This is a genomic window from Agrobacterium sp. Azo12 (assembly GCF_029193765.2).
GTDB lineage: Bacteria > Pseudomonadota > Alphaproteobacteria > Rhizobiales > Rhizobiaceae > Agrobacterium.
This window is the reverse complement of the sequence record NZ_JARFYO020000001.1, coordinates 1537740-1592879: the sequence shown is the minus strand read 5'-3', so window position 1 is coordinate 1592879 and position 55140 is coordinate 1537740. Positions and strand designations below refer to the sequence as shown.

The 55140-nt window shown below is 54.9% G+C and carries 62 protein-coding genes and 2 tRNA genes (2 of these 64 running past the window's edge); 31 read left to right on the top strand and 33 right to left on the bottom strand.

The genetic code is table 11. The annotated features are described in order from the left end of the window. Together PYL13_RS07470 and PYL13_RS07465 are read left to right on the top strand one after the other, a co-directional pair. Positions 1 to 1044: the 3' portion of a GGDEF domain-containing protein gene (locus PYL13_RS07470; RefSeq protein WP_275640906.1), read on the top strand. The gene continues 204 nt to the left of window position 1, outside the view; only the last 1044 of its 1248 coding nucleotides appear in the window; its start codon lies off the left edge, out of view; it ends in the stop codon at positions 1042 to 1044. Positions 1045 to 1124: 80 nt separating this feature from the next. After that, positions 1125 to 2372, top strand: a complete 1248-nt coding sequence (locus tag PYL13_RS07465; RefSeq protein WP_275640905.1) for a cytochrome P450 — start codon at positions 1125 to 1127, stop codon at positions 2370 to 2372. Positions 2373 to 2466: 94 nt separating this feature from the next. Here PYL13_RS07465 and PYL13_RS07460 read toward each other — a convergent pair whose 3' ends face one another. From PYL13_RS07460 to PYL13_RS07445, 4 genes are all read right to left on the bottom strand, one after another. Further along, positions 2467 to 2706 (bottom strand): hypothetical protein, encoded by a 240-nt coding sequence (locus PYL13_RS07460; protein ID WP_192487542.1) that lies wholly within the window; start codon positions 2704 to 2706, stop codon positions 2467 to 2469. A gap of 33 nt (positions 2707 to 2739) precedes the next feature. After that, positions 2740 to 3096, bottom strand: coding sequence for a cupin domain-containing protein (locus PYL13_RS07455; RefSeq protein WP_259145262.1), 357 nt, complete (start codon positions 3094 to 3096; stop codon positions 2740 to 2742). Between the two features lie 35 nt (positions 3097 to 3131). Then, complete coding sequence (locus PYL13_RS07450) at positions 3132 to 4415, bottom strand: O-acetylhomoserine aminocarboxypropyltransferase (RefSeq protein WP_275640904.1); 1284 nt, start codon at positions 4413 to 4415, stop codon at positions 3132 to 3134. A gap of 85 nt (positions 4416 to 4500) precedes the next feature. Next, positions 4501 to 4938 carry a CoA-binding protein gene (locus tag PYL13_RS07445; protein WP_250982810.1) on the bottom strand — a complete coding sequence of 146 codons (438 nt, stop codon included), beginning with the start codon at positions 4936 to 4938 and terminating at the stop codon, positions 4501 to 4503. 99 nt (positions 4939 to 5037) lie between these two features. Here PYL13_RS07445 and PYL13_RS07440 point away from each other — a divergent pair, with 99 nt between their 5' ends. The 7 genes from PYL13_RS07440 to PYL13_RS07410 all read left to right on the top strand — a co-directional run bounded on the left by PYL13_RS07440 (position 5038) and on the right by PYL13_RS07410 (position 10990). After that, positions 5038 to 5370: a hypothetical protein gene (locus tag PYL13_RS07440; protein ID WP_250982811.1), complete on the top strand. Its 333-nt coding sequence runs from the start codon at positions 5038 to 5040 to the stop codon at positions 5368 to 5370. Between the two features lie 556 nt (positions 5371 to 5926). Then, on the top strand, positions 5927 to 6763 hold the full coding sequence (locus PYL13_RS07435; RefSeq protein WP_259145266.1) for a DMT family transporter: 837 nt from the start codon (positions 5927 to 5929) through the stop codon (positions 6761 to 6763). Between the two features lie 228 nt (positions 6764 to 6991). Next, entirely contained in the window at positions 6992 to 7456 is a 465-nt protein-coding gene (rplM, locus tag PYL13_RS07430) for a 50S ribosomal protein L13 (protein ID WP_192487535.1), read from the top strand. A 2-nt stretch (positions 7457 to 7458) separates the two neighbouring features. Continuing rightward, positions 7459 to 7926 (top strand): 30S ribosomal protein S9, encoded by a 468-nt coding sequence (gene rpsI, locus PYL13_RS07425; protein WP_192487534.1) that lies wholly within the window; start codon positions 7459 to 7461, stop codon positions 7924 to 7926. Positions 7927 to 8173: 247 nt separating this feature from the next. After that, complete coding sequence (gene speB / locus PYL13_RS07420; RefSeq protein WP_275640903.1) at positions 8174 to 9127, top strand: agmatinase; 954 nt, start codon at positions 8174 to 8176, stop codon at positions 9125 to 9127. A 73-nt stretch (positions 9128 to 9200) separates the two neighbouring features. Then, positions 9201 to 10133 (top strand): N-acetyl-gamma-glutamyl-phosphate reductase, encoded by a 933-nt coding sequence (argC, locus tag PYL13_RS07415; protein WP_192487532.1) that lies wholly within the window; start codon positions 9201 to 9203, stop codon positions 10131 to 10133. Further along, positions 10130 to 10990 carry an aminoglycoside phosphotransferase family protein gene (locus tag PYL13_RS07410; protein ID WP_275640902.1) on the top strand — a complete coding sequence of 287 codons (861 nt, stop codon included), beginning with the start codon at positions 10130 to 10132 and terminating at the stop codon, positions 10988 to 10990. Before argC ends, PYL13_RS07410 begins: the two co-directional genes overlap by 4 nt. Before the next feature lie 6 nt (positions 10991 to 10996). Here PYL13_RS07410 and PYL13_RS07405 read toward each other — a convergent pair whose 3' ends face one another. Continuing rightward, positions 10997 to 12115, bottom strand: a complete 1119-nt coding sequence (locus PYL13_RS07405; protein ID WP_275640901.1) for a COX15/CtaA family protein — start codon at positions 12113 to 12115, stop codon at positions 10997 to 10999. Positions 12116 to 12338: 223 nt separating this feature from the next. Here PYL13_RS07405 and PYL13_RS07400 point away from each other — a divergent pair, with 223 nt between their 5' ends. Together PYL13_RS07400 and PYL13_RS07395 are read left to right on the top strand one after the other, a co-directional pair. Then, a complete protein-coding gene (locus PYL13_RS07400) occupies positions 12339 to 12551 on the top strand; it encodes a DUF2842 domain-containing protein (RefSeq protein WP_192487529.1) in 213 nt (70 codons plus the stop codon). Between the two features lie 103 nt (positions 12552 to 12654). Further along, positions 12655 to 13884, top strand: a complete 1230-nt coding sequence (locus PYL13_RS07395) for a GNAT family N-acetyltransferase (protein ID WP_275640900.1) — start codon at positions 12655 to 12657, stop codon at positions 13882 to 13884. 16 nt (positions 13885 to 13900) lie between these two features. Here the strand turns inward: PYL13_RS07395 and PYL13_RS07390 are convergent, their stop codons facing one another. Then, positions 13901 to 16138: a GumC family protein gene (locus PYL13_RS07390; RefSeq protein ID WP_275640899.1), complete on the bottom strand. Its 2238-nt coding sequence runs from the start codon at positions 16136 to 16138 to the stop codon at positions 13901 to 13903. A 238-nt stretch (positions 16139 to 16376) separates the two neighbouring features. Between PYL13_RS07390 and PYL13_RS07385 the strand changes: the two genes are divergently transcribed. The 10 genes from PYL13_RS07385 (at position 16377) to PYL13_RS07340 (ending at position 25644) form a co-directional block, all read left to right on the top strand. After that, a complete protein-coding gene (locus tag PYL13_RS07385) occupies positions 16377 to 16949 on the top strand; it encodes a polysaccharide biosynthesis/export family protein (RefSeq protein WP_259145289.1) in 573 nt (190 codons plus the stop codon). A 17-nt stretch (positions 16950 to 16966) separates the two neighbouring features. Next, positions 16967 to 18109: a glycosyltransferase family 4 protein gene (locus tag PYL13_RS07380; protein ID WP_275640898.1), complete on the top strand. Its 1143-nt coding sequence runs from the start codon at positions 16967 to 16969 to the stop codon at positions 18107 to 18109. Between the two features lie 135 nt (positions 18110 to 18244). Further along, on the top strand, positions 18245 to 19798 hold the full coding sequence (locus PYL13_RS07375) for an undecaprenyl-phosphate glucose phosphotransferase (RefSeq protein WP_275640897.1): 1554 nt from the start codon (positions 18245 to 18247) through the stop codon (positions 19796 to 19798). 50 nt (positions 19799 to 19848) lie between these two features. Continuing rightward, positions 19849 to 21027 carry an O-antigen ligase family protein gene (locus PYL13_RS07370; RefSeq protein ID WP_250983237.1) on the top strand — a complete coding sequence of 393 codons (1179 nt, stop codon included), beginning with the start codon at positions 19849 to 19851 and terminating at the stop codon, positions 21025 to 21027. An 82-nt stretch (positions 21028 to 21109) separates the two neighbouring features. Then, positions 21110 to 21259, top strand: coding sequence for a hypothetical protein (locus PYL13_RS07365; protein WP_192487523.1), 150 nt, complete (start codon positions 21110 to 21112; stop codon positions 21257 to 21259). A 133-nt stretch (positions 21260 to 21392) separates the two neighbouring features. Then, the gene (locus tag PYL13_RS07360) at positions 21393 to 22091 is read left to right on the top strand and encodes a hypothetical protein (RefSeq protein ID WP_275640896.1); all 699 of its coding nucleotides are present in this window, start codon (positions 21393 to 21395) and stop codon (positions 22089 to 22091) included. A 293-nt stretch (positions 22092 to 22384) separates the two neighbouring features. Further along, positions 22385 to 23383 (top strand): ABC transporter substrate-binding protein, encoded by a 999-nt coding sequence (locus tag PYL13_RS07355; RefSeq protein WP_250982823.1) that lies wholly within the window; start codon positions 22385 to 22387, stop codon positions 23381 to 23383. 143 nt (positions 23384 to 23526) lie between these two features. Then, positions 23527 to 24414: an ABC transporter permease gene (locus PYL13_RS07350; RefSeq protein ID WP_275640895.1), complete on the top strand. Its 888-nt coding sequence runs from the start codon at positions 23527 to 23529 to the stop codon at positions 24412 to 24414. Next, positions 24407 to 25429, top strand: a complete 1023-nt coding sequence (locus tag PYL13_RS07345; RefSeq protein ID WP_275640894.1) for a quaternary amine ABC transporter ATP-binding protein — start codon at positions 24407 to 24409, stop codon at positions 25427 to 25429. Before PYL13_RS07350 ends, PYL13_RS07345 begins: the two co-directional genes overlap by 8 nt. A gap of 138 nt (positions 25430 to 25567) precedes the next feature. After that, positions 25568 to 25644: transfer RNA gene (locus PYL13_RS07340), tRNA-Pro, on the top strand. 49 nt (positions 25645 to 25693) lie between these two features. Here PYL13_RS07340 and PYL13_RS07335 read toward each other — a convergent pair. After that, positions 25694 to 26281, bottom strand: a complete 588-nt coding sequence (locus PYL13_RS07335; RefSeq protein WP_275640893.1) for a YqaA family protein — start codon at positions 26279 to 26281, stop codon at positions 25694 to 25696. A 487-nt stretch (positions 26282 to 26768) separates the two neighbouring features. On the opposite strand from PYL13_RS07335, the gene PYL13_RS07330 reads away from it, so the two are divergent. Next, on the top strand, positions 26769 to 27416 hold the full coding sequence (locus PYL13_RS07330; protein WP_192487518.1) for an exopolysaccharide biosynthesis protein: 648 nt from the start codon (positions 26769 to 26771) through the stop codon (positions 27414 to 27416). Here PYL13_RS07330 and PYL13_RS07325 read toward each other — a convergent pair. Then, a complete protein-coding gene (locus tag PYL13_RS07325; RefSeq protein WP_275640892.1) occupies positions 27376 to 27690 on the bottom strand; it encodes a hypothetical protein in 315 nt (104 codons plus the stop codon). The two genes, PYL13_RS07330 and PYL13_RS07325, sit on opposite strands and share 41 nt — an antisense overlap. A gap of 185 nt (positions 27691 to 27875) precedes the next feature. Between PYL13_RS07325 and PYL13_RS07320 the strand changes: the two genes are divergently transcribed. The 8 genes from PYL13_RS07320 to PYL13_RS07285 all read left to right on the top strand — a co-directional run bounded on the left by PYL13_RS07320 (position 27876) and on the right by PYL13_RS07285 (position 33210). Further along, positions 27876 to 27950: transfer RNA gene (locus PYL13_RS07320), tRNA-Asn, on the top strand. A gap of 157 nt (positions 27951 to 28107) precedes the next feature. Then, positions 28108 to 29421 (top strand): DUF6538 domain-containing protein, encoded by a 1314-nt coding sequence (locus tag PYL13_RS07315; protein ID WP_275640891.1) that lies wholly within the window; start codon positions 28108 to 28110, stop codon positions 29419 to 29421. Between the two features lie 74 nt (positions 29422 to 29495). Continuing rightward, on the top strand, positions 29496 to 30272 hold the full coding sequence (locus PYL13_RS07310; RefSeq protein ID WP_275640890.1) for a hypothetical protein: 777 nt from the start codon (positions 29496 to 29498) through the stop codon (positions 30270 to 30272). Between the two features lie 275 nt (positions 30273 to 30547). After that, the gene (locus tag PYL13_RS07305; RefSeq protein WP_275640889.1) at positions 30548 to 30883 is read left to right on the top strand and encodes a hypothetical protein; all 336 of its coding nucleotides are present in this window, start codon (positions 30548 to 30550) and stop codon (positions 30881 to 30883) included. Positions 30884 to 31158: 275 nt separating this feature from the next. After that, positions 31159 to 31329 (top strand): hypothetical protein, encoded by a 171-nt coding sequence (locus PYL13_RS07300; RefSeq protein WP_275640888.1) that lies wholly within the window; start codon positions 31159 to 31161, stop codon positions 31327 to 31329. 68 nt (positions 31330 to 31397) lie between these two features. Continuing rightward, positions 31398 to 31619, top strand: coding sequence for a hypothetical protein (locus PYL13_RS07295; RefSeq protein ID WP_275640887.1), 222 nt, complete (start codon positions 31398 to 31400; stop codon positions 31617 to 31619). A 751-nt stretch (positions 31620 to 32370) separates the two neighbouring features. After that, on the top strand, positions 32371 to 32634 hold the full coding sequence (locus PYL13_RS27045; RefSeq protein ID WP_275640886.1) for a sunset domain-containing protein: 264 nt from the start codon (positions 32371 to 32373) through the stop codon (positions 32632 to 32634). A gap of 219 nt (positions 32635 to 32853) precedes the next feature. Then, a complete protein-coding gene (locus PYL13_RS07285) occupies positions 32854 to 33210 on the top strand; it encodes a hypothetical protein (protein WP_275640885.1) in 357 nt (118 codons plus the stop codon). 100 nt (positions 33211 to 33310) lie between these two features. On the opposite strand, the gene PYL13_RS07280 is transcribed toward PYL13_RS07285, so the two are convergent. The 6 genes from PYL13_RS07280 to PYL13_RS07255 all read right to left on the bottom strand — a co-directional run bounded on the left by PYL13_RS07280 (position 33311) and on the right by PYL13_RS07255 (position 37201). Further along, positions 33311 to 35002: an SGNH/GDSL hydrolase family protein gene (locus tag PYL13_RS07280; protein WP_303298913.1), complete on the bottom strand. Its 1692-nt coding sequence runs from the start codon at positions 35000 to 35002 to the stop codon at positions 33311 to 33313. Further along, positions 34968 to 35159, bottom strand: coding sequence for a hypothetical protein (locus PYL13_RS07275; RefSeq protein ID WP_275640883.1), 192 nt, complete (start codon positions 35157 to 35159; stop codon positions 34968 to 34970). The genes PYL13_RS07280 and PYL13_RS07275 overlap by 35 nt, the downstream gene beginning before the upstream one ends. A 29-nt stretch (positions 35160 to 35188) precedes the next feature. Further along, entirely contained in the window at positions 35189 to 35512 is a 324-nt protein-coding gene (locus PYL13_RS07270) for a hypothetical protein (RefSeq protein ID WP_275640882.1), read from the bottom strand. Then, the gene (locus tag PYL13_RS07265) at positions 35496 to 35969 is read right to left on the bottom strand and encodes a hypothetical protein (protein WP_275640881.1); all 474 of its coding nucleotides are present in this window, start codon (positions 35967 to 35969) and stop codon (positions 35496 to 35498) included. The genes PYL13_RS07270 and PYL13_RS07265 overlap by 17 nt, the downstream gene beginning before the upstream one ends. A 120-nt stretch (positions 35970 to 36089) precedes the next feature. Continuing rightward, positions 36090 to 36344, bottom strand: coding sequence for a hypothetical protein (locus PYL13_RS07260; RefSeq protein WP_275640880.1), 255 nt, complete (start codon positions 36342 to 36344; stop codon positions 36090 to 36092). After that, positions 36341 to 37201: a hypothetical protein gene (locus tag PYL13_RS07255; RefSeq protein WP_275640879.1), complete on the bottom strand. Its 861-nt coding sequence runs from the start codon at positions 37199 to 37201 to the stop codon at positions 36341 to 36343. The genes PYL13_RS07260 and PYL13_RS07255 overlap by 4 nt, the downstream gene beginning before the upstream one ends. A gap of 163 nt (positions 37202 to 37364) precedes the next feature. Here PYL13_RS07255 and PYL13_RS07250 point away from each other — a divergent pair, with 163 nt between their 5' ends. Then, on the top strand, positions 37365 to 39323 hold the full coding sequence (locus PYL13_RS07250; protein ID WP_275640878.1) for an acyltransferase family protein: 1959 nt from the start codon (positions 37365 to 37367) through the stop codon (positions 39321 to 39323). Between the two features lie 5 nt (positions 39324 to 39328). Here PYL13_RS07250 and PYL13_RS07245 read toward each other — a convergent pair whose 3' ends face one another. The 19 genes from PYL13_RS07245 to PYL13_RS07155 all read right to left on the bottom strand — a co-directional run. Continuing rightward, a complete protein-coding gene (locus PYL13_RS07245) occupies positions 39329 to 40150 on the bottom strand; it encodes a sialate O-acetylesterase (protein WP_275640877.1) in 822 nt (273 codons plus the stop codon). Continuing rightward, positions 40147 to 41250, bottom strand: coding sequence for a hypothetical protein (locus PYL13_RS07240; protein ID WP_275640876.1), 1104 nt, complete (start codon positions 41248 to 41250; stop codon positions 40147 to 40149). The genes PYL13_RS07245 and PYL13_RS07240 overlap by 4 nt, the downstream gene beginning before the upstream one ends. After that, the gene (locus PYL13_RS07235; protein ID WP_275640875.1) at positions 41250 to 42065 is read right to left on the bottom strand and encodes a hypothetical protein; all 816 of its coding nucleotides are present in this window, start codon (positions 42063 to 42065) and stop codon (positions 41250 to 41252) included. The genes PYL13_RS07240 and PYL13_RS07235 overlap by 1 nt, the downstream gene beginning before the upstream one ends. A gap of 23 nt (positions 42066 to 42088) precedes the next feature. After that, positions 42089 to 44140, bottom strand: a complete 2052-nt coding sequence (locus PYL13_RS07230) for a hypothetical protein (RefSeq protein WP_275640874.1) — start codon at positions 44138 to 44140, stop codon at positions 42089 to 42091. Beyond that, a complete protein-coding gene (locus tag PYL13_RS07225; protein WP_275640873.1) occupies positions 44141 to 44536 on the bottom strand; it encodes a DUF6950 family protein in 396 nt (131 codons plus the stop codon). It lies immediately after the preceding gene. Between the two features lie 3 nt (positions 44537 to 44539). Next, the gene (locus PYL13_RS07220; RefSeq protein WP_275640872.1) at positions 44540 to 45112 is read right to left on the bottom strand and encodes a hypothetical protein; all 573 of its coding nucleotides are present in this window, start codon (positions 45110 to 45112) and stop codon (positions 44540 to 44542) included. Then, positions 45112 to 45825 carry a hypothetical protein gene (locus PYL13_RS07215; protein WP_275640871.1) on the bottom strand — a complete coding sequence of 238 codons (714 nt, stop codon included), beginning with the start codon at positions 45823 to 45825 and terminating at the stop codon, positions 45112 to 45114. Before PYL13_RS07215 ends, PYL13_RS07220 begins: the two co-directional genes overlap by 1 nt. Continuing rightward, entirely contained in the window at positions 45818 to 48124 is a 2307-nt protein-coding gene (locus PYL13_RS07210) for a hypothetical protein (RefSeq protein WP_275640870.1), read from the bottom strand. The genes PYL13_RS07215 and PYL13_RS07210 overlap by 8 nt, the downstream gene beginning before the upstream one ends. Before the next feature lie 307 nt (positions 48125 to 48431). After that, on the bottom strand, positions 48432 to 48800 hold the full coding sequence (locus PYL13_RS07205) for a hypothetical protein (RefSeq protein ID WP_275640869.1): 369 nt from the start codon (positions 48798 to 48800) through the stop codon (positions 48432 to 48434). Next, the gene (locus PYL13_RS07200; protein ID WP_275640868.1) at positions 48800 to 49237 is read right to left on the bottom strand and encodes a phage tail tube protein; all 438 of its coding nucleotides are present in this window, start codon (positions 49235 to 49237) and stop codon (positions 48800 to 48802) included. Before PYL13_RS07200 ends, PYL13_RS07205 begins: the two co-directional genes overlap by 1 nt. After that, the gene (gene gp17, locus PYL13_RS07195; protein WP_275640867.1) at positions 49234 to 49593 is read right to left on the bottom strand and encodes a tail completion protein gp17; all 360 of its coding nucleotides are present in this window, start codon (positions 49591 to 49593) and stop codon (positions 49234 to 49236) included. The genes PYL13_RS07200 and gp17 overlap by 4 nt, the downstream gene beginning before the upstream one ends. 20 nt (positions 49594 to 49613) lie before the next feature. Continuing rightward, complete coding sequence (locus PYL13_RS07190; protein ID WP_275640866.1) at positions 49614 to 50048, bottom strand: HK97-gp10 family putative phage morphogenesis protein; 435 nt, start codon at positions 50046 to 50048, stop codon at positions 49614 to 49616. Further along, positions 50023 to 50382, bottom strand: a complete 360-nt coding sequence (locus PYL13_RS07185; protein WP_275640865.1) for a phage head closure protein — start codon at positions 50380 to 50382, stop codon at positions 50023 to 50025. The genes PYL13_RS07190 and PYL13_RS07185 overlap by 26 nt, the downstream gene beginning before the upstream one ends. Further along, positions 50379 to 50987 carry a head-tail connector protein gene (locus PYL13_RS07180; RefSeq protein ID WP_250982856.1) on the bottom strand — a complete coding sequence of 203 codons (609 nt, stop codon included), beginning with the start codon at positions 50985 to 50987 and terminating at the stop codon, positions 50379 to 50381. The genes PYL13_RS07185 and PYL13_RS07180 overlap by 4 nt, the downstream gene beginning before the upstream one ends. 4 nt (positions 50988 to 50991) lie before the next feature. Continuing rightward, positions 50992 to 51159 (bottom strand): hypothetical protein, encoded by a 168-nt coding sequence (locus PYL13_RS07175; protein WP_250982857.1) that lies wholly within the window; start codon positions 51157 to 51159, stop codon positions 50992 to 50994. Between the two features lie 69 nt (positions 51160 to 51228). Continuing rightward, positions 51229 to 52443, bottom strand: coding sequence for a phage major capsid protein (locus PYL13_RS07170; RefSeq protein WP_250982858.1), 1215 nt, complete (start codon positions 52441 to 52443; stop codon positions 51229 to 51231). 27 nt (positions 52444 to 52470) lie between these two features. Then, positions 52471 to 53325, bottom strand: coding sequence for a head maturation protease, ClpP-related (locus tag PYL13_RS07165; protein WP_250982859.1), 855 nt, complete (start codon positions 53323 to 53325; stop codon positions 52471 to 52473). Continuing rightward, complete coding sequence (locus PYL13_RS07160) at positions 53322 to 54542, bottom strand: phage portal protein (protein WP_250982860.1); 1221 nt, start codon at positions 54540 to 54542, stop codon at positions 53322 to 53324. The genes PYL13_RS07165 and PYL13_RS07160 overlap by 4 nt, the downstream gene beginning before the upstream one ends. Further along, a protein-coding gene (locus PYL13_RS07155) for a terminase large subunit domain-containing protein (protein ID WP_250982861.1) crosses the window boundary here: on the bottom strand, positions 54542 to 55140 show its 3' portion. Its footprint extends 1039 nt past the window's final position; 599 of the gene's 1638 nt are visible here — the last part of the coding sequence; its start codon lies beyond the right edge, outside the window; it ends in the stop codon at positions 54542 to 54544. The genes PYL13_RS07160 and PYL13_RS07155 overlap by 1 nt, the downstream gene beginning before the upstream one ends.

Below are 55140 nucleotides of genomic sequence, written 5' to 3'. Positions count from 1 at the left end.
ACAGTCGCACTGCTCGGCTTTGCCTGCTGGCTTGCGGGCCTGCTCAAAATCAGCGGCAAAAAGATCGAAGGCTGGGTCGCGATCCCTGCATTGCTGTGGGTGGCATTCATGTTTGTCCCACCTGTACGCGACAGCATGGCCTATCGCATCGTTCTTTATCATACGGCCGCGGGCCTTGGTTACCTCATGCTGGCCAGTGTTCTTCTGAATTACAAGGGCAAGCGCAGCCCGACGCGCAAAACCCTAGCCAGTTTGCTGGTATTTCAGGCCCTGTGCGGAGCAATCACCGCCTATGTGGTTATCAAGCATAATATGGCGACCGGAAATGTCGTGCCGCTGACGACCATTACCGCCATTTACGGTGCATTGTTCTTTGTTACCGTGATCACGCTCAGCGCCATGCTCTATATTGAAGAAACGGAAAAGCGCCTGCACCTGTTGGCAACGACCGATGAACTGACCGGCGCTCGCAATCGCCGTGGCCTGACAGAAGAATTCGAAAGACTGGCAAAACGCTCGGCCAGTTCTGGCCACAGCGTGGCTCTCATCCTTTTCGACATCGATCATTTCAAGAAGATCAACGACCGCTACGGTCACCAGTCCGGCGATATCGCGCTCACGCGGTTTTCACGTATGGCGGAAACCATCATTTCCGAGACAGGCATGTTCGTGCGCATGGGTGGCGAAGAATTTGCGCTGCTTCTGGAAACCGCTCTTCCCGACCGGGCGATCATGGTTGCCGAAACCATCAGGCTGCACCTTGCCCGCACACCGCTTGACGATGGCAAGCAAACCATTCCCATGACTGTCAGCGTCGGTATCGCGACTGACAATAGCGGCGCGCCGGATCTCCACGCGCTGATGACGATTGCCGACCGGGCGCTGTACGCCGCCAAGAAGGCCGGCCGCAACAGAACCGTATTCTTCAACGGTGAAAACAACGTGGTGATCGCCGCCAATGATCGTGATGAAGATCCGATGGATAACAATGCCGACCGTCAGGTCGCGGCATTGGCCCGCATCACCGCGATTGCCAAGCGCTAAGATCAGGAACGTACCGCTTATTCATCTCCGGTTTGGAAAACATCTTCCAGCCCGGCACCCATTCCAATAGATATGATTGCATGACTGATATTCCTGATTTTCTGAAAATCGACACCGCTACGCGCCATGTCGCGCTTGATGCCCGCAACCCGGAGTTCTTCGGAAATCCGAATGCTGTTTATGCGGCTCTGCACAAACACTGTCCCACCTTTTATTGGGAGGAACAGAAACAGTGGTTTTTCACCGGCTATGACCACGTCAATGCGCTGTTGCGCGACCGCCGTTTCGGACGGCAGATCCTGCATGTCGCCAGCCGCGAAGAACTGGGCCTTGCCGAGCCGCAGGAGCACGTCAAACATTTCGATGCGGCCGAGCGCCATTCGCTGCTGGAAATCGAACCGCCGGAACATACGCGGCTGCGCACCCTCATCAACCGCGCTTTCGTGTCTCGCCATGTCGAGATCATGAAGCCGGAAATCGAGGCGCTGGCCAACAAACTGATCGACGGTTTTGAAAAAGACGGCAAGACGGAGCTTCTCGCCTCTTTCGCAGATATCATTCCGGTGACGATGATTGCACGGATGATCGGCATTCCCGAGGAGATGGGCCCGAAGCTGCTGGAATGGTCCCATGCCTATGTCGGCATGTATATGTTCAAACGCACCACTGAAGATGAACATGCGGCAGACAAGGCGGCCAAGGAGTTCGCTGACTATGTGCGCAGCATCATCAGGGATCGTCGCGAAAATCCGCGCGATGATCTGATGAGCCACATGATCCACACCGAGCACAAAGGCCAGTTCCTGACGGATGATGAACTGGTGTCGACCACCATCGTTCTGCTGAATGCCGGCCATGAAGCCACCGTTCACCAGATCGGCAATTCGGTTCGGGTAATCCTGGAAAGCGGCGTTGCGCCGGATACGTTATTTTCCGACGACAAGACCACCGAGCGCACGGTTGAAGAGACGCTGCGCATCTGTGCGCCCGTGCATATCTTCCAGCGTTGGGTTCTTGAGCCGGTGGAGATCGACGGCGTTGCATTCAAGCGCGGCGACAAGGTCAGCCTCATTCTGGCGGCGGCCAATCTCGACCCGCAGAAATTCACCGATCCCCTTACCTTCAAGCCAGACCGTGCCGAGGGTGCCAACCTGTCCTTCGGTGCGGGCATTCACTTCTGCATTGGTGCGCCGCTGGCACGTCTTGAATTGAATATCGCGCTGCCGCTGCTGTTTGCCCGTCTTCCAGGCATGAAGATTGCCCGGAAACCCGAGGTCAAGGATGTCTACCATTTCCATGGTCTGGACCGTCTGGACCTTGTCTGGTGATTGGATGGCGCGCCTGAAACCTGCCGATTAAAATGAAAACGCCGTGTGTTTGATGAAAACACACGGCGCTTTTGTCTATATGATGCTGTGGCGGTTAAATCCACTGCCGTCCATCGCTGCCACCCTGGCAACCATACGGCGGGAGAACATTGCCAAATGTCTCGTGAAGCTTGTCACAACCCCATTTGTTGATTGGTCCCGGCATACGGCTGTTCAGCTCGATGCCTACCTCATCATAGGGGCTGTCCGTGTTGGTTACATATTTGTACCACTGGAAACCAATAAAACCGACGGAAACGATCGCTACGATCAGAAACGTTCTCAGTATTCTCATTACATTACCCTATTCATTCCGGCCCGTCCTTTTTCAAAGACGGATCACGTAGTCCTTGCGAGTCGTTTCAAGGACTTCCCAGCTTCCTTTGAAGCCGGGCCTTAATACCATCCGGTCGCCAGCACGCAATGCAAAGCTTTGACCGTCGTCAGATGTCAGCACCGAATGGCCCTCGAGAATGCTGAAATATTCCCACTCGTCATATTCGACGCGCCACTTGCCAGGCGTTGATTGCCAGATCCCTGCGTAGACCCCGCCATCAGCCTCTTCGAAATTCCATGTGGTGAATTTTGGGTCTCCCGAGATCAGACGCTCCGGTTTCGGGGCGCCGTATTCAGGCTCAATATTCGCCAGTTTTTCTTCGAGGTTGAATGACAGGGTCAATGCCATGAGATGCTGTTCTCCGGGTTCTGTTTGTGCAGCTGTTATACTTTTGAAAGCGCCTGTTCCAGATCAGCGATGATGTCCTTGACGTCTTCAAGGCCGATGGACAGACGTACAACATCCGGTCCGGCACCGGCGGCAACCTGCTGTTCCGGCGTCAACTGGGCATGGGTGGTCGAGGCCGGGTGAATGACCAGCGAGCGGGTGTCACCAATATTGGCAAGGTGTGAGAACAGCTGCAGACCGGCGACAAAGCCCTTTCCGGCATCGTAACCGCCCTTCAGACCGAAGGTGAAGACAGAACCGGCACCGGCTGGCGAATAATGCTGCTGGATGGCGTGGTTGGAGCTATCCTCAAGTCCAGCATAATGGACCCAGCCGACCTTGGGGTGTTTTTTCAGCCATTTGGCAACAGCGAGCGCGTTTTCCGAATGGCGCTGCATGCGCAGCGGCAGGGTTTCAATACCGGTCAGGATCAGGAAGGCGTTAAACGGCGAAATGGCCGGACCAAGGTCACGCAAGCCAAGTACACGGCACGCAATGGCAAAGGCAAAATTGCCGAAGGTGGCGTGCAATACCGTGCCGGAATATTCCGGGCGCGGTTCGGACAACATCGGGTATTTGCCGGACGCAGACCAGTCGAATGTACCGCCGTCGACAATGATACCGCCCATGGAATTGCCGTGGCCGCCGAGGAACTTGGTCAGCGAATGCAGTACCACGTCGGCGCCATGTTCCAGCGGTCGCACAAGGTATGGGCTGGCCATGGTGTTATCAACGATCAGCGGCAGGCCATGCTTGCGCGCAACCTCGGCAATGGCGGCAATGTCCACGAAGGTGCCGCCGGGATTGGCAAGGCTTTCGATAAAGATCGCTTTGGTGCGATCATCGATATGTTTTTCGAAGGTTTCCGGTTCAGCCGTATCGGCCCAACGCACCTGCCAGCCAAAATTCTGGAAGGCATGGCCGAACTGGTTGATGGAGCCGCCATAGAGTTGGCGTGCGGCTACAAAATTATCGCCCGGCTGCATCAATGTGTGGAACACCAGCATTTGGGCAGCATGACCGGAGGCAACGGCCAGTGCTGCCGTGCCGCCCTCAAGGGCCGCAACACGCTCTTCCAGCACCGCCTGAGTCGGGTTCATGATGCGGGTGTAGATGTTGCCGAATTCTTTCAGGCCAAACAATGCAGCAGCATGATCCGAATCCCGGAAGGCATAGGCCGTCGTCTGATAGATCGGTGTGTTACGGGCACCCGTGGTCGGGTCAGGCTGCGCGCCTGCGTGAATTGCAAGCGTCGCAAATCCGGGATTGTTGCTGGACATGGTATTTCCTCCAAAATGTCAGACCTTGAACTGGACTTTGGAGGATCATAACGCCTTGGCAGCAAATGATAAGCCTGTTGCGCGCTCAACCCTGTGTAATATTGAGGCGCGGATATTCAATTGCCGGGCAACGGTCCATAACCATCTTGATACCGTAGGCTTCAGCCTTGGCGGCTGCTGTATCGTCACGCACGGAAAGCTGACCCCAAATGACCTTCGGTCGTGGCGAAAGCAGGATTGTTTCTTCAACGACTGACGACAGGTACTCCTTGGCGCGGAACACATCCACCATATCAACGGGCTCCGGAATATCGGCCAAGTGCGCATAGACCTTCTGGCCGAGAATTTCCTTGCCCGCCTGCCCCGGATTAACGGGAAACACCCGGTAGCCCTTCGACAGCAGAAACCGCATGACGCCGTAGCTTGGACGATCCGGGTTTGGCGAGGCGCCAGTCAGGGCAATTGTCTTCACCGAGCCGAGAATTTCTGCTATATAATCATTGTCGTAAGTATCGTGCTGCATGATCCGGTTCCTGGATGGGTGACTATCTTTTCAAAGGGCTACGACATGCGAAGCACTTTTGCATATGGGATCCAACAACAAAAAGAAAAGGACCAGATCATGCTGAAGACAACATTCGCCGTACTGCTTGCCGTGCTTGCAGCCTCTCCGGCCGCTGCCATTTCCCGCTACAATACAACAGGCATGAGCTGTGCGGCGGTACAGAGTGCTATCGACCGTGAGGGCGCGGCCATTCTCCGTTACCCATCGACGCGCGTACGTAACATGACGCTTTATGACCGCTACGTCCGAAGCGACCGTCAGTGCGATACCGGCGAATACGCAGCTGACAGCAGCGTACCAACGCGCGACGCAAAGAACTGCCCGGTGTACAAATGTGAACCGCGCACCAATGATCGTTGCAGCCCGTTTTCGTTTGGCAGAGACTGCTGACCACGGAAAATTCCATCAGTTTTTCGGCGCAACGTTGGTGCGGCGCCGTTTCGCAGGCGCCGAAATAAATTTTACGCGCGAAAAATGTTCACTCTTTGTATTTGATAAATTCATGTTTTATTCATAGGCATTTTAGCGACTACTTATAGTTTAATTAGAAATTCCAACTTTACGAAATAAAACGCCTGGCAGGATCAAATCTACTATCGTCTGAACCAGTAATTTAGTGACGAATGGCAAGTATCGGCACTTCAGATATATCGCAAATTGCAACATTCCCAGAACAACTAGCTTTTCCTCGTCTCGATGCTGCAAAAAACCCATAAAAATTACCAGTAAATCATATCGCCAAATAGTTGTATTATTCTATTATTTGACATTGAAAAATCGACCAATACAGCTTTTCGATGCAGCCAAAAACATCGTTCGATAAGTCGCCCGACGACGACATTTTCTCACCCCCAATAAAGCGTGCATCACACCGCTTGCACTTGCGCTTTCACTGCGAATAGAACTGGACATAACCTGCCGTTTTCCTCGCTCGCGGATCATTGCCTTGTCTATCGATGTGCTTTTATTGGTTCTCTTCGGAGCGCTGCTCCATGCAAGCTGGAATGCCCTGGTCAAATCCGGCAAGGACAAGTCACTGGATGCCGCACTGATTGCGGCCGGCGGCGCCTGCTGTGCCCTGCCCTTTCTGCCCTTCCTGCCGATGCCGAACATCACAGCGCTGCCCTTCATTCTGGCGTCAGCGGTTCTGCAGTTCGTCTATTTCCGCCTGGTGGCCGTTGCCTACACACTCGGTGATATCGGGCTGGTCTATCCGCTGATGCGCGGCGTGGCGCCGTTGCTGGTTGCCGCCAGCAGCAGCTTCATTCTTGGCGAACATCTGTCACCCATGGCGCTCACCGGAATTTTCGTCATTTGCGCCGGCATCATGACACTGGCATTCGAGGCTCGCCACGGCGGCCGCACCGCGACGATCTTTGCGCTGCTCAATGCCGTTGTCATCGCCAGCTACACCTTTGTGGATGGCGTTGGCGCCCGTGAGGCAGGCAATGCCATTTCCTATACCTTGTGGATGTCGCTCTTGCCGCCGGTCCTGCTGTTCAGCCACGCCATTTACATGCGCGGCGGCCGTGCCGTGATCACCCATGTGCGCGGCAACTGGTGGCGCGGCATTCTGGGCGGTGGCGGCTCGATCCTGTCCTATGGACTTGCTCTCTGGGCCATGACCAAGGCGCCGGTTGCCATCGTTGCGGCGCTGCGCGAAACATCGATCCTGTTTGCCATCGTCATCTCGGTTTTTATCCTCAAGGAGAAGGCCAGTATCTGGCGTTATGTCGCCGGTGCCGTCATTGCAGCGGGTGTTTTGGTGATGCGGCTGGGCTAAAAAGTGAGGTATTAAAATACCACACAAACAAACCATTGATTTTACTTGCGTTTTTATGGCCGCATCCAAATTCGAAACCTTGACGGTTTTTCCACACCCACGTATAAGCTCGCCCAAGTCACATTCATGTAAATGCGGCCTACCCTTGCGTTCAGGCGCAAGAAAACCAAGCAACAAAAAACGCCCAGAGCCTTATGGCCCATGGGTCCAGACAGAAAGACTAGTACTATGTCGACTTTCGTTCAGAAGCCCGCTGAGGTGGAGAAGAAGTGGATCATCATCGACGCCGAAGGCCTCGTTGTTGGTCGCCTCGCCACCGTTGTTGCAAACCGTCTTCGCGGCAAGCACAAGGCAACCTACACACCACACGTTGACGATGGCGACAATGTCATCATCATCAATGCGGAAAAGGCTGTCTTCACCGGCAACAAGTATTCCGACAAGAAATACTACTGGCACACCGGCTACCCAGGCGGCATCAAGGAGCGTACAGCTCGCCAGATCATCGAAGGCCGCTTCCCGGAGCGCGTTCTCGAGAAGGCAGTTGAACGCATGATCCCGCGCGGTCCGCTCGGCCGTCGCCAGATGAAGAACCTGCGCGTTTACGCTGGTTCCAACCACCCACATGAAGCACAGCAGCCGGTCGTTCTCGACGTTGCCAAGCTCAACAGCAAGAACGTAAGGAGCGCCTAATAATGGCCGATCTTTCCTCTCTGAAAGACCTCGCTCCGGCAGCAGAAGCTTCGGCTCCTGTACATGTCCGCAAGGTTGACACTCTCGGTCGCTCCTACGCAACCGGCAAGCGCAAGAACGCCGTAGCCCGCGTTTGGGTTAAGGCTGGCTCTGGCAAGATCATCATCAATGGTCGCGACTTCACTGCGTACTTCGCACGTCCGGTTCTGCAGATGATCCTGCAGCAGCCAGTTGTTGCTGTAGCACGCACAGGCCAGTTCGATGTTATCGCAACTGTTGCTGGTGGTGGTCTCTCCGGTCAGGCCGGTGCCGTTCGTCACGGTATCTCCAAGGCACTCACCTACTTCGAACCGGGCCTGCGCTCTGTTCTGAAGAAGGGTGGCTTCCTGACTCGCGACAGCCGCGTTGTTGAACGTAAGAAGTACGGTAAGGCCAAGGCTCGCCGTTCGTTCCAGTTCTCCAAGCGTTAATCGCTTCCGGAATACAGACTTCGAAAAGGCGGGACTTCGGTTCCGCCTTTTTTCGTTTCCGCTTTTTCGTTTCCATGAAGGCGCAACGCTGGCCGCCCTTCACGTCGGGAAAGTGTTGTTGCATGAAAGCACAATGTCGAGCATCTTGCCGCACAGCGATGTCGCTGACAAAGCGAATGCCATCACTGGACATACACATCGCGCACATAGAACAGGCTTACGGATTCGATAAAACGGAGACTGACGCATGCCGGGAAAAACCATCGACCACGCATTCACGGCTTCTTCCCTCACCTCAGCAGCAACAGACCCGACCCATGCGGGCACGCTTTCCTTCATGCGGCGAAAGTTCACCAAAAATCTAAACGGCGCATCGACTGTTGTCTGGGGCATTCCGTTTGATGCGGCGACCTCCAACAGACCCGGCGCACGCTTCGGACCACAGGCCATTCGCCGCGCCTCAGCCATTTTCGACAACGACCCGCAATATCCGTTTCATCGTGACCTATTCGAGGGCATGCCGACCATTGATTATGGTGATTGCCTGCTGGATTACGGCAACCACTGGCAGACCCCTGCCAAGATCGAAAAAGAAGCACGCAAGATCCTGTCCCGCTCAGACTACCTGCTGACGCTGGGTGGCGATCACTTCATTACCTGGCCGCTTCTGAAGGCGCATGTTGCCAAGCACGGGTCGTTGGCGCTGGTTCAGTTCGACGCCCATCAGGACACGTGGTTCGATGACGGCAAACGGATTGACCACGGCTCCTTCGTGGCGCGTGCCGTGCGTGATGGATTGATCGATCCTGACCGCTCTATCCAGATCGGTATTCGCACCCACGCACCCGATGACTTTGGCATCAAGATTATCTACGGGCACGACGTCGAAGACATGCGGGCGGGTGATATCTCGTCGCTGATCGTCAACCGCACTGCCGGGCAGCCCGTGTATCTGACCTTCGATATCGACTGCCTTGACCCGGCCTTCGCACCCGGTACCGGCACACCGGTTGCCGGTGGGCCAACCAGCTCCAAGATACTCTCGATCCTGCGCGGGCTTGGCCAGCTGGACATAAGAGGCTCTGATGTGGTGGAGGTGGCGCCCGCCTATGACCATGCAGACATTACCGCCATTGCCGGTGCCACAGTTGCGATGTATATGCTTGGCCTGCGCGCCGAACGGCTTGCCAAGGCGCGCTGAGGAATTGATTCAAGCGATTGGCACTCTGATTCCGCCAATTGCAGTAACCCACTGAAAAAGCTAGGATAAGGGCATGACAGCGAAAATCTTCATCGATGGCGAACACGGCACAACGGGCTTGCAGATCCGCACACGCCTGGCCGACCGCCGCGATATCGAACTGCTGTCGATTCCCGAAGCGGAACGGCGCAATGCCGCCATGCGCGAAGACATGCTGAACAATGCCGATGTCGCCATTCTGTGCCTGCCCGATGAGGCTTCGAGAGAGGCCGTATCGATGGTCGCGGGCAACAACAATGTGCGCATTATCGACACATCGACAGCATACCGCATCGCGCCTGATTGGGCCTATGGCTTTGCCGAGATGGACAATGCACAAGGCGACAAGATCCGCTCTGCACGTTTCGTCGCCAACCCCGGCTGCTACCCAACGGGTGCCATCGGCCTCATCCGCCCGTTGCGCGCAGCAGGTCTGCTGCCGGACGGCTACCCCGTCTCGGTCAATGCTGTCTCGGGTTACACCGGTGGCGGCAAGCAGATGATTGCCCAGATGGAAGATCTGAGCCGCGACGATGCGATTACCGCCAACAACTTCCTCTACGGCCTGCCGCTGAAGCACAAGCACGTTCCGGAAATGAAGACCCATGGTCTGCTCGATCGCTCTCCGCTGTTTTCGCCATCGGTCGGCCGCTTCGCACAGGGCATGATCGTACAGGTGCCGCTGTTTGCTGCCGACCTCAAGGACGGCACGACGATCAAGACCATTCATGATGCGCTGGTTGCGCATTATGCCGGTCAGGACATCGTCTCAGTCGTATCGCTGGACGAAAGCAAGGGCCTGTCACGCATCGACGCAGAGGAACTTGCCGGCAAGGACACCATGAAGCTGTTCGTGTTCGGCACCGAAGGCGGCGAGCACATCAACCTCGTGGCGCTGCTGGACAATCTCGGCAAGGGCGCATCCGGTGCTGCTGTGCAGAACATGGAACTGATGCTCTCGGCATGACCGAAGGCAAAACCTCACCTGTTATTTCAGAAGACATCAAAAGGCGGTGGAGCATAGCCTCCGCCTTTCTTCTTGCCGATACACCGAGCAGCTTGGTTTACCGCGTGACGCTTGACAGTGGTGAGAAAGCAGTACTGAAGGAACTCAAGCCGCGCGGCATCGGAGAGTTACCGGGCATGGCCTTCCTGCGCTGGCGGGACGGCAACGGCGCCATCAGGCTGATCGATAGCCATGGCATGAGTTGCCTGCTGGAAGATGCGGGAGACCTGACACTACGGCAGTACCGTCTTGAACATGGTGAGGCCGCCTGCAATCGGATCATAACCGATGTACTGGGCAGGCTGCACGCGCCCTCACCCGCGACGCTTGAGAACCTTACGCCGCTCGACTGGCATTTTGCAGCACTGTTTGACCGGTCACTCGACGGCTATGACACAATGTTGCGTGAGCCGCTTGGCTTTGCCCGACAACTGGCATTGCAGCTTCTCGGTACACAGGACAACATCAAACCCCTGCATGGCGATTTGCACCACGACAACATCGTGTCCGGCGGCACACGCGGCTGGCTGGCAATTGACCCGCAGGGGCTGATTGGTGACGCCGCCTATGATGTGGCAAACATCTTCGGCAATCCGCTGAATGCCCTGCCCGATATTATCAAGCCGGCGCGCATCAAGGCGCTGACCACACTGTTTTCACAGATGTTGGGATGTGGGGAAGAAAAAATCCTGCGCTACGCCATTGCGCATGCAGGATTGTCGATCTGCTGGTCTGTGGAAGATGGCACCTTATTTGATGCCAGTGAGAATGCGCGCGAACGTCTGGCATTCCTTCAGATCGCGCGCACCCTGCTTTAAGCGTTATCAGTCACGCACCTCGACGGCTACCGGCGCGGAATATTCGCCGATAAACCCGCGCCAGTGGGCGGTGGCAAATCCAAGAACAACCAATGCCATGCCCTGATGGGCCAGCGCGACATGGATATCGACATGCATCAGCAGCGTGATGATGCCGAGCATCGCCTGGATCAGGATCAGCACGAACAGCAGCACGGAGCGCCGGGCATGCGGCGATCCCGGGATGTCACGGCACAGCCTGACCATGTTCCAAAGTGCTGCTGCAAACAGCGTATAGGCGCCCAGACGGTGGATGAACTGCACGGTCTTGGGGTTTTCAAACAGATTGATCCACCAGGGCTGCTGAACGAAAAGATCACCCGGGATGACCGAACCATCCATCAATGGCCAGGTATTGTAGGACAGACCGGCATTGAGCCCGGCCACCAGTGCACCGAGATAGATCTGGAACAGAGAGAGGCAGAAGAGCACGGCTGCAAAGGTGCGACCCTTTCTTTCACCCACCGCATCCGGCGAGTGGTGTGAAAGACCACGCATGATCCACATACATCCCGCAAAGATCAGACAGGCGATGGTCAGGTGGGTGGCAAGGCGGTACTGCGACACGTCAGTGCGGTTGACGAGGCCGGATGATACCATCCACCAGCCGATGAAACCCTGAAAGCCGCCCAGCGCCAAAAGGCCGACCAGCGGCAGACGGATACGCTTTTCCACGCGGCCGGTGATCCAGAAAAACGCCAGTGGCAGTGCAAAGATGATACCGATGCCACGCGCCAGCAGGCGGTGCGCCCATTCCCACCAGAAAATTGTTTTGAACTCATCAAGGCTCATGCCCTTGTTGACTTCCTGGTATTGCGGAATGCGCTTGTAGAGATCGAATTCTTCCTGCCACTCTTCCACGGACAGCGGCGGGATGGCACCGTGGATCGGTTTCCATTCGGTAATCGAAAGGCCAGATTCCGTCAGGCGCGTTGCGCCACCCACCAGCACAAGGCAAAACAGGGTAAAAATAACAAAACCAAGCCAGATGCGCAGCACGCGGCGATTACGATCCTGCTTTACAAGTGTCTGCTCTATTGCAGCCTCAGAAGGGTTCCCAGCCAATGCTGCGGTATTCAGGCTCATATTGTCAACTCCACAGGGGTTGCTCACCCCGTCAAAGAAGGCCGGTACCCTTGACCTGTATCAGGCCAAGGCAGGACAGTTTCATAAGGCAGGACATGTCATTTTCATGGTCCTGCAGAAAGCTATGACGTTGATTTGCCCCAACCGTTAAGGCAAAACAAGCCCTGCATGTTTGCGGCAAGCCGTCGCGGACCCACAAACACGTCAACACAATGAGAAACTCATGCCCACTCGTCTGCGTTCGTTCATCGGCACCATCGTCATCATCATCATGGTGATTGTCTATGCCATTCTGGCGACGTCCTATGCAGCGGCCAATCTGGCGGAATCGCCCTGGTGGGTTCATTTGCTCTATTTCATCGGCACTGGCCTGTTGTGGGTATTGCCGGCCATGGCGCTGATAAAGTGGATGGCGGGCCGCAAACCCGGCCAGTAACCTTGTGCTAACTGCACTTACAAGTTTCAGCTCGCATCTTGGCCGATAAACTCTTTGTTGCACGGCTTGCTGCTATTTTGCGGCAGATGTTGCGGAGTTGTTGATGAGAGCAATACAGCCAGACCTGCCGGAAGCAGAAAGCCAGAAGGCTTTTGAAAATGCCATTGTGCACGCGGTTTCCGGTCCGCTGTCGGTCGATGTTGTCACCGACATGGCGGCGGTCGAGGCAGACTGGCAGCGTCTGGAGAACTCCCCACTCAACTCCGTCCACCAGAGTTACTGGTGGTGCGCGGCATGGTCCAAGGCCATGGGCACGCCGATTGTGGTCATTCGTGGTCAAGTGTCCGGCCAGACGGTGTTTCTCATCCCGCTTGAAATTCGCAGCAAGGGCCCATTTCGTGTGGCGCGTTTCCCGGGTGGCAATTTCAACAATATCAATACCGGACTGTTCGACGATGCTTATGCGCAGACAGCCAAGCCTGAAGATGCACAGCTCATCCTGAGCGAAATACGCCGCCACTTATCCAACCGCGTCGATGTGTTGGCCTTGCAGAATATTCCGCTTACCTGGCGTGGACGGCGGCACCCGCTCTGCGCGCTGGCGACCAGCGAAAACCAGAACCGGTCATTTCAGCTGCCGCTTTTGCCGCGTTTTGAAGATACGCTGGCCCAAGTCAATGCCAAGCGCCGTCGCAAAAAGTACCGCGTGCAGACCAAACGTCTAAACGAGATTGGCGGTTACGACTATTACCTGACGCGCGATCGTCAGGAACAACATGCCCTGCTCGACACGTTTTTTCAGCAAAAGGCAGAACGTTTTTCGGCACAGAAAATTCCTGACGTCTTCCAGGACAAGGCGATCAAGAGCTTTTTCCACGGCCTTGTCGACGGGCCCTATCACCTTGAGAATGTGCCGCTGGAACTCCATGCCATTCGCCTGCCCGGTTCCAATAACGCAGTGGTGGCGGTGGCTGGTTTGTCGCGCAAGGGCGATCATGTGATCTGCCAGTTTGGCTCGATCCACCAACATTTGGCAGCCGATGCCAGTCCCGGCGAATTGTTGTTCTGGCTGATGATCGAAAAAAGTTGTGCCGAGGGTGCTACCATTTTCGACTTCGGCATTGGCGACCAGCTCTACAAAAGAAGCTGGTGCACGGTCGAAACCGTGCAACATGACATCTTCCGTGCCCTATCTGTGCGGGGGTATCTGCCGGCCATTGGCTACCGCGCGCTTGCCTCGCTCAAAAGCTTTATCAAGGCACATCCCAAACTGTACGGTTTCATCCAGTCCCTGCGGGCCAAGAAGGACACCGCAAAACCAGAAAGCGACTGAGGCCAGACGGTGGCCATTACGCCGCCGTACGGCTGCTATCCCGCGGATGGCGCTGGCTGCTCATGCCGGACATGATCAGCACGCGGGAATGGCCATCATCAGCCAAGGTCTGCATGACACCCGTCAGGCTTTCCTCGTCCGGCTGTGGCGCCGAAACGATTATGTCGGTCGAGAGGTTTTTCAGAATTCCAGCCGCCCGCACCACATCAACCGCACCGCATTCGATCAGTACCGTGTCGTATACGTCAGCCAAAGCGCTTACCACCATTGTCAGACGGTCGATGACCCGCATGGCCTCATGCGCTGGCGTCTTGCCCTGCGGCACTATATGGGCGCTAGACAGGCGGTCATTGTGAATGGTCTCGGCAAAATTGACTTCACCGGCCAGCAGATCGGTAATGCCAGGCAGATTGGAGGACGGTGCCATCAGGCGGGTCGGACAAGCCGACGCCGTCATGTCGACCAGCACGACGGTTCTGCCGCTTTCCGACATGGCGCGCGCCAGCATGACGGTTGCGGTGGAGCCGGCATCGCCAGCTGGCGACACGACGGTTGCAACCGGGCCGACGCCCTTCATGGCGAGATATTCTGCGACCATTTCGATGGAGAATGTTTCAAGACCAGACTGCTCAGCCTCCTCGGCCGCGTCATTATCCACCTCGTTCGCCTCAACCACTTCGGGCGTTTCAGGCGTCTCGGTCAGGTCGAGTGTTTCTTCCATTTCTGCAGTAAGCGCCTCATCACTTGCCACCTGCATGCGGTCGGCAGGTACCTCTACGACAGCGACCGGCACGGCAACTGCCTCAACGACGGTGGCCTCCGTTTCCAGTTCTTCTTGCCTGGATGCACCGACCGGCCGCAAGGCACGTCCGGTGAACAACTCGATCAACATCACGACAACGCAGGACAACAGCAAGGCAACGAGCGAGACAACGATGACAATCGGTCCAACCTTGGGGAAATACGGTTCGCGCGGCTCGATGGCAGCAGAGATGACGCGGGCATCAGCCGGGCTGGAATCTGTGCTGGTAGTACGCGAGGTCGCCTCACGGTAACGGGCCAGATATGTTTCCAGCAACTGGCGTTGTGCCGTCGCATCACGCTCGAGGTCATTGAGGCCAACAGAATCTTCACCAGCACGTGCACCGTCTGCCTTCAGCGTATTGAGCTGCTGCACCAGTTGGCGCTCCCGCAGGCGGGATACATTCGCTTCATTTTCCAGACTTGCCAAGACCTTGCGGGTTTCGGTTTCAATCTGGCTGCGGATGCCGCCAAGCTGCGCGCGCAGTGCCTTGATGCGCGGATGACCGTCGAGCATGGTGGTCGATAGATCGGAGATCTGCGACTGGATACCGGATTCGGTTTCCTTGAGACGCTGGATCATCTGCGAACCGATAATGTCAGGCAGCGTGTCGGTCGGGCGGCCGGAGGACAGCGCATTGCGCACATTTTCAGCACGCGCTTCGGCATTGGCCTTTTCGCCGCGAACACGTGCCAGTTCGGTCGATATGTCACCGAGCTGACGTGTTGCAAAGGTGGTGTTTTCACCGACGGTCAGCAAATCGGAAGAGGCACGGTAATCCGCCACCTTCTTGTCGGCTTCGCGTACCTTTTCGCGCAGGCTGGCAATTTCCGGCTCAAGCCAGCGTGCGGCCTCGGAATTTGCATCGAGTTTGGCGTCGGTCTGCAGCGATTGGTAGACTTTGAGAATTTCGTTGGGAATGGCAGCGGCCAGCACCGGGTCCTTGGAGGAAAACTCCACGGCGATAACGCGCGACGTCTCAGCGCGATAAACCTGCAGCTTTTCCCGGAAAGCGGAAATGACCCGTTCTTCCGGGGCCACTTCCAGCGGGTTCTTTTTCATGCCGATCATGACCAGCAGGCGCGACACCATTGACGGGCTGGCACCGGGGTCGAATTCAGGCAGCTCGTAAAGCTTCATGTTGCGAGCAACCTGCTTGATCAGGTCGACCGATTGCAGCAGCTGCGTCTGGCTGGAGATATTCAGATCGTCCAGCACCTGCTGGGAGCCAGTACCGTTCGGGTCGGCATTGCCGAATGATGCTGCACGGGTTTCGATGAGGACACGGGCCTCGCTGCGATAGACCGGCGACATGACGCTGGACGCGGCAAAAGCCACGCCGCCAGCGATCAATGTCACGGCTGCAATTTTTCCCCGCCTCTCCCAGATGGCAAGCACCAGCCGCGCCAGGTCGATATCCACGTCTTTATCATTACGACCTGTCGCTGACATGCGAACTCCTGCATCGTGACCCCTCAAGGGCAGGCTGGACGAAACGGCTGCACGACGCGCGCGCCCGTCCATTACATTCCTGTTGCCGTAATTTTAGGACTTTATGGTAACCCAACCGTTAACCGCCTTTCGCGATCTTAAAGGCGCTGTTTCATACTTTTTTCGCGTCATTTACTCGGCGTTAACCCTAACAGATCGATAACATCTGCAATTGCCGCTTTGTGGAGCCCAAGCGCGAATGTCCTGCGCCCTGAACCGTACCGCCATAATCGTTGTGACCGCCTTTGCTGCGGCACTGTCCGGCTGTTCGGCTTACCAGCCCGCTCCGAAAGCCTTTCACGAAGCGACCATCCAACCCTACCGGCTGGATAGCGGCGACAGACTGCGGATTACCGTTTTCGAGCAGACCGGTCTGAGCAACAGCTATACGGTAGATCAGGCTGGTTACATCGCCTTCCCTCTTATTGGCCCGGTCCCTGCCCGTGGTCAGACATTGCCACAGCTTGAAGGGGCCATCGCCCAGAAACTGCGACAGGGCTATCTGCGTGACCCGGATGTGACGATCGAAATCGACCGTTACCGGGCAATCTTCATTATGGGTGAAGTCGGTCGTCCGGGGCAATATTCCTATGTGCCTGGTATGACAGTGCAAAATGCTATCGCTATTGCCGGCGGTTTCTCCACCCGCGCCAACCAGCGCGACGTGGATGTAACCCGCAAGATCAACGGGGAGATCGTGACGGGTCGCATCAATATCTCGGGACCAATCCTCGCTGGTGACACTGTGTATGTCCGTGAACGCTTCTTCTGATTGCCAGTAACGGTAACATGACCACAGAAAAACCTCTCCGCATTCTGCATTGTTTTCGCTCACCGGTCGGTGGTGTATTCCGCCACGTTCGTGACCTTGTGGAAGAGCATGTAAAGCTGGGACATGAGGTTGGCATTCTGTGCGACAGTTCAACCGGTGGTGAGCACGAGGAAAAACTGTTTGAACAGATCAAGCCCATGCTGTCGCTGGGGCTTATCCGTTTGCCCATCGGACGTTCGGTCGGCCCATCCGACCTGGGCGCTCTTTGGAAAGCCTATCAACATATCAAAAGTTTGCAGCCAGATGTAATCCATGGCCATAGCGCCAAAGGCGGCGTTCTCGCCCGTCTCATCGGCTCAGCTCTGCGGGTGAACAGGTATCGCGTAGCCCGCCTCTATTCGCCCCATGGGGGCAGCCTGCACTATGACCGCAAATCCCTGCGCGGTCAGGTGTTCTTTAATGTGGAGCGCCTTTTAGAGCGGTTTACCGATGCGCTGTGTTTCGTCTGCCATTACGAGCAGAGCGCCTATACACAAAAGGTCGGCAAACCGCACACGCAAGCGCGGATGATCTATAATGGCGTGCAGGAAAGCGAATTTGCGCCGGTTCCGCTCAATGCAAATGCCAGCCATTTTCTCTACATCGGCATGTTGCGCGACCTCAAAGGTCCCGACGTGTTCATTGATGCCTTTACCCAAGCGGAAAAACTGTCCGGGCAAACCCTGACAGGCGTGATCGTTGGCGATGGCCCGGAGCGTGACAAGTACCGCGACGCGATTGCGGCGGCCGGCTTGTCGGACCGGCTCGTCATGCATCCATCCATGCCGGCCCGCACGGCATTTGCGTTGGCGGATACGGTCGTTGTCCCCTCACGGGCAGAATCCCTGCCCTACATCATTCTGGAAGCACTGGCGGCCGGCAAACCGGTGATTGCCTCACGGGTTGGTGGCATTTCCGAGATCATGGGCGAACAGAGCCCGGCGCTGGTCACGGCTGGCGATGCAACAAGCCTGGCGCAGACCATGGTTCGCAGCTTGCAAGTCCCTGAGTGGCGACAGCAAGCCTTGCCTGATACAACCGAATTCCGGCAGCGGTTTTCCACACCCGTAATGGCCGGACAAATTCTTGCCCTTTATCGGGAATTACTGCCCCGCACCTGACAGGATGCAAGACTAACCATCCGTTTGCAGGTCGTATCAGCACGGTACGACTGTCTAAAGACTTGGTTGTCGCCATAAACGTTTCTTAGCATGTTGCCGCTATGGTTGCGCCAAAATGCAAAACGGAATGCGTCCATGAGCAACGTCCAAAACCAGCAACTCGATATCAATGAACTGCGCCGAAAGGTGTCCGAGATTGCCGGTCGTTCAGCTGGTGATGGAGACAGCCCACCAGTGTCGCTCAACCCGTTGGCACGACAGGTCGCCAATCAGCTGCGTACGGGCAATCACTCCCCCAACATCATTATCGGCCAGCTGCAATTGCTGGAGTTTGCCGGACTGGTGATCCTTGGCTGCATCGTCAGCATGCTGGCATCGGAACACACGGTTGGCAGCCTGCTTGGCCTGTTTGCGATAATGGTGGCGGGTGCAGGTCTGACCGGCCTGATGCTTTATGCCCTTGATCTTTACCAGTTGCCGTCGCTGCGCACGCCTATGGCCAAGATGCCGCGTATTCTGATGGCCTATACCGCCGGTTTTGCGCTGACTGTGTTTCTTCTTCTCGCCTTCCATCCTACCGGTGGCAGTTCGTGGCTGACAACTGCCATGTGGTTTGTGGCCGGTGCTGCCTTTCTTGCGTTGGAACGCATCCTTACCGGCGTCGCAATCCGCCACTGGGGCCGTAATGGCGTCATGGAGCGTCGTGCGGTTATCGTCGGTGGCGGCGATGCAGCCAAGAACCTTATCCGCTCGCTGGAAGAGCAGCCGGACAATGATATCCGTATCTGCGGTATCTTCGACGACCGCACCGGCGATCGTTCGCCTGATATCGTTGCCGGTTATCCAAAGCTTGGTACCTTCGCCGAACTGGTGGAATTTGCACGCCTGACCAAACTCGACATGCTGATCATCTCGCTGCCGATTTCGGCCGAGGGACGTATTCTTGCCCTGTTGAAGCAGGTCTGGATCCTGCCCGTCGATATTCGTATCGCCGCACACGCCAACAAACTGCGTTTCCGCCCGCGCTCCTATTCGCATGTCGGCAATGTGCCGATGCTGGATGTGTTCGACAAACCGATCCGAGACTGGGACTCGGTTGCCAAGCGCATCTTTGACCTGTTCTTCACCGTGGTGGCCCTGCTGTTGTTGTGGCCGGTGATGATTGGCGCGGCCATTGCCGTGAAAACAACTTCAAAGGGTCCGGTTTTCTTCAAGCAGAAACGCCACGGCTTTAACAACGAGACGATCAATGTCTGGAAATTTCGCTCGATGTATACCGAGCTTAGCGACCCGACAGCCAAAAAGGCAGTGACCAAGAACGACCCACGCGTAACGCCTGTCGGCCGTTTCCTGCGCAAATCCTCAATTGACGAGTTGCCGCAGCTGTTCAACGTGCTGAATGGCAGCCTGTCACTGGTTGGCCCTCGCCCGCATGCGGTCATGGCCCAGACCGGCGACCTGAAATATGCCGATGTGGTTGAGCATTATTTTGCCCGCCACAAGGTCAAACCCGGCGTGACCGGATGGGCGCAGATCAATGGCTGGCGCGGCGAGATCGACAATAGCGACAAGATCAAGTTCCGCACCGCTTTCGATCTGCATTACATCGAAAACTGGTCGCTGATGTTCGATCTCAAGATCCTGTTCCTGACACCGATCAGGCTGCTCAAATCGGAAAACGCCTATTGAGCAACGTCAGCCTGACAGATACGCCTGATTTCAACGCGCCATTAGCCGCCATGCGGATGATTGGCGCGTTTGCGCTTGCCTTTGGTGTGTTCCTGTCCGGTTTTGTTATTTCCGAACCGGCACCTTACGAGCTGATGATGGTGGCGCAGGTCGCCATCTGGTTTCTGCTCGGGCTTCGCCTGTCCAAACGCGTCATCGTGCTGTTGGCTTTTCTGCTGGTGTTCAATGCCGGTGGTTTTCTCTCTCTGTTGGTCATGTCGGATCTCGGCGAAGGGCCGATGTATCTCGCCGTCTCGACCTTTCTGGCGCTCACATCGGTTTTTTACGCCGCTGTCACCGAAGATGATCACCGGCGGCTATCGCTGATTTTCAAAGCCTGGGTTTTTGCCGCCCTGATCACCTCGATGCTGGGCATTCTCGGTTACTTCAATGCCATTCCGGGCTTTCAGGTGTTCACGCTCTATGACCGTGCCAAAGGCGCGTTCCAGGACCCGAACGTCTTTGGTCCGTTTCTCGTCACGCCATCGCTGTTCCTGGTTTATGGTCTGTTGACCGGTCGGGTCAGCAGCATGCCGCTTAAGATTCTCGGTCTGCTCATTCTGGCGCTCGGTATCTTCCTGTCGTTTTCCCGTGCGGCCTGGGGCCTGTTTCTTATCGCAACCGTCATGCTCGTTCTGCTGATGCTGCTGAAAGAGCGCTCCACCGCCTTCCGGCTGAAGATACTGGTGCTGACACTGCTGGCCGTGGTGTTTCTGGTTATCGCATTGATGGTCGCCTTGCAGTTCGAACAGGTGTCCAACCTGTTCCTGAGCCGAACAAAGGCCGTGCAGGATTATGACGGCGGCCATCTCGGGCGATTTGCGCGACATCGCATTGGCTTCATGATGGCCATGGAAAATCCGCTTGGGATCGGTCCCATGGTGTTTGCCACCATTTTCCCGGAAGCGGAACACAATATCTGGCTGAAAAGCCTGACGACTCATGGCTGGCTCGGTTTTGTCAGCTATGTCTCCCTGATGTGCTGGACGGTGGCGGAAGGTTTCAGATACCTGCTGCGGGATCGTCCATGGCAACCTTTCCTGATGATTGCCTGGGTCAGTTTTGTCGGTCACCTGATCATTGGCAATGTCATCGACACCGACCACTGGCGGCATTTCTTCCTGTTGCTCGGCATCATCTGGGGCTGCATGGCGCTGGAACTGAAATGGCAGCGTCAGCAGCGGCAATAATTTTTCGCTGACATGGTGTTGCTGATGGAACCCGTTGGCATTCCTGCGCATTTCACTCCCGAAAATATGACGGGAGACATGAATGACGAGAACCAACAATCTTTATTTCATCATCGGCGCACTGGTGATCCTCGCTGCAGGTCTTGGTGCCTATGTTTGGCATCAGGAAAGCAAGCCTGCAGGCATTGAGATGCAGATCGGTCCAAACGGCGTAAAAATTCAAGAAAACTGATTTCAGCCAAGGCTTGCCTCCACTCAAGCCTCGCGCAGGCATATCGCTATAGTTTGAGGACAGGCGATAGAACGCTATCGCTTGTCCGATAACCGCGCGGAAGCCATTTCCGCGAAGCATACAGGCGCAGTTCATGGTTTCTTCGATTCAATCCATCCGGCTGATGACGACGCAAATCGCCCTTAAAGCCCTGAAGGAGCAGGAGGAAACGACAACCTCGACCAGCTCCGCATCCAGCTCGCTTTTGCAGCAATATGGCCTGGACACGTCGACCAGCTCATCCAACGACACGTTGACGCGGCTGCTGACGACACTGGCCACCAAAAACCCCGACTCAACCGTCAACACGACGCCGAGCACCACAACAACAACCGTCTCTACGGATGTCACGACCGCCTCCTTCATGCGCAGTCTGAAAGACAGCCTTGAAGAAATGGCCGATACTGCCGCGGGCAAGAAGCAGGCAGATGCGATGCTGGCCGCCCTGAAGGCTGGCACACTGACGGTGACCGACCCGGTCAGCGGACAGAAGATTGCAGCCTGGGATGTTGATGATGAAAAGCACAAGGACACCACGTCAGGTGCGGCAACCACCATTGCCACCAACAACTGGAGTGACTTCCTGAAAGAGCGTCTGACACGCGGTGAGGATGTCTCTTACGCCAAATCAAGCGACGGCAGCTATATCGACAAGACCACTGGCGAGAACGCCTATTTCGGCACTGTCGGCAGCAAATATTATTACCTGTCATGGCCAGCCGCCAACGCTAACACGCTGGCAAGCGGGACAGACAAGACAGTTTCGTCTTCAGGATCCAGCGACACGAATTAACAGCTGAATATCGGCGCTATATACACGCCTCCCATCGGCGTGTTGCGACACCAACTTCAGCAAGCGGCACAGCATGTTCCGCAACCAAAAGAATGCCCGGAAAGCTTGGCTGTTTTCCGGGCTTTTGCGTTTTTGCAACTTCAAAAAAATTGAAAATATACATCAATGCGGCATGATCTGACGCAATCGGAATGCCCCCTCTTGGTAAATGAAGGCTCAATAGGCACGTCTGTGGACGCGGTGCCGCAGACGCCCGGGTTCACGTAACACCGCGACCAGAGGGAACAAAAAAAATGAAAATGCTTTTGGCCTCCACCGTTCTTGCCGCAAGCCTTGCCGGTCTTGCAACAACGGCCTCCGCAGCAGATTGCGGCACAGTTACCATTGCCAACATGAACTGGCAGTCCGCTGAAGTGGCCGCCAATGTCGACAAACTCATTCTCGAAGCCGGTTACGGCTGTACGGCAGAACTGGTTGCCGGTGACACCGTACCGACACTCACCTCGATGGCCGAAAAGGGCCAGCCAGACATTGCGCCCGAGGCATGGGTCAGCCTGCAGCCGGAAATCGTAAACCGTGGCATCTCCGAAGGGAAATTCGTCAGCGCCGCCAAAATTCTCTCTGACGGTGCCGTACAGGGCTGGTGGATCCCGAAATACGTGGCCGAAGCTAACCCGACCATAAAGACCGTGGGTGACCTGTTTAAAAACCCGCAGCTTTTCCCGGCACCGGAAGACAGCAGCAAGGGCGCCGTCTACAACGGTCCGCAGGGTTGGGGTGGCACCGTGGTGACAGCCCAGTTGTTTAAAGCCTATGACGGCGAAAAGGCCGGATTTACGCTGGTCGACACCGGATCGGCTGCCGGCCTCGATGGCGCGATCGCCAAGGCCTATGAGGCCAAACAGCCCGTGGCCGCTTATTACTGGGCACCAACCGCCCTGCTCGGCAAATACGAGATGGTCAAGCTCGACTTCGACACCACCTATGACGCAGCCGAATGGAAACGCTGCACTTCGGTTGCCGATTGCGCCGATCCGAAGCTGAATGCCTGGCAGACAGACACGGTTGAAACCGTTGTTGCCAAGAGCTTTGCCGACCGCGCCGGTCCGGTCATGGATTACCTCAACAAACGCGCCTGGACCAATGACACCGTCAACAAGCTGATTGCGTGGATGAGCGACAACCAGGCAACCGGTGAAGAAGGTGCAAAATACTTCCTGAAAAATAACGAAGCTCTGTGGACGGCATGGGTTTCCCCTGACGTGGCAGAAAAGATCAAGGCATCGCTCTGATTTTTTAAAAGCCATCGGAAACCGCAGGTGACCTGAGACGCCGGCATTTCCAACACCGAGGCGGCCGGGACTGGAGACACACCCACAATAAACGGGGGATCCAACCTGGCTCTCATCGCCCTTATCGTCATGGGGACGTTCATATGGATTGGTTCTGGAAGTTTCCGACAATGGATGCCGAAACCCTTCGCGGTGTCAAAAAAAGCATCGACGAAGGATTTCGCGGATTTACGCGGGCTTATGGCAGCGACATTGAAGCGCTGTTCAGTCCCCTGCAAAGTTTCCTGATCTGGTCAGAGCGCCTGCTGACAGGCACACCATGGCCGATTATCATTGTGGTCATCGCCGCCATTGCCTGGCTTGCCAGCCGCAGTCTGCCCATCGTCATCGGCTGCGTGTTCACCCTCTTCCTCATCGGTTATTTCGACATGTGGGCCGATACGATGAAGACGGTGTCGATGATCCTTGTCTGTACTGTGGTGTCGATCCTGATCGGCCTGCCGATCGGCATTGCCATGTCACGTTCCAACCGGCTGCAGAATGTCGTCAACCCGGTACTCGACGTCATGCAGACCATGCCGAGTTTCGTCTACCTCATCCCGGTGGTGATGTTGCTTGGCATCGGGCGTGTGCCCGGGGTGATTGCGGTTGTCATCTACGCCATTCCGCCCATGATCCGCCTGACCAATCTTGGCATCCGCATGGTCGACCGTGACGTGCTGGAGGCCGCAGACGCCTTTGGGTCATCCGGCTGGCAGAAGCTGAAGAACGTGCAGCTGCCGCTTGCCCTGCCCACCATCATGGCCGGTATAAACCAGACCATCATGATGGCACTGGCCATGGTGGTGATTGCTTCGATGATTGGCGTGCAGGGTCTGGGGCAACCGGTGCTGAAAGCCATTGCCAACCAGTATTTTACCCTCGGCATTTTTAACGGGCTGGCCATTGTTGGCATCGCCATCATTTTTGACCGTATCAGCCAAGCCTATGGCCTGCGCCTGCAAAAACACCGGGAAATTACGCATGACTAGTCAATCGATTGAGATCCGGAACCTTTACAAGATTTTCGGACCCCGGCCCGCAAACTTTGTTGAATCCGTCGCCAATGGCATGACAAAAACCGAACTGAACCAGAAACATGGCCATGTCCTGGGTTTGCGCGACATCAACATCACCATTCCCGGCGGCGGCATTACCGTAATCATGGGCCTGTCCGGCTCTGGCAAATCAACGCTCATTCGTCACATCAACCGCCTTATCGAGCCAACAGCAGGCGAAGTTCTGTATGGTGGCGATGATGTCTGTCGCATGAGCCAGGACGAATTGCGGGAGTTTCGCCGTCACAAGACGGCAATGGTGTTCCAGAAGTTTGCCCTTCTGCCCCACCGTAACGTGTTGCAGAACACCGTCTACGGTCTTGAAATTCAGGGGGCGGCAAAAGAAGAGCGCGAAGAAAGCGCCCAGATCTGGATCAAGCGTGTAGGGCTGGAAGGTTTTGCCAACCACTACCCCAATCAGCTGTCCGGTGGCATGCAGCAACGTGTCGGTCTTGCCCGCGCGCTGACCCACAATGCTGAAATCCTGTTGATGGACGAAGCCTATTCAGCGCTTGATCCGCTGATCCGCGTCGACATGCAGGGCGTGCTGCTGGAACTGCAAAAGGAACTCAAAAAGACTGTCGTCTTTATTACCCATGATCTGGATGAGGCACTTCGGCTGGGCGACAAGATTGCCATCCTGCGCGACGGTGAGGTTATTCAACAGGGTACGCCGGCAGACATCGTTCTTAACCCGGCCGACGCCTATATTGAATCCTTCGTCAAGGAGGTGAACCGTGGGCGCGTGATCCGCCTGAGCGCGGTTGCCGAACAGACCAAGTCTATCGGCCCTTCCCTGCAACTGTCGGAAGATTTGACTGTCGAACAGTCGCTGCGGGAACTGACCAAGGCCGGCGCATCGGTCGTCAATATTGTCTGCTCACAGGGACGTCCTGTCGGCAGTGTCTCCAAGGAAAAACTGGTCGATTGCATGGTGGGGAATGGGTGAATGGCTAGAGCGCGGATGAGCATCTGATTTGCAGGGTGCGAGGTGCCACCCGCCCCGCACTTTTATATTCACCGAATGATTTTAAGCTTGCATCGGTATTTTAAAAAGATTAATCGAACCAAGCCTTTTTAGGCAGTTCGGAGCGTAGCGCAGCTCGGTAGCGCACTTGCCTGGGGGGCAAGGGGTCGCAGGTTCAAATCCTGTCGCTCCGACCATTTCCTCAATCACACCCCCATTGATGTGATTGATTTTCCTCACAAAACCTCACCTCAGAAAAACGTAAGCCGCATAAACGGCAATGAGTGCGGCTGCAGCCACAGCGCTAATCAGGCCAAGGCGCTTTTCGATGAAGTGGCGGATGTCCTCGCCATATTTCTGCAGCAGACCGGCTAGAATGAAGAAGCGTGCGCCACGGGTGATAACCGCGGAGATGATAAACAGGCTAAGGCTGATATTGGCCGCACCCGACAGGATCGTGACGACCTTGATCGGCGGCAGATGCGCCAGACCCGATGTGATCAGCAAGAGTAGAATGGTTTCGTAGTTGACGGTCGCCTGCAGCTCTTCAAACGCATGCAGTTTACCGTAAAACTCCAGCACTGGACGTGCGATGCTTTCAAAGGCGTAATGGCCAAGGAACCACCCTGCTATACCACCGAGCACGGAAAACAGCGTGGCCACAAATGCGTAGTGCATGGCGCGGTGTGGCTTCGCCAGAACCATTGGCAAGAACAGCACGTCGGCGGGAACCAGAAACACTGAGCTTTCCACAAAGGCGACGATTGCCAGCCACCATACGGCGGTCTTGCGACGCGCAAGCGCCATGGTCCAGTCATACAAACCACGCAGCATTTTCCAAACCTTCCTGAAAATCAAAAATTGAAACCGGGCGTTTTCGCCGGCCCAAAACACTTAAATATTCATTCGTCATGCCATGCGCCATTTAGCGCAGGTCCCTTTACGCGTCCTGACATGCGCAAGCGCAAAACCGCGAACCTTTTAGAAAAGTCAATGCTGCATCGCAACCAAAACATTGTTTTTCTGGCATATATTTCAAAATTGTCATATAGTTGTCAGTGGGAGAACTGAGGAGGAAATGTCATGGACATCTTAGGTCTGTTCACATCGCTTAATCCATTCATCATTGGGGTGCTGATGATTGTTTTGGTAGCGGGCGCCTATACCAAATGGGTTTCGCATTAAATCGCGAACAGTTTGAGGCAGACATCCGGTAAAATCGCGGCCATGTGAAGGGCAGGAGCTTTGTTGCCCCTGCTTTCTCATAGGCAATTCGTGCCATACCTGTTATCAATCCCTGATTTAAATTACGGGATAAAACATGACGGCAAACGATTTCACCTTCACCGATACGTCCGAGAAGTTGAGCGCAACGCTTAGAAAACTGATCGGCAAGCTCGATGGCCAGACGATTACGCTCAGAGAATTGATGGCTTCTATCGGCGAACAGGGATTGCTGCTGGTTTGCGCCATTGCGTCGTTGCCGTTTCTTATTCCGGTATCCATTCCGGGCGTCAGTACCGTGTTTGGTGCGGCAATCATCATGATCAGCGTTGCCATCACGCTCAACCGCATGCCCTGGCTGCCTGCGCGCATCCTGGACAAGCAGATGCAGACGTCAAAACTGCTGCCTGCGCTGGAAAAGGGAATTTCGATCGTCTCGAAGCTGGATAATTATATCCGCCCTCGCCTTCCGGCCCTGACCGGCAGCCTGTTTGCCAACCGCATCAATGGTCTTGCCATCATGGCGGCCGGCATTCTGCTGATGTTGCCGCTCGGCCTCATTCCATTTTCCAATACGCTGCCAGCTGTGGCCATCCTGCTGTTTTCTGCGGGCATGATCCAGCGTGACGGCTTCTTCGTGGTCGGCGGTTATGCCTTCCTCGTGCTGACTGTCGTCTATTTTTCGGTTCTCGCTTATCTGGCGTTTATTGCTGGCCAGGGGCTTGGTGGTCTTTTTGCTGAATAGGTTGCAGGTCTTTTACAGGCACTGGTGAACCTTTGCGCCGCGCCCACCATATGGTGACGCGGCGCCTGCCTCTGCGCACGATGTGCAAATCATGCGACAACACAATTACGCCAAGCGGTAACATCCAGAATCCCAATATTGGCAAAAACCCCAACACACCGCCGACGATGAGCAGAGAGCCCGCCGTGATGCGCCCATAACGGGATTTTGGCATTGAGATACTGATTTTTCCGAGATTCAGTTTGCCATTTTTGGAATCGATTCCAAATTTCATCGACGTATCACTTCTCTCAGCCTCATTTGGCCAAAACATCCAAAATTATTTTCGCTCAACATCCCCTGCAAAATGGGACCTTTTGTGAATAAAACAAGACGAATGCATTTTTTTTGAAAAAAGCACTTGGCAAATGGGAAAAGCATTTGTATTACCCCGCTCACACCACGACAAGCGGTGGACATTCCCTGGTAGCTCAGCGGTAGAGCATTCGACTGTTAATCGACAGGTCGCCGGTTCGAATCCGGCCCGGGGAGCCATTTTTCTAAAACAGAAAACTTGGCTACCGCAAATAAACAAAAACAAAATCAAATGGTTACGACCTCGGCGCAAATACGTCGACGGTAGCGCTAAGTCCGCGACTTGCTTTTCCAGATACATTTTGGGTACATTTTCGCCTACATCAGGCGAGCGCATATGAAATCCGAAGACCTTTCCAAGTACGTGGTGAAAGACCCCACGAACGGCATCTATCGCTATTACAGGCGAGTGCCGACAGAAGTCGCGCACCTCGACAGCCGCGTGCACGTCAAGAAAAGCCTGAAGACAAAGAATCACAAAGAAGCCCTTGAGCGAGCCGAAACGCTGCACAAAGCCTCGGAGAGTTATTGGAAGGCGCTCCTGGAGGGAAAGAACGCGGTGGGCGCTGTCGAGGAATACCAGGCGGCCGTAAAAGCGGCGCAGAGCCTGGGCTTCACCTACAGACCAGCGACAGAAGCTGCCCTGCTCGATCTGGCCGAGCTGGAGCGCAGACTACGGCTGGCGCAGCAGAACATGGACGTTTCGCCCACGATCGTCGACGCATCACTTGGTACAGCAAGACTTCCCCGACCAAAGATCAGTGACATCTGGACACTTTACACTCAGCACAATGAGGCCGGACTAACCGGACTGTCGCGGAACCAGATGCGAAAGCACCAGGTCTCCCGCGAGAGAGCGATTCGCTACGTCAAGGATGTTCTGGGCGATGTGGACCTGCAGGACATCACCAGAGCGGACACGATACGCTTTCGGGATTGGTGGGTTCGCAAGATCAAGGACGAAAAGCTCAAGGCCTATAGCGCGAACAGAAGCTTTACGGATCTTGCAGGCATGCTGTCCGTGGTTGACGATGCGTTGCAGACGGAATTCCACAAACCGTGGGAGAAGCTGCGAATCAAAGAAACCAACGCAACCAAGTTGGAAAAGCGGCCGCCCTTCCCTGTCGCTTGGGTGAGAGACAAGATTTTGGCTCCTGGAGCCTTGGACGGGCTTAACCCGGAAGGTCAGGCAATCATTCAGGTGATGGCCGAAACGGGGATGCGATTGACCGAGGTCTGCAACCTACGTCCGGAAGATATCCATCTTGATGATGAAATTCCTCACGTAGAGGTCGCTGAGCGCGACGATCGTCGAAACAAGACAGATTACTCGGTGAGGCGCATTCCGCTCGTAGGCGTCGCGCTGGAGGCAATGAAGCGGCATCCGAACGGACTGCCGCTCTATCACGACAAGTCCGATGGTGCTTCAGCCAACATCAACAAGTATCTGATGAACGCCGGACTTCGCCCCACGAAAAGACATACAGCCTATTCGCTCAGACACACGTTCCAGGACCGCATCGAAAACGCGGGCGCGTCCGATCGAATGCAGGCGGATCTCATGGGGCATGAGTTTGGCAGGCCGACGTATGGAGACGGCGCAGAAATGCAGCGCCGCCTCGATCTCCTGGAAAAAATCAAAATCTCTTGAATTCACACCGAATAACTAGAGGGTATCGTCTTTTGCCGATATCGACCGTCTGACCATCACGCCACAGGTGTACTATGAAATTTCACAAGTTAGTCATCACCGCTAAAGCGATGGGCGCAGTAAATAATTCCTACAGACACTTTCTGTTTTCATCTTCAATGGCCATTCAAGAAATCAATCTCGCGCTCAGACTGTATGCAATGGGCTTAGCTACGCTTGAAAGGGCGCAAACTGTGGGAGATGACTCTCTGAATGCGATGGCCTACTCGAACATGGCAATGCTTGAGCGGTCTCTTATGTCGAAGCTTTCGGAGTACAGCGCCCTGCTTCATGCTTATAGCAAGTTCCCTCGCCCGCAGCCGGAAACTGTTGAGATGACAGCCTTCAGCATCCGCGCAGGAGAAGCCCTGAAAAATTGGAGCGGCGATAAGATCTTTAGGAGAATGAAGTGGTATCGTAACAATGCATCCGCACATTACAGTTATCAAAAAGACGGCATCGTTGAACTGACAGAAAAAATTGGATGCGATCAGGACGAAAGAGAGTTTGAGATATTAGTGCACGGCATAACCGGCAACACCCACTACAGTCTGGTAGAACAGCTTTTGGCGGAGAGGCTTGGCGATGATGGGCAAGATCCACTTAAAGAAGCGCAAAAAAACGCGGCTTTCATAAAGCCTTTAGCATTCGAAATTACCGAGCTGCATTACGAATTTTTCAAGGCCTTCGTCAAACTTCTATCTGTGGAGCCCGCTGTCACGGAAAACGTAGACGTGCCATATCGATTCACTTGGGAAGAAGGCACTATGCTTCCCATCTTGTGCCGGACACCTGACGTGTTCGCTCATTAACAAGCGAGCCATTAAACACGGAGGCCGCGAACCAAAAAAAGCCGCTAGGATCTCTCCTTGCGTCTTTTGTTTTTCTGGCAAAAGAGCGCCAAAGTTAGTGCCCCTTGCCGGTCCACATCAATTTAGCCTTTACAACTGCTTATCCGGTTTCTGGACACCAGCTTTTGGTGTCGTTTTGTTACGCTTTTTAAAAAAGTGTCCAGCGTCAAAAACAGAATATTGACTCCGTCCCACAATGAGAACATTTAGAGAACAATCAGGAGTGATTGAGCTAAATGACCGATCGCACATATCAACCCAAACACATGTGGGTGAGGACATGGCCGGGCGAATGCGGGCTGAATGGAAAGCTGCTGGATGATTTTGTCTGCATCGTCGAGGGAGAAATTGTCGGGCGGATCTCAGTCCAAGAAGCGGGCCCCATGCGTAACACTTACAAATGGGACGCGGGGCATTCAAAGCGCCTTAAAGTAACGGTGATGCCTCAAGGTGGATATGCTAGCGATGCCCGCGAGGCAGCGCGCCTGGTAGAAGAACACTACGAGCTAGAAAGGCAGGCTGCAGGATGGCCGCCAACGACCGACAAATTGAAATCTCACACAGGGAATTAGATGCGAAGGCGAGGTCAAAAGGCAATCAATGATGATGGCCCGACACTTAAAGACATCAACCTTTCCACCATTGAAGTCGTATGTGTCCCGTGTCAGCACCGCGACCTTCTTGAACGAAAAGCAATTGTGAGAAAACTCGGCGCTGACGCAAGCTTTTCGCGATTGAGACGACGGTTGGCTTTGGGATGTGACCGCTTTTTTCATGTCGAAGGCGATCGGTGCGGTATGCGCTTTCCCTGCCTAGAGGGCGTTGAGCCCACAACGAAGGAATCAAGATGAGCGATGAAAAAAGAAAAGCCGGTGACGGGGTAATCGACCAGCACTATTGCTGCGTGCCTGAATGCAAAAAGTGGGGCGGAATGGGTTACGCACGCACGGCAGCCGAGCCTGTCAATTGGTGGTGCGCAGAGCATTATCCGTACTGGGATATGCATAAGAAATCGTGACGGTGGGCCCGACGTAGCCGAATCTCTTTCGTTATGGTATAACGTTGTACCGCAACTAGGAATTTGACGTGACGAAATCCAGCAGCAACGCAAACGAGATCCGAGAAAAGCTTATCAGCCATTTCTGGCCCGGTGAGCAGCCCGAGATCCGTGTATTTTCGCACCCTACCGTTGGATGGGATGTCACGGTGGGCTCGAGCCGCTCTATTGCTATCCATGAGGCACAAACTGTCGCAAATTTCCTGAGGCCAAAGATCGCTCTTTGCGAGGACCACCCCACCAAAGAATGATGGGGTGTTGAGGCGCTATTCAGCAGCGGTTCGCGATTTCTGATTTAATGGCATCAATCGCGTCCTCGATGGCCTTAAGCGCTTTGCGGGCGTTTGGGCTATGCTGGGGGCCAAGCATTTGTTTGCCTTGATCCAAAGCGTCTTGGTGTTTCACTAACTCTGCCCGGAGATCATCGCATGAGCGCTGGCCTATTGGTGCTGAAGTCATAGGATATCCCTCTCTACTTAGGGGTGCTATTCATATGGCGGCGCAACTTAATTATTCGTTGATCCACATGAGACCAAAGCCGCCAGGATCACCACGAGCGGTTTTTCTGACCCCACCATTTAGTTCTCCGGCGCGATCTGAACGGAGATAGAAACGCAAAAAGCCGCCCGGATCGCTCCGAGCGGCTTTTCGCTGACCCCAGCATTTGATGATGGGGTGATGCGAATTAACCTTGCTTCATAACCTTAATAGCAAGCACAATTTGACCAAACTCTAAAATAGCGCTTCCTAACATTGCTGGGAGGCTGCGTCATGAATGCAAAATTTTTCTTATTGGGAGCGTTTCTTTTAACGGCGGCATGGGCCGGATGTCTCGGGACGCTGGCTTGGCTGTACTGGCCTACTTGATCATGGGGCTTTGCCCTGCCCAAATGCGAAATCAATATGCAACGCTTTTGCAACGCCTGATCATGGGATGGCGGTAGATAGAATTTTACAATTCCCGCAAACGGAAGCTGCACGACTTAGGCTGTAAAAAGCCGAATGAGCAAATTTTCGGTCATCGTACTGTTGGCTTCATCAGCGTCCTTTTTAGGCGCTGGTGGATACACCTTGTTACCGCGCTCACTCTACGACCCAGCCTGCGACATTAAAGGAAATATCTCGATCATCTCAGGCGAGAAAATCTATCACGTCAAAGGCCAAGAGTACTATGAACCGACTGTTATAAGCTACAGGTACGGGGAGCGATGGTTTTGCTCCGAAGGAGAAGCGCGGGCCGCTGGCTGGCGACGCGCACGACAGTGATGATGGAGCGATGGGTTAGCGAAGACGCGAGGATGGCGGAAGCCGCAGTTGCATACCATACAGGTTACGGACGTTCCCGCCTGCCGTAAAACTCAAGACCCTACAGGCTTAAAACGCTGCTCGCTTATTGCATTCACCACGTAAATCTATTTCCTCATTTGACATCTTGTCGCTGGCCATTTGTGAATGTACAGCGCTGTATTGGCAAGAGTCTTTACGATGATGGGTCTTCGTCGCCTCAACTTCGATATTGACGCGGATGCCATTGATCAATTGGAGGCGCGAAAATTGACCAGATACTTCTATGAGCTGCGTGTGAAAAACGGGCAAAGCCATCCCAAGGGCGGCCAGTACTACACCTTTATCAGTGGTCAAAATTGGGCCAAGGTAGATTTCACAGGTTCATACTTGAGAATAGCATCTAGCTCTTTAGACCTCGATAATTTCGTAACGTGGGTCTCGAACGAAACAAAAATTCCCGAGAAGGACATATTGGCTGAACAAATTACCGGCTCATCTTCCAATCATGATGGCTACAGAGAGGTAATACAAAAGTATTACAAGGTCACTCTCTAACAAGCTCGTAGCCTCCTCCTTCACCGCGGAATGCCGATGGTGAAGGAGTGGCGCGACACTGATGTTATAGCGGTTATGTCGCCTGATTATGGGCTGCGCCCTATCCGCTAACAGTGATCGCGTTCAAGCGAGCAGCAAGAGCATTACGTGCTGTAGTCTGCCCTGCATTCTGGACCGCTGGCCATTGAGTCATCACATCGGTAAGGCGTTGCTTGAGTGCTGCGGTAATTGTTCCCGCGCTTTCAAAACTGGCGATACGCCTTTCGACATAGCCCTTCAAGTCCCAGTTCTGTGTGACGCGATGCCGGTATCCATAGGCTCCTTCTTCGCGATAGATGGTGTAACCTGCGGCGGTTCCGTGAATACCATCAGCCATACCTATGGACGTCTCATAGGTATCAAGCCACGATGAATAAAGATCAAGCCGAGGGATGCCAAGACCATCGTCCCAAACCTTCGAATTCTCCACCTGCATCCATGGGTATATTTGCGCATCGTTGTAAGGCTTTGATCCGTATTCAGGGTGCAACACACCCTCTACTGCTGGCTTCGAGCCGTCCAATAAATAATTCCGGAACGTCACCCCCTGCAAATACAAAACACAGTTCGGATAACCCGCCATAACTGATTTAACCGCAGCCAAGGCGTTTGGTAGGTTCATCTGATCTGACGTGTATGGACGGCCAGAAGTAATATCATTGCCGCCGATATCAAGTATCATTGTCCCAACATCTGGATGAGCAGAGAGAGCCGTCTGCACGCTTTCCGTTACCACATCGTTTGCAATAGCGCCCGCCCTGGCTCTGTTAATGCACACGGGATCACGCCCAGGCACCAATGTAGAGAGGTTGAGATTGTGGGTGATTGAGTTCTGTGGCGACATGAGAGAAGGTCCGGAGAACAACACGATGTCATCAGGAACACCTGCGGACGGACGCTGGTACAGACCTACTCTGATCGTTCTCGATGTCGCGTTATCATCCTTTGTAATCCTGACCCGGATCATAGGATTTGCCGCATTGATCGGCGGAACCAGGGCATACTGACCACGGGTCGCCATCGTCACCGTAGAACTTTCACCCGCAGGCTTAACAGGAACAAAAGGAGCAGCTGTCCAAGACCCATTGCTTTCCGTGGTCGCGTCGGAACTCCATTCAACAACGATGCTTTGAACAATACTATCAGGTATGGCGGATGCAGCGGCAAAGGCTACTAGCGCGCCTTTACCTGTGATTGGTCCGTTCGCCTTCCAAGCAATCGTCTTAACTTCACTCGCCGCAGTTAGCGCCACACTGGTTAGAACGGTCGCGGTTCTGGCATTGGCCGTGAGAAGCGTGATGAGGCTGGCGTTACCCCCGCTATCGTAAGCCTGAACGACAGGAACCCGCGATATCTGCGGAATGACAACAGGCTGAACGGTAACAACGCCGTTAGATGTGCGGGGCGAACCGACTGCCCCCGAAAGCGTCTCGACAACATTCACGGCACCAGCCGCACTTGGTGTGCCCGTAATGGCACCAGCCGCGCTATTGATCGATAGTCCAGCCGCGCCAGCACCGGTCAAAGTCAGCGTTGACCCAGCAGTTCGACCAGAAACAGACCCGTTGTAAACCGTGCCTACGGTCGCGGAATTTGGCGTAACCGTGAGAGCATTGAGGGTCGGCACCACCCCACCGCCCTCACCTGGAATGATGCCTGCGCCGATGTAACTGGCAACGCGCCGTTTTCTGGTTGCTGTAGAAACCATATCTTTCTTCTTATACGTCGCGCAGCGCGTATCCGCCTGCATCATTCAGTCTGTAGCGCAGCGGCGTACCGCCATCGGTGATGTACGCCTTGCCGTTTGGAGCAGGCGCGACCGGCGCAACCCTCGTCCAGCCGACAGGGTCAGTTACGCCCGCGCCGATGTAACTGGCCGTGCGTCGTTTTCTCGTGGCGGTATCAGCCATCGCGGTATCCTCTATGATGTGAAAATGTTTCAGCGCGCGCTGCGCTCGATCTCTCGCCGGATCCGGAGCTCTTCGCGGATCCGGTCCATCTCGGTCGCCAGATGGCCTAGATGCTTTGCGGCATCCTCAATGACATCGGTCTGCCGCTTCATCACGGCGGTATGCTCTTCCACCGCAGCGGTGGCCTTGTTCAGCGCAGTCGGGTCGACGATGACGGCCGCGATCGGCGCTTTGTTTTCCGGCCCGGCCTTTTCTCCGGAGGCTAGACCGAAGTGCCGAACAACAAAGATGAAGGCAAGCGTAACCCCAAGAGCAATGAGTGCAGTGGGCGGCAGATCAGCCAGTTTTTCCATATCTCGTTTCCCCCTGGTCGTGCGCCGCGCGATGAATATTGACCAGCTCGCCAACCACAAACAGCGGATAGATGGCGAACCAGGTGCTCACGACACCAGAGGATGCATAGCAACACGAAATGCCGACCCAGATGAGACAGCCTATGCCAGCGGACACCTGCCGAATGACCGGCGTCACGTCCTTTCGAGCTCCATTGATGATGAGGCCAATTGTCCGGAGAATACCAAGCAGCAGCATGGCCCAGCCAAGCAGGATTTCGTTTCCGAAGATCGCACGGAAACCAGCCCATGCCGGTTGATCAAACAGCCGGTCCGAGTACAGCAGAACAGCACCCCACACGGCGGTATGAAAACCCATGAACCATTCCGTCATACGAGGCCCGAAGCGATGGCGTACGCGGATCCAGATCCCGACGCCTGAGTGTGGTGTCGCCTCCATCGCCATCATTTCCTGCACGCCGCATCTTTGGCGCATTGGCGATTGTTGGAGTTGATAGCAGGACCGGCCGTCGCATCTTCCGCAGCCAGGCGCGCGGCCTGGGCGTTAGAAAAGGCAACGTGCTGATACCCTGCCCCGTCAATCGCAGGCGCTGTCTGGCAGCTTGCTGTCACGCATAAGCACAAGGCAACGGTGGCGAGGCGTAAGATCGCGAAAGGCCGCATTGTTTTCCTCCATGGTCTGGATCTTGGAAATGGCTTCAGTGGTCGCCTCGACAACTAGATCCGCGCGCTCCACGCTCTTGCCGAAAAGGTAGGCAGCAGGCGAAGCGACGATAACGCCGATAGCGATGCCGCCAGCCGCAACGGCTACGTCCCGTAGTGTGCCGATCATGTCCCGAACTCCGCATTGAGATCACGCACGGCCTTGGCGAGGTCAAACCGGCGTTTGATGCCGTAGACTGCGAAGCCAACGATCGCGGCGGAAATGAACAGCTGCACACGCCAGTCGAGACCGCCAAGGAAACTCCCGGCTGCGGTAACACCAGTACCGATGGCCGTCAGCGCCCACGTCCATACCGTCTTGCTCTTGGCGGGTGATTTCTCCAGTTCGCCAGGATCAGCAACGACAGGCGTCTCAACGATGATCGGCGCAACCGTTTCTTCCGGCGCAACGTCAATGCCCAGCTGGCGCACGCGATCGAGCACCGCCTCGACGAGTTGCGGCGCAACCAGTGCCTTGTTCACATTGTCACCGGCATAATAGCTTTGCCCGCGCGTCAAGCTACGGTGCGCGCCTTTGGTGGCATCCAGCACCGGGAAGCTTGCCCACTCCTGCGCAAGCTGCTTGCCAAACGCCGTCCGGCTCAATCGGCCAGCCATGAACTCTTCATAGCCGCGACGCTTCAGCAGGTGATAACCAAGCCTGTCCTGAAGATCTCCGTCGAAGATTTGCGTCAGGCGCAGCCGCAATTCGACAATCAGATCCGCCAGCGTCTTTTCCATGAACTGCGCCGCACCAGCAGCCGAGGACGCGACAGTTGAGTTAAACTTTGCCGCCCACACCTTGGTTTTCCATGTGCGCTGCGCAGCTTGTACCTCAGCAAGCGTCATCGAGGTGAGCGGTTTCGGTAGTGCAGTCTGGCGGTGGCCGAAGATCACATTGTAGCAATCCGGCGCTTTCTTTTTCGTCTCTGTCTCGTAGATAAAGACAAGCAGCAGCGCCGCGCCCTTGGGAACGGTTCTGTCCATAATGGATCCTTTCGTATGGGTTCGAGAGCGACCAGCACATTTGCAAGCTGTCACTCTCAGTTTCTGAAGGCATAAACCAAGCCTACCGCCTGAGAGCTACCCTCAACGGTTGAAGCGACCTTGCGCACCTGCTATCGCAAATCCGCGTTCAGAGGGCTGGCATATGCAGATAATGAAATATCGTGCTGACATCGATGGCTTACGGGCCGTCGCAGTATCGTCTGTGGTTCTCTACCACTCATTTCCATCCGTACTGCCTGGTGGGTTCTCAGGCGTAGATATCTTTTTTGTTATCTCTGGTTTCCTGATCTCAAGCACAATATTTGCGGCCATCGACAACAGAGAATTTAGCCTCTTGGATTTTTATATCCGAAGAGTACGACGCATTTTTCCTGCACTCTTCGTCGTTCTGCTGTTTGCGATGGCAGTAGGATGGGCGCTTCTCTCACCAAGTGACTATGAGCGATTAGGGCGCCATGTCGGTGCTGGCGCAATATTCATATCAAACTATGCGCTGTGGTCTGAAAGCGGCTACTTTGACGCGAGTGGACAACTCAAGCCACTTTTGCATCTTTGGTCACTAGCTATCGAAGAGCAGTTCTATTTATTGTTTCCACTCCTCGTGATCGTCCTATCAAAACTTAAGTTCAATCGCCTCTCCGTAGTCGGGACAATTGCGCTTCTCTCGTTCTCGTTGAACATCATACATTACCAAGATGAGCCTGCGAGAGCGTTCTACTCCCCCCAGACACGCATCTGGGAGATCCTAATTGGTTCGATTTTGGCCCACGCAACACTCACCAAACCACTCTATATGAACGATGGCGTTCGATCTGGCTTGTCTATAGTCGGTGTCGCGCTGATCGCTTTTGCAATGGTCAGCCTGTCAAGCTCTGCGCCATTCCCTGGCTGGTGGGCGCTAGCGCCTACGCTGGGAACTGCATTAGTAATATCGGCTGGACCCAATGCTCAGTTGAACAGGCAAGTGCTCTCCAATCCGGTTTTAGTGTGGATCGGCAAGATAAGTTTCCCGCTGTATTTGTGGCATTGGCCGCTACTAGCGTATGCGCGAATCTACTTCTCGGACGAGCCTCCCGCGATCTGGAGGGCATCTGCGGTTGTGATCTCAGTTATCCTCGCATGGCTGACATTGCTCTACATCGAGGCACCGTTGAGATTTGGACGATTTAAGACCTGGAAAGCGTCCGGGTTGGCGGTTTCGATTCTACTACTGGGAGGGATCGGGCTGGCGTCTCCTCCAATCAAAGTGAAAATCGAAGTCAGCAATGAAAAAGCGCTGTTTGATGCGCATTTTGAGAACGCGCCGCCTACACTCAACTATGTTGTGAAATCCGGCGTGTATGCGCAGTATAGAAATGATTGCAATTTCTACGACATGGAGCAGTACAGAGCCGGTCGTCCGACCAATATTCCTGTATCCAGCATCAGCCCTTCCTGCACCGATCCTGGAAACAAAGAAAAAAGTTTGTTTTTGTGGGGCGACTCTCATGTCCAGCAGCTGTATTTTGGCCTAACTAAAACAATGCCTAATGAATGGAACACCTTGATTGTTGCAAGCTCCGGCTGCTCGCCGGACACTCGCTCAGTCCATGATTCCAATTCCGACTATTGCGCCAGATCGAACTGGTTCGCTATGAAATCAATCCACACACTAAAGCCTGCTGTGGTTGTTGTTGCTCAGCAAAAAGATCACGATGTCGCAGCGATGCAAAGAATGTCCTCAGACCTACAAAACGCCGGCGCGCAGGCGGTTATTTTCACTGGGCCTGTCCCAGCTTGGAGCGCTCCACTTTACAAACTGATGTTGGATAAGTGGTGGGACGCCACACCGCAACGGACATATGATGGCGTCAAAAGCGAGGCGTTGGAAGCTGACAACATTCTGAAAAATCAGTTCCCGCAGATGACTTCATCTAGATACGTGAGTTTAATATCGGCCCTTTGCAACGCGAATGGCTGCCTAACGTACCTTGGCGACGATCGCATGCGAGGTATAACAGCCTGGGACACCTCTCACCTAACGCTGGCGTCTTCGCAATACATCGCTGAACAAGTTCTGACGCCTGCTATATTAGATACATTCACCAGCAGTAAAAAATAGTTCGACTACAAGCCGAAGTGGCTGACGATTGTCGAGGCCCATAAGTCAGCATGCATTTGCGATCCCGTTGCTAGAAAGTGCACACTGTCCCTGTAGGCTGGGCCGATAGTGTCCGTGTCTGGCCCTTGGTAGATGCCTAGACCGCCGTTAACTGCCGCCGCTTGACCAGCCCTTACTGCGGCATTGTTGCTGTAACCTGCCCATGTGGAAGCCAAGGCAATAAAGACTGGAGCTGTCACACCTTCGCTGCGGAATACGTCCACCATGCTTCGCAAGGCTGCCGTGATTGTCGCTGCGCTTGTGCCCTCTGCGTTGTCGCTTTCGCCTTGATGATAAAGCACCATCGTTGGCGGCAAGCCAGACGCAGCAAGGCGTCGGCACATCACACGGATGTTCTGGGAGAATACCCCAGCAGCTGCCCAGTCAGAGGCAAGTGTAGCGTTAATACTCATAGGGGCGAGAATGACACGCTGATAGCGCCCGTCAGCGATCAGTTTATCCCCGAGAAATGTAGCAAAGCATCCGGAAGGTCCGGTAGCGCCCAACAGAGGATCGGAGGCTAGATACATGCCTCCATTCTGTAAGTTGAAGTTGTGCACTTTGTTGCTGCTTGCAGCGTGCGCACCGCCGCAGTGGTTTCCGGCATTCGATTGCCCTAGCACAACGATGACCGCCGTATTTTCCCCTGATACGAGTTGTGCAGGGACTTGTGTTTTGCCGCGCAGCTCATCTTGCAATGAGAAAAATGTCGAACCGGATGGGTGCGCAATGAACCTACGAGGGTCATCGAGAAACAGTTTATTCTTAGGGCTGCCTGCGCTGATCATAAAAGTGTCTCCGCAGAAATTCCTGATTGGAAATAACCAATCTCATCTTGATCACCGACCCATGTTTGCACATCTGCTCCAGCCCCCATCTCCAACCATTTGAGAGAATGATAACCGAGCCCCGGATAGCCGTTATATTCGGCGATGGCTGGTGAAAAGCGGTTCACTATTACCGCGCCGGTTCGCCTCTGCGAAACGTCCACAGTCGCGCTATCAATTCCGACGCCCACCGCCGCATTCCGCACGGTTGTGGTGCTATTGTAGACATTCCCAACAACACTCGCAGCAACACGCCTTCCTGCAAGACCATGAAGATATTCGACCTGGTTATCGGCGGCGCCCCTCGCCTGTCTCCACGATGCGACAGAATAGTTCCAGTTCCCAGTGGTATCCACTTTCAACATAGGGCGAAGCTCTGGGTTGAAAACATTGAAGAGCAGGCGCTTTGCCTTGCTGTCTTCCGTCTGACCGTTGGCTGTGGCTCTGAAAGAACCGCGCAACCTGCCCCGACGAGCCGCCACAGTGAACGTGCTCGATCCGTTGCGAACCGTCATGCTATTCTTATTGACGATCCGACCTTGAAATAGCTCAACTTCCGTAGAGCCGACGCCCTGACCACGAGAAGTCGCCGAGCCTGCGGTATCGCCGGCAATCCAAGACGGGCCCGAACCGATCTTCACAACACCCGCATCCAGAAACTCCCAAATGTCGTAGTTGTTACCAGCGGCATGAGCAGCAACCAGCGTCAAGGCAAGCTGGTCGAAAGTGTACTGCGTCCATGCAGAACCGTTATACAGCGACGTTTGATTATTAAGCGCCGGGATCAGATAAATCGAAGTCGCGCCAACTACGTCAGCTTCGGGAACAGGGTCGCCAGACACGAGTGACAACCGCCCTCCCACGAATTCAAAACCGGACCCACCTCCGCCTCCTCGCGTGAACTGCAGGCCGCCTGGTGTGACACCATCATGCAAAGCAAGAATGCCGCGCATTTGGTCCACGGTTACTTCTCTAGCCGGTCCAACATAGGCGTCGAAGACTGCTGCGTTCGCGAGGTCAGCGGCGCCAATGCCTGCTAGTTTGCGAGGTACTCGTGCCATTAATCGTTCCAATCATATCCAGGTGTTGACGGGTCGCTATCAAAATTGAAGTCGTAGACCGCAGCTCCGACCATCTCAGCGTACATTTGTGCGTCTGTCGCGGCAGCTTGTGCCGCATCGCGAATAGGCTCTGTCTGTTCAGTTAAATTGATGACCGCCGACGCAAGCTCATCCTGCATGTCGAGCAGCAAACCCTCGGCCTGCGTAAGTAACGCTGCACTTGCCTGGTCCGATCTCATATAGAAATTCGGTCCGACCTTTACGCCGGATATCGGCATGCCCTCGATCAGTCCACCGATCGCTGGAGAATTTCCAGAGGCTGTTTTGATTGTAAGCGGCTCTGCTCCATCAAATGAGATGGTTACTGTGGAGCTGGTGTTTGTCTCAGGAACCACAAACTCAACCAGAGCCACACCGTCCGCATACGGAAGGCGTGGCGATGTGTTCATGGAATATGCGTTTGGGATGCTCTCGCCATCATCAGATGCGGTGATGAACTGATAACCCGGCAAGAACGTGGTGATTTGCCTCCACGAACCGGTTCCAGCCGCGCCGACCTTTGTGTAAAGGCCGTTATTCTCAGAAGATGGGTCGTCGTACACGACGCCGATATCATCAGCATCATGAGCCAGATCAGCGGCAAGAAGCGCTCTAGTTTCCTTCCAAGTAGCTCCGCCGAGCCCTCCGGTATTCACCAGAGACTCAATACCGCCGATCAGAGATCGAATTTCCGCTTTGACCGGATTGTGTGGACCTGACGAAGGAACGCCCTGCACCACATAGTCACGGAAAACCTGAGCAGCATTCTGCGCCATTTTTCAGACCTTAATTCTGGAGATTAGGAGATATTGAACGCACCGGTCGCCACAGCAGTGGCAGGCACGCCAGAAGCGTTGATCGCCACCAGCCACGCATAGCGCGTGCCGGGCGCAAGGCCGAGTACGGCGCGGTTATCGACCGCACTTGGCGGTCCATATTCCGTCGCCATCAGAGTGGCGGCGTTGATGTTGTTCGTGGACCCGATATAGATCCGGCATGCGAAGTAGTTGGCGCTGTTTGGCGCAGTCCATTCAAACAATGCCTGCCCAGCCCCGGGCGTGACGGACACACCAGCGACTATTCCAGGAGCTACCGGATCGGCAGTCGCCGTCGCCGTGATGTAGTCAGTCCACGCGGAAGGCGTTCCCCCACCCCAGGCTCGAAGCCTGAAGCGATACTGACCGCCATCGACAAGATATTGAGAGCGAACCTCAGCATCAGAACCTGAAGAACTGACGCTGCGCACCGGCTCCGAAACATCTCTCCGTTCCCACTCAAACTCGTAGGTCAGAATGTTTGATACCGAAGTCCAGGAGGCCAGCGCATACGCGGCGGTTGCTCCACCAGATACGACTTCCGTCTTTATCAGAACAGTGAAGCCTGTTGGTTTCGGCACACCGGCAGGATCAACCTTGTCGGGTCGCGATGGTGGTGCGCCTTCCTCAACAGATGCCACGAAGCCATACAGCGATGCAGGCACGATGATGCCGGAGAACTCTACTGTCAGATTTCCCAACGACAACCGTGGCGTTGATGTGATCTCGACAATAACCTCGTCCATTTTCGGTGGATTATGAACGCGAACAAACCGTCGATATGGCACGTTTTCAGCTGGCTCGTAATGAGCAACAATAGATACCCGCTGAGCATTCGCCCTGATGAACGCTATCTTTTGCAGCCGTTGAATATGGTTGTGCCGTTGAACAGCGGCATTCTCAATTGTCTTCGTTCTCTCGCTGTCATCATCAGCCTGGTATGGGTTGCCATAGATGGCAGCATCAGCGGTGACATAGTCGTTGAATACATCAACAAACCGGCCGCGCACTCCGAGGACAGTGGAGGCATCGCGCGTGTTCACGTCCAGCGTGATGCTCTTGATGTCATCTGCCGTCAACCTAATGTCGGGCTCGACAAATTGTCCCGCATGCACGCCGACCTTGCCATCAGGGCGTTCATACACAACCAGCTCGGCCGCCTGATCCATGATCCTGCCGACTTCGGTAGGGTCATTGTTTGCACGAAACCAGAAACCGCCATGATAGCGCGGCTCGACATCACCTTCCCGATTGAGCACAGTACCATCACAGACGTTCGCTGCGTTCGCCCACTCGGGCATATACATATCGTCAAGCGTCAAGCGACCACCGACCGGGCTTGTGATGTGCCACATGCGATGAAGGGCTAAATTTTCGGTGTATGCTAATGTCGATATCCGAGGATCATATATCTGAGCGTGACCACGGATAATGGCTGAATGCTGCGGCATCTGGTTCGGGAATACCGACAGATAGTCTTTCTGCTGCGTTGTCGAACACATCATCATGACCGTTGCCAATCCATCGCCACGGTGTGCGGAACTCCATACAGAAGGAAACGCGGCCCCAATCTCGGAATAGTAGCTTTCAGCCTCCAATCCGATCCGTGAACGGATAATCACATAACGGCTTGAGCCGATCACAAAGTGCGCCGGTGTCACAACATGACCCTCAGGCCCGAGAGTTACCGCCTCATCGTGTAGATAATGCTGAATATAGCTGCTGATCCTGTGAGCAGCCATGACCGTCACATGGTAGGCTGTGCCGTTGAATTCTTCCAGAAAGTCATAATCACCACCCTTTTTCACGCGACCAAGTACATATGGCAGCGATGGAACGTTCTGCTTGAGATTATAAGACCCATCTTCTGGTTTCGGTACCGCTGGCTTGTTTGCAAGCGCACCCTGAAGCAAGTACGAGCCTGCTGCTAGGCCAACATAGCCCAGCGCGAGCGTTCCCAGATACAGGGCGTTTGCCGCAAATGTTGTGGTGGCTACCGAAGACACGATCAGCGCGATGGTTTCTAATCCTGGCATTCAAAGTCTCCAAATCGCCAGAGGCGTAGCCGTCAAAGGGCCAATTCTGTCGATGAACCGAATATTCCAGCGCTCGCCGTCGAAGATTGCGCCGAACTGCTTTTCAATATTTTTGTGGCTACCAATGACGGCCACATCACCGACAGAGGCACGCTGGACGCGCTTTGCTCGTATCCTTGCCGCGCAACGCTCAAATAACGGCACGACGCCGCCAGCCTTGCTGATGATCTCCCTGAAACCTTCATCGCTATCGTAAGAGCCGCGCCAATCCCGTGCTGGGTCCGGGTGACCCAACCAGATGGACCAGGCAGCCACGAACAGGCAGCAGTCGACATGCCCCGGCCGCCATGGCTTCCGCTCATAGGCCCGGAAAAAATCCGATAATGTGTGTTCCATTGATTACCAGTTCGGCCAGCGCACCGTTTTATCGCGCATCAGTGGAACACGTTCACAGAACCTGTCTGCAGGAGCGCCGGGATTTAGGACGGCCGAACGGGCCTTCTGATCCGTATCGGAGAGCACTGCCCCACTCGTCAGAGTTCGCATGGTGAAGCGGTTGGTGATCTCAACCGTAATGCTTGATCGAATACCCTCATCCGTAGCAGCGTCCGCAAAGACGAGATTATCCACCTTCCCGGTGAACTTGACCTGCGGGTCACCCATCGGCTGCTCAAACTCATCGCACTTCTGAATCATGATTCTGAAGCGGGAGCCTTTGATATTTCCAGCCTGATAGTCATCCCAAATGCTGTTTGATGTCTTCCCATCGATACCTGATATCACCAGAGATAGAGTGAAGGCCTCGGCATTGATTGCCATCTCGATCGTATCGAGCGCATCCTCAGTCAGCACGCAGGCGCGCCAGATGTTACCGTCAGCGTCAAGAAAGGCCCCGCCCGAACCATCCCACATGCGTATCGGTCCAGACGGCAAATCCACCTGACATAAAACCCGCAACGATTTGAGTGCCATCAGATCAATCCCAAAGCCAGTTGGTTCCAGTAATCATTCGCCTCGATAAACGAGACGGACCGACGCTCGAAAGGCACCGGATCCACCAGCGCACCCATCTGATCATCGGATGCGAGATGGCAGAGACACGTCGGATTATCGAATTCGAGATCAGCGCCGTCAGGAATTGTCGCGCGGATAGTGGTTGAAAGCGGGACAGTCCACACATCGCCGTCAACGTCAATCGCCGGTCCCGTCTCGTACAATGCATGCTGATAGGAGAACCGAACACCGACGAGGTTGTCCTCGGCATTGATGACCCTCAGCTTGATCACCGTTGCACCAATAGCCGTCTCGCCCACCGACTGCACGGCGATAGCTCCCTGTCGGTAGAGGCTACCGTCAGAAAACGGGGTATCGTCGTCGTGAGGAACAAACACCGGCTCCTCGAACATTCCTGAAGCATAGGGCGCGACGTCCTGCGACCAGGCAGGAACGGCAATCAAACCTGATCGTCCGCCCAGTGCAGTCCGGATCGCCAACCAGGTGCGACGCTGCGCAACGGAAGACACAGGAACATCGGAAAGCTCGATCGACCAGAAACCACGATCCGTACGGACGGCAGGATCAAACCCGCCGAGTGAACGCCCGCCGGATCTTGAAAATGGAATAACGCGTGGCTCGCACGTCAAAGGCGTCAGCAGATCTTTCGGCCAGACCAGAATATCAGCCATTGCGATAATCGCCTCCCGCCTTCGTGGCGTTGTATTGCGCAAGCGCAGCCGGAGCCATTCTGTTGGCCTGACCAACGGCCGAGGCCTGAATGCCCGGCGCAGCCTGATTGATGCTTGTATCCACGTAAGGCTTGATGCTGCCGTTCTTAGGATCAACACCGACCATGATACGCGCTGCGCCGCCTGCCCCCGCAGAGAGGGTTTGTCCCGGCTTGGTAATATCGACCCGCTCGTTAGGAGATTTCCGGAACATCACGAGCTGGCTGTCGATACCGCCAGCACCACCAGGCATGATCGTTCCGCCCCGGGCAAAACCAAACAGCTTTCCGATACCGCCGAAGATACTGCTGAGAAAGCCGCCGCCAGATGCGCCACCACCAAGGATACTGTTAGCCGAGAACAGTGCATCGACCAGCTGCGTCTGCACCTTGTCGATGATCTTGTTCAAAACGTTGAGAGCGGCATTTCCGAACGACTTCCAGACACTTTCGCCACTGGCAAGGCCTTGGCGAAAATCCGACAGGAACCCGTTTGTGGCATCCTTTGCAAAATCGAACGCCGAGCGCATTTTCTCGGTTGCGACCTCGATCGACGCCATCGCTTGAGCGAGACCGGATATCTCTGTCTTTTGGGCGGCGGAAAGCGTGATGCCGCGTTGCTGCGCCTGATTGAGCAGATCAGTCTCGTAACGAAGCGCAGCAGCTGCCTGTTCGGTAAGCCCGATCGCCTGTTGTTCTGCTTTCAGCGTCGATATGCGCCGATTGGCTTTGTCGATGATGTCAGAATACTTCTCGGCTTCTGTCTTGCCGCCCTTTTTGCCACCACCATCACCAGAACCTGCTGCAAGCTCTTTATTGACGCCGCCGATTGCATTGCCAAAATTAACCGCAGCTGGCGTTGCCCCCTCGAATGCCTTGCCGAGCTGGCCGATGTAATCATGGTTCAGCGCAGCGCTGACAGCAGCATTTCGCTGATCAACCGCCCCAGACAATGCATCGGAAAACGGATTGGTGATTTCACCAACCGTCTTTGCATCGGCATCCAAACCTCCGATGCTGACGCCGGGGATATTGTTGACGGCTGAAATGAGATCATTCACCGTCGCTTTTGCGTTGGTCACCATCTGGTTTACAACGTTGATAACCAGATTGGCCGCGCCAATCACCGCAGCGCCAATGATGTTCGGAAAGTTCTGCCAGACGAACTTGATATCTTCGAAGGCCGCAACAAAGGATCCTATGACGAGATTGCCGCCATCCTTGGCAATCTGAACAACATCGACGCCGATTACCTTCTGGATTTCATCACGGAAGTGATAAATCGCCACGACGGCGGCAGTGATACCGACGACGAGCGCGCCAAGCGGGTTAGCCAGAATGGCAGCCGTCAACATGGTCACCGCACCAACAAGCCCGGATCCGATTGCAACAACAAGCGCGCCCACGGCCGACAGGATCGCCGGAGAAAACATGACCAGCAGCGCGCCGCCAGCAACCGCAGCATATTCGGCAATAGTCGGCAGATACTGGATGAGCGAACGAAGCGCCGCCGCAAAAGCGTCGATGCCCGCACCGAGAACCGCCAGCGCCGGAGCAAGTGCAGCGACGCCTGCCAACGCCACATCACTGATCGCCTGCCCGAGATCGCGCATTGACTGGTTGAAGCCACGAAGCTTGTTGCCCGCCTCTTCCGAAATGACCGACGCATTCTCGCCAAGCTTTCGGAATCCTTCGCCGCCCTTCTCAAGCAGAGGAATGAGCGCAGTCGCATCCGAGGCCATCGCCTCTAGATAAAACGTCATCTGCTGTTGATTTGCGCCAGCCTTTTTCAAGCTATCATAATAAAGCTGCAGCGCCTGCGGGCCCGAGAGGTTCTTGAATGCTTCGGCAGTGAGACCGATCTTTGGCGCGATATTTTCAAAAAAATCCTTCATCGGACCACCACCGGTCTGATTGAAGTCGCCGATGCGGTCATTCACATCCTTGAAGATATCAGCAAGCTTATCGCCCTCGATACCAACAGAACGCGCCGCATATTCAAGCCGCTGAAAGCTTTCGAAAGAGGTGTTGGAAATCTGCGCGCGTTTGGCGATCTCATCAACCGCTCCGAGCGTGCTGCGCAAACTGACAGCAAGACCGGTCAGAGCACCGGCAGCCGCCGCAGCAGCAGCAACAAACGCTGTCTTGAGCGCAGCGCCAAACTTGTTGGCCGACGCAAGTGACCGTTTCGTGTCGCTCTCAAACTCAGCAGTATTCAGTCCGAGGTTAACGCGAAGCGCACCGATAACAGCGTTTGTCATTGCCCTGCCTGTTTTTTACGATGACGAGATCCAAGCCAGGACCGGGTGACCGCTTCGATCTGCTCTGCAGACATACGACGCCCGGTCGGCATAGCCGGCTCCCCGATCAGTTTCTCAAGCCGAGGAAACTTGCTCGACTTCTCGGGGGCATAGGCTGATAGGTAGGCAGTATGCCAAGCCTGAAACAGAAGGTTGTCACGCTCACGTTTCCGCGCATTTGTGGCACCTTCGATGATGAGACTGACCTCGTACAAAGTCAGCTCCCAGAATAGTTCGTAAGGCTGACCCGCCTCAATCCAAGCCGAGATCAGCGACGGCCAGTCGATCCAGTCGTCGCTTTCCTGGGGTGGCTTGCACCGCCCTTCTGCGCTTTCGGCTGCATGAGCTGAAATGCCTCTGCAATGAGCTCTCCAGCTTTTTCGTGGCCGATCTCGTCGAGGATATCGTCGCAATCCTCGATCGTGACATCAGGGTGGTGACGGATAAGAGAAGCACGAAAAACCTCGGTCAGAAGGCTGATTGACGCCGTATCATCACCAGAAAGTTCACGGCCAATCTGCGGGAATGTTTTGCCCGTTTCGTTCTCGACATGACGCACCGCGCCATTGCCGAGTTTCATGGTCCAGTCTTTACCGAGCGCGGTAAAGCCGACCTCACCTTTGATATCGTTTGCCATTACGCGGCAGTCCCCCACGTCTCAGCGCCAGAGACAGCAACCGTAATGGTCGCAGTCATCCGGTCATCAATTGGAATGGCTTTGGAGAAGCCGATGATACTCGCCTCGTATGTGACCGTCACGCGCGGCGCTGGTCCGGGGAAAGTGATGCGATGTTCAACGGTTTCGCCGGACTCGAACAGATCGCGGATCCTGACATCCGTATTGCTGCCAGGCACCCAGTTGATTTCGAACGACGCTTCGCCGTTGTCGATAAGGCCAGAGATATATTCTCTGCGGCGGTTCGGGCTCTGCATGTGCGTCGCATCAATGCGATCGGCCGTCGCTTCGCCAGGCGTCACATTGATGACTTCAGCCAACTCGACGAACGCAGGCGTCGTAAGTGTAGGATCAAAGATTTCATAGATCGTGCCGTAGCCAATGCGGGCGTCGGTCATGGTAATTCTCCGTGGTGGATGGTGATATCGATGGAATTGCGGAAAACACTGTTCACCTCACCCGCATCCGCAGCAGGTAGATTACGTTCGCTTTCGATGAAAATGCCTTGGATCTGACCGGCGCTATATCCAGACAGCAGCCCTTTGATCGATCTGGAAATCTCCGTTTCTTCCGCTTTTGTGTCCGCGTAAACGTCGATCTGCACGCGACTGGATGAGAACCCGGATGCACCGCGCATGTGGTAATTCGGATCATCGCCGACGAGCTGTAGCAACACATAGGGCCGCTTCACTTTTTGCGGGGCGCGCAGCCAATAGCGCTGGCCACCGGCGACCGAAGCCAGCAGGCCGGTCAACAACTCTTCCATGGCTTGCCCTACCTTTTGCGAGCCAAACGGCGCGCTGCTTTTTCGATATGAAACCAGAGTGAATTGGCGATGCGATAAAGCGTCGGCATCTTTTCACTATCCCAGGCAGGCCGCATGAAAGGCTGCGCCGGATGGAGTTCATTGCCGAACTCCTGCTGAACACCGGCAGGGTTGTTCGTCCCGACAAACATTTCCTGAAAACTCTGGCTGTTTTCCTGCCGGTGCAGCGATCTCTGGCGCGAATTCAGCCGCGTCGAAACGTCGATACTCTCATACAGGTGATATTCATCTTTCGGAGCCAGCTGGCGCGCAGATCTTGCCATAGGTTCCGCCGCATCTTTCAGAACATCGCGCGCCACCTTTTTGCCGGTTGCACGAGGAAGCGATGACAAAACCGTTTCCAGTTCTTTCAACCCGTCAATCCTGACCGTCTGTTTCGCCATGGTTCACGCTCGTGATGGCCGTGATTTCGAGAAACCTGTTACGGCCCTCATCCGCCTGCTTGATGCCCTTGATGTTCCAGATCAGACCGTCATGCGATATCCGGTCTGTCGGTAGAACTGCACGGGTGTTGGAGCTTGAACGCACAACGAACCGCGTCATCAGCGTTGCGCCAATCTGCCCTGCCGCATCCTTCTCGCCATCGCTGGCGTCACGACGCTTTGCCCGCACCTTCAGCACAGGCAACCATGTGGGGATAAGTTCATTGAACTGGTTAGCAACATCCTGAGACCGCTCAAACGTAATTGATCGATCGAGATCTTGGGCTGTCGTCATAGGGAAAGCCTGCGATATTTGCCGATCAGAGCTTCCTCGACCCGTGAGAGAATATCAGCCCCAGCGCGTGCGCTCTCATCATAAGAAAGCTGCACACGGATCTTTATTGCGGTTTTGATGTCAGCAGGCACGGTGCTTTTGTCGTTAACGACAGGCCATCCGGCCAAATAGTCAACTTGCAAAGACGCTCGCTCGTAGAGATCGCTAGGACGTTCGTATGCATTCCGAAAGCGGATTGACGCCTCACCGGACGAGCTGACATCTAACGCATATTCATTCGCTGCAATCGTTGCTACCTGCCCAGCAGCATTTCGGTATCGCGCCGCAGAGATACTCGATACAGGCCCTAACGGGAGATCGAGACATCCAGCGAATCCGTCAAATGACTGACGCCAAGTTTGCTCCGAAAGGACAATTCCAAGAATACCTGTCCAGCCCTCGTAGTGCTCGACCGCCGATCGGATCTCGTCAGTGATCAGGCCATCGTCTTCATGCTCCAGAATATTATTGTCGCCATCACGCTCAGCGATACGAAGCGCGATCTTCATTTCATTGAGCGTGACCGGGAGCGCAGAAGGGGCGGTAACGAGGACTGGACGATGCATGTTGCTATCCCTTGCCTTTTGCCTTGCCTGCTTTGTTCTCATCTTCAGGAGGCTTGCCAACAAGCTTCCGCTCGATAAGCGGCTTGAACTTCGCCTCACTCATCTCAATGACGGTTCCACGACGGTAGAGGTCAGCGCCATGCCTGAATGTTTTCAATGCAGTGAGTTTCATTATTTTCTCCATCGGTTCATAGAGCGGGCAGACTTCTCTGCCCGCCTTGATCAACCGGCGAGCAACAAGTTACGGTGCGACCGCCTTACCGAAAGGACCGGTAACAAAAGCCTCTGGCCGTTTCACCGCGAGCGCCAATCGCTCTTCGCAACGGATTGAGATGAGGTTCTTTTCGAAGTCATCGGCATTCTCTGTCGAGATAACGACATTGGCATCTTCGCGGTCGAAGATCTGGGCCCCAGTCTTGAACGCGCCCGCCAGAAACTCACCTTCGAATGCCGGAATCTCGGTTTCAACAACCGGACGACCCCACAATGTTGGACCGGCAATGCGCAGCGGATTGGCCAAGATGTAATTGCCGCCAGCGTCTTTGGTGAGTTCGATTTTTGCCCAATCAACGAAATGGATAACAAAGCCATCGATTGGCAGGCGCGCCAGCTGGGCCTGCAATATCGCGAGACGAAGATCATCAATCGGAGTACGGGCGTCTGGAGCAAAGGCAGGGGCAAACTCCGAGGCTTGCGGCACGATACCTTCAAGGTGTCCGCTAGCGCCGGATCCGAACAGAATTTCCTGCTCTTCTGCATATTTCAAGCCGTAACGCATTTCCGCATCGACTGTGGACTGAAGCTGCGCGAAGTCGTCCATGATCTGCTTGGAGGCCTTGAACATGTGCGCGACGGTAGCGACAGGGGTGATCTTTGTATCGAACTCGATATCCGAGTAAGGCTTTGCCGTGCCTTCCGTGGCAATCACCCGTGCCGCATTGGTGAAGCCTGTCTGCTGTACCCAGAAGATGGCCGGGGACGTAGTACGACCAGGAGCGATAAGATCACGGATAAAGAGGCGCTGCTTGGGCATCGTGTCGATGCCAGGAAGCCGCATAGGCTCGACAACGCCCGTCGCGATATCTGGAGACAGCGTCACGTTTTTGACGGGAACGCTGACGCGGCGACCGGCTTGGACGCCTTGAGAAAAGTCTTTGGTCAGCTGGTTTTCAACAAGCTGTGAGCCGATAGATTTGTTCTCGTCTCCGCCCGCTCCACCGCGTCGAGCACCCTTCTGCTCAACCTCACCCAGACGAGCATGGAGATCTTCCAGCTTGCCGGAAAGCTCAGTCTGAGAAAGCGCAAGCTTATCAACTTCCTGCTTGGTCTGTTCGGAAAGCTTGCCGCTGTTCTTTACCTCAGTGAGGCATTCTTCCGCTTTCTTGCTGAATTCATCATTCACGCGCGAAAGGTCGTTCGTTACCTGCTTGAGCAGGTCTCGGATCTCGTCAGCCATTGCTGATCTCCTATTTGGGAAGGGCGCTCAGGCCCGTGTAAGACTAAGTCGGGCCGCCGCAAGGCGCAGGCGGTCGATTGCATCATTGTCAGCGCTCGGCATGACATTCGAAGGCGCAGCGCTCGGCATACCCTCCGAAATCTCTTTTATTAATCGCCTACGCTCAGAGCGAGGCAGCGGCTTTCCCGAAGCGAGAGCCGCTTCCAGGCGATACAAAGCCGGTTTTGAATTGGAGACATCCGAGGTCGATACATCGAAATCCGCAACCTCATCTGCAAAACCTTTGTCGACTGCACCTTGGCCTCCAAGCCAGGTCTCCGCGTCGAGCATTTTCTCGACTTCGGAAATCTCCAGCCCGGTTCTTTCGGAGTACATTTCGGCGCAAGTTGCGTCGAAAACTTTCATGATGTCGCCGGTCTCGTACATGACATGGCGGTCACCCGCAGCAACCCACTGCGTGTTGTGGATCATCACAAAGCCAAGTTTGGCGATTTGTATTTCATCGCCAGCCATTGCAATTACCGATGCGGCAGATGCAGCAATTCCAAGAATCCGCACAGTCACTTTTGATGGATGCGCGCGAAGCAGGTTGTAGATGGTGACACCTTCAAAGAAATCGCCACCCGGAGAATTGATCAGGACCGTCACTGGTTTGTCGCCAATTTGGCGCAGCGCTGCAGAGATGCGTTTGGCTGTAACGCCTTCGCCAGTCCACCAATCATAACCGATGACATCAAGGATTGTGATCACGTCGGCTCCATCAACCGCAGCTGCCCGTGGCGCCTCCACGGGGCGATACATCTGGAGAGCCTTTTCTGTGAGATGTACCGAACCCGTTACGCCGTCCGGGCAGTGTAACTCTGGCAACGCACGCAGGCTCATTCGTTTTCTCCTATCGGTGGTCCGCCGTTATGACCAACAGCACTTTCAGTGATTGGGATGTTCTGCGACTGCATGCGGGGGACATCTCCACCATCGACAGGCGCTAGCCCCTCCAGTCGGCGAACCTCGTTGATGGTCATGACCCCAGCATTCAACAAGGCGGTGTAGAACGCTGCGCGAGCCTGACTGTCGCCACGCAAAAGATCTTCATAATTGAACCTGACTTTGAAGCGCCTCCGCTCCTCAGGTGTCATGATGCGTTTAGATATCGCTTTTTCGATGCGGCGGAGTTGCGATCGCAAGCTGAGATTTAACCAGCTCTGCATGATCGCGGAAACGCCGGAGCCCCACATCGTCTGTCCGTCGCTCGAATGTCCTATGATAATTGGCGGAACCCCAAGCCAACGGCAGATCTCTTCGACGTTGAAACGTCGGTTCAAGATCATCTCGGCGTCACGCGGCGTGATGTTCACAGCCTTGAAGTCGACACCAGCCTCAAGGATACCGACGCCTGGAGCATTCGGCCCACTATAACGATCAGCGAAATTCTTACGGGCCTGTTCGCGCTGCTCAGGGGTGAGCTGGTTAGGGAATGTGAAGAAACCCTTGGCACGCATTCCCTTGCCGAACATTTGGCCCGCTGCTCGCTCTGACGCGATCGCTATGCCGAGCGTTTGACGGGCATGCGCCACCGGAGACATTCCTACGTCTCCATCACCAAAGGCCTTGAGGTGAAAGACCTTGTCTTCCGGAAGGTCGACCAGCATGCCTCTATCGTTAAAGCGATAACGCAAAGATCCGTCCTGTTTGCGCTCGACAGAGGTATCTGCTGGCATGCGATCAAGCGAAACAAGCCGCTTTCCGGAATACACCTTTTCAGCAAACCCGTTTCCGGTTGTGCAGAGCCCGAGCACCCGACCTTCCCAAAACTCGATCGAGGTCTGGTCAGCGTTTGGGCTCTCGTCCAAAAGCTCCTGCAAGGGATGATCAGTGACTCTGACGCGCGTTCCGTCAGACCTCTTCTCCATGAGCTCCAGCGAGAAGCTGGCGATAGTCTGAGAGGTCACCCTGGTGCAGGCCCAGAATGCGGACAGGTTCAACGCGCCCTGCGTCGAAACATGCTCCCCTGCCCAGGTCTCGCCTCCATCCCACATTTCATACAGCTCGCTGTCGCGGGCAGTCAGCTTTTTCCCGAAAAGTCGGTTCCATAGGCCCATCAGACAAACACCGCGTTAGAGATTACATCGCCCATATCGATAGGACTCGCCGCTTCAGGATTTTGAAACATGAGCATTGCCGCGTTGAACAAGGCCATAAGCATGTCGATCTTGGCTGCGCCGGAAACTTCCTTCGTCACCACGTAATTACTGCCCTTCAAAGTCTGCTTTGCGTTGCCCACAGCCCACGCCATCATCGGCTGGTCACCATGCAGAAAACGAGCATCTTCGAGTTTCAGCGGCACAGAAGAGATCGCTGTTTGCAATTTCCACCCCTGCGCCACGGCCTGGACAAGAGGCTGCTCAATATTGAGCCCCTCAAGCGCATCGAGCAGGAGTGCGATGCCCGCACTATCAAGACCAATGCCCGAAGCCTCCGGCAGCAATCCACTATCAAGCACCTGCTTACAGATCGCAGCAGCTGACTCAGCCTGTTCTTCACCGGACTGGGAAACGATTAGATCGCCCGCTTCTTCGAATTGCCGAAGCCTCGGGGCGATGCTTTTTCGCTGCTCAAAGACGGTGGGTCTTGCCCATGCCCTGCCCCAGCCGAGCCAGCGTTTTGTTCGCTTTTCGCGACCGATGACATAGAGTGCAG

What these genes read in the sequence shown, in the direction of transcription:
- PYL13_RS07365 (WP_192487523.1), top strand. Translation starts at nt 21,110, where the DNA reads ATGACGAGAACCAACAATCTTTATTTCATCATCGGCGCACTGGTGATC.
- PYL13_RS27045 (WP_275640886.1), top strand. Translation starts at nt 32,371, where the DNA reads ATGAGCAAATTTTCGGTCATCGTACTGTTGGCTTCATCAGCGTCCTTT.
- PYL13_RS07230 (WP_275640874.1), bottom strand. Translation starts at nt 44,140, where the DNA reads ATGCCAGGATTAGAAACCATCGCGCTGATCGTGTCTTCGGTAGCCACC.
- PYL13_RS07360 (WP_275640896.1), top strand. Translation starts at nt 21,393, where the DNA reads ATGGTTTCTTCGATTCAATCCATCCGGCTGATGACGACGCAAATCGCC.
- rplM (WP_192487535.1), top strand. Translation starts at nt 6,992, where the DNA reads ATGTCGACTTTCGTTCAGAAGCCCGCTGAGGTGGAGAAGAAGTGGATC.
- PYL13_RS07245 (WP_275640877.1), bottom strand. Translation starts at nt 40,150, where the DNA reads ATGATCAGCGCAGGCAGCCCTAAGAATAAACTGTTTCTCGATGACCCT.
- PYL13_RS07235 (WP_275640875.1), bottom strand. Translation starts at nt 42,065, where the DNA reads ATGGCGCAGAATGCTGCTCAGGTTTTCCGTGACTATGTGGTGCAGGGC.
- PYL13_RS07175 (WP_250982857.1), bottom strand. Translation starts at nt 51,159, where the DNA reads ATGAAACTCACTGCATTGAAAACATTCAGGCATGGCGCTGACCTCTAC.
- PYL13_RS07220 (WP_275640872.1), bottom strand. Translation starts at nt 45,112, where the DNA reads ATGGCACTCAAATCGTTGCGGGTTTTATGTCAGGTGGATTTGCCGTCT.
- PYL13_RS07210 (WP_275640870.1), bottom strand. Translation starts at nt 48,124, where the DNA reads ATGACAAACGCTGTTATCGGTGCGCTTCGCGTTAACCTCGGACTGAAT.
- PYL13_RS07270 (WP_275640882.1), bottom strand. Translation starts at nt 35,512, where the DNA reads ATGGAAAAACTGGCTGATCTGCCGCCCACTGCACTCATTGCTCTTGGG.
- argC (WP_192487532.1), top strand. Translation starts at nt 9,201, where the DNA reads ATGACAGCGAAAATCTTCATCGATGGCGAACACGGCACAACGGGCTTG.
- PYL13_RS07465 (WP_275640905.1), top strand. Translation starts at nt 1,125, where the DNA reads ATGACTGATATTCCTGATTTTCTGAAAATCGACACCGCTACGCGCCAT.
- PYL13_RS07170 (WP_250982858.1), bottom strand. Translation starts at nt 52,443, where the DNA reads ATGGCTGACGAGATCCGAGACCTGCTCAAGCAGGTAACGAACGACCTT.
- PYL13_RS07315 (WP_275640891.1), top strand. Translation starts at nt 28,108, where the DNA reads ATGAAATCCGAAGACCTTTCCAAGTACGTGGTGAAAGACCCCACGAAC.
- PYL13_RS07445 (WP_250982810.1), bottom strand. Translation starts at nt 4,938, where the DNA reads ATGCAGCACGATACTTACGACAATGATTATATAGCAGAAATTCTCGGC.
- PYL13_RS07400 (WP_192487529.1), top strand. Translation starts at nt 12,339, where the DNA reads ATGCCCACTCGTCTGCGTTCGTTCATCGGCACCATCGTCATCATCATC.
- PYL13_RS07375 (WP_275640897.1), top strand. Translation starts at nt 18,245, where the DNA reads ATGAGCAACGTCCAAAACCAGCAACTCGATATCAATGAACTGCGCCGA.
- PYL13_RS07345 (WP_275640894.1), top strand. Translation starts at nt 24,407, where the DNA reads ATGACTAGTCAATCGATTGAGATCCGGAACCTTTACAAGATTTTCGGA.
- PYL13_RS07250 (WP_275640878.1), top strand. Translation starts at nt 37,365, where the DNA reads ATGCAGATAATGAAATATCGTGCTGACATCGATGGCTTACGGGCCGTC.
- PYL13_RS07275 (WP_275640883.1), bottom strand. Translation starts at nt 35,159, where the DNA reads ATGGCTGATACCGCCACGAGAAAACGACGCACGGCCAGTTACATCGGC.
- rpsI (WP_192487534.1), top strand. Translation starts at nt 7,459, where the DNA reads ATGGCCGATCTTTCCTCTCTGAAAGACCTCGCTCCGGCAGCAGAAGCT.
- PYL13_RS07385 (WP_259145289.1), top strand. Translation starts at nt 16,377, where the DNA reads ATGTCCTGCGCCCTGAACCGTACCGCCATAATCGTTGTGACCGCCTTT.
- PYL13_RS07305 (WP_275640889.1), top strand. Translation starts at nt 30,548, where the DNA reads ATGACCGATCGCACATATCAACCCAAACACATGTGGGTGAGGACATGG.
- speB (WP_275640903.1), top strand. Translation starts at nt 8,174, where the DNA reads ATGCCGGGAAAAACCATCGACCACGCATTCACGGCTTCTTCCCTCACC.
- PYL13_RS07455 (WP_259145262.1), bottom strand. Translation starts at nt 3,096, where the DNA reads ATGGCATTGACCCTGTCATTCAACCTCGAAGAAAAACTGGCGAATATT.
- PYL13_RS07225 (WP_275640873.1), bottom strand. Translation starts at nt 44,536, where the DNA reads ATGGAACACACATTATCGGATTTTTTCCGGGCCTATGAGCGGAAGCCA.
- PYL13_RS07165 (WP_250982859.1), bottom strand. Translation starts at nt 53,325, where the DNA reads ATGAGCCTGCGTGCGTTGCCAGAGTTACACTGCCCGGACGGCGTAACG.
- PYL13_RS07330 (WP_192487518.1), top strand. Translation starts at nt 26,769, where the DNA reads ATGACGGCAAACGATTTCACCTTCACCGATACGTCCGAGAAGTTGAGC.
- PYL13_RS07370 (WP_250983237.1), top strand. Translation starts at nt 19,849, where the DNA reads ATGCGGATGATTGGCGCGTTTGCGCTTGCCTTTGGTGTGTTCCTGTCC.
- PYL13_RS07355 (WP_250982823.1), top strand. Translation starts at nt 22,385, where the DNA reads ATGAAAATGCTTTTGGCCTCCACCGTTCTTGCCGCAAGCCTTGCCGGT.
- PYL13_RS07300 (WP_275640888.1), top strand. Translation starts at nt 31,159, where the DNA reads ATGAGCGATGAAAAAAGAAAAGCCGGTGACGGGGTAATCGACCAGCAC.
- PYL13_RS07335 (WP_275640893.1), bottom strand. Translation starts at nt 26,281, where the DNA reads ATGCTGCGTGGTTTGTATGACTGGACCATGGCGCTTGCGCGTCGCAAG.
- PYL13_RS07285 (WP_275640885.1), top strand. Translation starts at nt 32,854, where the DNA reads ATGATGGGTCTTCGTCGCCTCAACTTCGATATTGACGCGGATGCCATT.
- PYL13_RS07440 (WP_250982811.1), top strand. Translation starts at nt 5,038, where the DNA reads ATGCTGAAGACAACATTCGCCGTACTGCTTGCCGTGCTTGCAGCCTCT.
- PYL13_RS07190 (WP_275640866.1), bottom strand. Translation starts at nt 50,048, where the DNA reads ATGGCGAAACAGACGGTCAGGATTGACGGGTTGAAAGAACTGGAAACG.
- PYL13_RS07200 (WP_275640868.1), bottom strand. Translation starts at nt 49,237, where the DNA reads ATGACCGACGCCCGCATTGGCTACGGCACGATCTATGAAATCTTTGAT.
- PYL13_RS07390 (WP_275640899.1), bottom strand. Translation starts at nt 16,138, where the DNA reads ATGTCAGCGACAGGTCGTAATGATAAAGACGTGGATATCGACCTGGCG.
- PYL13_RS07215 (WP_275640871.1), bottom strand. Translation starts at nt 45,825, where the DNA reads ATGGCTGATATTCTGGTCTGGCCGAAAGATCTGCTGACGCCTTTGACG.
- PYL13_RS07185 (WP_275640865.1), bottom strand. Translation starts at nt 50,382, where the DNA reads ATGACGACAGCCCAAGATCTCGATCGATCAATTACGTTTGAGCGGTCT.
- PYL13_RS07310 (WP_275640890.1), top strand. Translation starts at nt 29,496, where the DNA reads ATGAAATTTCACAAGTTAGTCATCACCGCTAAAGCGATGGGCGCAGTA.
- PYL13_RS07410 (WP_275640902.1), top strand. Translation starts at nt 10,130, where the DNA reads ATGACCGAAGGCAAAACCTCACCTGTTATTTCAGAAGACATCAAAAGG.
- PYL13_RS07450 (WP_275640904.1), bottom strand. Translation starts at nt 4,415, where the DNA reads ATGTCCAGCAACAATCCCGGATTTGCGACGCTTGCAATTCACGCAGGC.
- PYL13_RS07460 (WP_192487542.1), bottom strand. Translation starts at nt 2,706, where the DNA reads ATGAGAATACTGAGAACGTTTCTGATCGTAGCGATCGTTTCCGTCGGT.
- PYL13_RS07280 (WP_303298913.1), bottom strand. Translation starts at nt 35,002, where the DNA reads ATGATGCAGGCGGATACGCGCTGCGCGACGTATAAGAAGAAAGATATG.
- PYL13_RS07405 (WP_275640901.1), bottom strand. Translation starts at nt 12,115, where the DNA reads ATGAGCCTGAATACCGCAGCATTGGCTGGGAACCCTTCTGAGGCTGCA.
- PYL13_RS07180 (WP_250982856.1), bottom strand. Translation starts at nt 50,987, where the DNA reads ATGCATCGTCCAGTCCTCGTTACCGCCCCTTCTGCGCTCCCGGTCACG.
- PYL13_RS07160 (WP_250982860.1), bottom strand. Translation starts at nt 54,542, where the DNA reads ATGGGCCTATGGAACCGACTTTTCGGGAAAAAGCTGACTGCCCGCGAC.
- PYL13_RS07205 (WP_275640869.1), bottom strand. Translation starts at nt 48,800, where the DNA reads ATGGCAAACGATATCAAAGGTGAGGTCGGCTTTACCGCGCTCGGTAAA.
- PYL13_RS07325 (WP_275640892.1), bottom strand. Translation starts at nt 27,690, where the DNA reads ATGAAATTTGGAATCGATTCCAAAAATGGCAAACTGAATCTCGGAAAA.
- PYL13_RS07350 (WP_275640895.1), top strand. Translation starts at nt 23,527, where the DNA reads ATGGATTGGTTCTGGAAGTTTCCGACAATGGATGCCGAAACCCTTCGC.
- PYL13_RS07380 (WP_275640898.1), top strand. Translation starts at nt 16,967, where the DNA reads ATGACCACAGAAAAACCTCTCCGCATTCTGCATTGTTTTCGCTCACCG.
- PYL13_RS07395 (WP_275640900.1), top strand. Translation starts at nt 12,655, where the DNA reads ATGAGAGCAATACAGCCAGACCTGCCGGAAGCAGAAAGCCAGAAGGCT.
- PYL13_RS07240 (WP_275640876.1), bottom strand. Translation starts at nt 41,250, where the DNA reads ATGGCACGAGTACCTCGCAAACTAGCAGGCATTGGCGCCGCTGACCTC.
- PYL13_RS07255 (WP_275640879.1), bottom strand. Translation starts at nt 37,201, where the DNA reads ATGGACAGAACCGTTCCCAAGGGCGCGGCGCTGCTGCTTGTCTTTATC.
- PYL13_RS07260 (WP_275640880.1), bottom strand. Translation starts at nt 36,344, where the DNA reads ATGATCGGCACACTACGGGACGTAGCCGTTGCGGCTGGCGGCATCGCT.